At 50.6% G+C, this 51,317-nt stretch carries 41 protein-coding genes and 1 pseudogene (1 of these 42 running past the window's edge); 18 read left to right on the top strand and 24 right to left on the bottom strand.

Going from position 1 to position 51,317, the window contains the following annotated elements:
- Positions 1–167: 167 nt before the first annotated feature.
- From M0R47_RS05985 to nirB, 4 genes are all read right to left on the bottom strand, one after another.
- Positions 168–503: a hypothetical protein gene (locus tag M0R47_RS05985; RefSeq protein WP_292551755.1), complete on the bottom strand. Its 336-nt coding sequence runs from the start codon at positions 501–503 to the stop codon at positions 168–170.
- Between the two features lie 202 nt (positions 504–705).
- Positions 706–1,626 (bottom strand): PhzF family phenazine biosynthesis protein, encoded by a 921-nt coding sequence (locus M0R47_RS05980; protein WP_292551752.1) that lies wholly within the window; start codon positions 1,624–1,626, stop codon positions 706–708.
- Positions 1,623–2,024: a nitrite reductase small subunit NirD gene (gene nirD, locus M0R47_RS05975; protein WP_292551749.1), complete on the bottom strand. Its 402-nt coding sequence runs from the start codon at positions 2,022–2,024 to the stop codon at positions 1,623–1,625. The genes M0R47_RS05980 and nirD overlap by 4 nt, the downstream gene beginning before the upstream one ends.
- Entirely contained in the window at positions 2,024–4,561 is a 2,538-nt protein-coding gene (gene nirB / locus M0R47_RS05970; protein ID WP_292551746.1) for a nitrite reductase large subunit NirB, read from the bottom strand. The genes nirD and nirB overlap by 1 nt, the downstream gene beginning before the upstream one ends.
- Before the next feature lie 333 nt (positions 4,562–4,894).
- Between nirB and M0R47_RS05965 the strand changes: the two genes are divergently transcribed.
- Positions 4,895–5,470 (top strand): ANTAR domain-containing protein, encoded by a 576-nt coding sequence (locus M0R47_RS05965; protein ID WP_292551743.1) that lies wholly within the window; start codon positions 4,895–4,897, stop codon positions 5,468–5,470.
- A gap of 59 nt (positions 5,471–5,529) precedes the next feature.
- Here the strand turns inward: M0R47_RS05965 and M0R47_RS05960 are convergent, their stop codons facing one another.
- The 5 genes from M0R47_RS05960 to M0R47_RS05940 all read right to left on the bottom strand — a co-directional run bounded on the left by M0R47_RS05960 (position 5,530) and on the right by M0R47_RS05940 (position 10,136).
- Entirely contained in the window at positions 5,530–6,855 is a 1,326-nt protein-coding gene (locus tag M0R47_RS05960; protein WP_292551740.1) for a transporter, read from the bottom strand.
- 398 nt (positions 6,856–7,253) lie between these two features.
- Positions 7,254–7,730, bottom strand: a complete 477-nt coding sequence (locus M0R47_RS05955) for a hypothetical protein (RefSeq protein ID WP_292551738.1) — start codon at positions 7,728–7,730, stop codon at positions 7,254–7,256.
- Between the two features lie 18 nt (positions 7,731–7,748).
- Positions 7,749–8,438, bottom strand: coding sequence for a C39 family peptidase (locus tag M0R47_RS05950; protein WP_292551735.1), 690 nt, complete (start codon positions 8,436–8,438; stop codon positions 7,749–7,751).
- A gap of 24 nt (positions 8,439–8,462) precedes the next feature.
- A complete protein-coding gene (locus tag M0R47_RS05945; protein ID WP_292551731.1) occupies positions 8,463–8,834 on the bottom strand; it encodes a hypothetical protein in 372 nt (123 codons plus the stop codon).
- A 105-nt stretch (positions 8,835–8,939) separates the two neighbouring features.
- Positions 8,940–10,136, bottom strand: a complete 1,197-nt coding sequence (locus M0R47_RS05940) for a hypothetical protein (RefSeq protein ID WP_292551728.1) — start codon at positions 10,134–10,136, stop codon at positions 8,940–8,942.
- A 543-nt stretch (positions 10,137–10,679) separates the two neighbouring features.
- On the opposite strand from M0R47_RS05940, the gene M0R47_RS05935 reads away from it, so the two are divergent.
- Positions 10,680–10,859 (top strand): hypothetical protein, encoded by a 180-nt coding sequence (locus M0R47_RS05935; protein WP_292551726.1) that lies wholly within the window; start codon positions 10,680–10,682, stop codon positions 10,857–10,859.
- Between the two features lie 47 nt (positions 10,860–10,906).
- Here the strand turns inward: M0R47_RS05935 and M0R47_RS05930 are convergent, their stop codons facing one another.
- A complete protein-coding gene (locus M0R47_RS05930; RefSeq protein ID WP_292551723.1) occupies positions 10,907–11,812 on the bottom strand; it encodes a hypothetical protein in 906 nt (301 codons plus the stop codon).
- Positions 11,813–12,305: 493 nt separating this feature from the next.
- Between M0R47_RS05930 and M0R47_RS05925 the strand changes: the two genes are divergently transcribed.
- Entirely contained in the window at positions 12,306–13,541 is a 1,236-nt protein-coding gene (locus tag M0R47_RS05925; protein WP_292551720.1) for an EAL domain-containing protein, read from the top strand.
- On the opposite strand, the gene M0R47_RS05920 is transcribed toward M0R47_RS05925, so the two are convergent.
- Positions 13,509–13,751, bottom strand: a complete 243-nt coding sequence (locus M0R47_RS05920; protein ID WP_292551718.1) for a hypothetical protein — start codon at positions 13,749–13,751, stop codon at positions 13,509–13,511. The two genes, M0R47_RS05925 and M0R47_RS05920, sit on opposite strands and share 33 nt — an antisense overlap.
- 197 nt (positions 13,752–13,948) lie before the next feature.
- On the opposite strand from M0R47_RS05920, the gene M0R47_RS05915 reads away from it, so the two are divergent.
- Positions 13,949–14,338, top strand: coding sequence for a DUF2721 domain-containing protein (locus M0R47_RS05915; protein ID WP_292551715.1), 390 nt, complete (start codon positions 13,949–13,951; stop codon positions 14,336–14,338).
- Between the two features lie 8 nt (positions 14,339–14,346).
- Here the strand turns inward: M0R47_RS05915 and M0R47_RS05910 are convergent, their stop codons facing one another.
- Together M0R47_RS05910 and M0R47_RS05905 are read right to left on the bottom strand one after the other, a co-directional pair.
- Positions 14,347–15,261, bottom strand: coding sequence for a GAF domain-containing protein (locus M0R47_RS05910; RefSeq protein ID WP_292551713.1), 915 nt, complete (start codon positions 15,259–15,261; stop codon positions 14,347–14,349).
- Positions 15,262–15,339: 78 nt separating this feature from the next.
- The gene (locus M0R47_RS05905) at positions 15,340–15,531 is read right to left on the bottom strand and encodes a hypothetical protein (protein WP_292551710.1); all 192 of its coding nucleotides are present in this window, start codon (positions 15,529–15,531) and stop codon (positions 15,340–15,342) included.
- Positions 15,532–16,248: 717 nt separating this feature from the next.
- Between M0R47_RS05905 and M0R47_RS05900 the strand changes: the two genes are divergently transcribed.
- The 6 genes and pseudogenes from M0R47_RS05900 (at position 16,249) to M0R47_RS21875 (ending at position 24,620) form a co-directional block, all read left to right on the top strand.
- A complete protein-coding gene (locus tag M0R47_RS05900; protein WP_292551708.1) occupies positions 16,249–18,507 on the top strand; it encodes a methyl-accepting chemotaxis protein in 2,259 nt (752 codons plus the stop codon).
- 865 nt (positions 18,508–19,372) lie between these two features.
- Positions 19,373–20,773 carry a CmpA/NrtA family ABC transporter substrate-binding protein gene (locus tag M0R47_RS05895; RefSeq protein WP_292551705.1) on the top strand — a complete coding sequence of 467 codons (1,401 nt, stop codon included), beginning with the start codon at positions 19,373–19,375 and terminating at the stop codon, positions 20,771–20,773.
- 162 nt (positions 20,774–20,935) lie between these two features.
- Positions 20,936–21,952: an ABC transporter permease gene (locus M0R47_RS05890; protein ID WP_292551701.1), complete on the top strand. Its 1,017-nt coding sequence runs from the start codon at positions 20,936–20,938 to the stop codon at positions 21,950–21,952.
- A gap of 14 nt (positions 21,953–21,966) precedes the next feature.
- On the top strand, positions 21,967–23,802 hold the full coding sequence (locus M0R47_RS05885) for an ABC transporter ATP-binding protein (RefSeq protein ID WP_292551698.1): 1,836 nt from the start codon (positions 21,967–21,969) through the stop codon (positions 23,800–23,802).
- Positions 23,803–23,836: 34 nt separating this feature from the next.
- Positions 23,837–24,538, top strand: a pseudogene (locus M0R47_RS21880) (alginate export family protein); the annotation flags it as partial.
- Positions 24,525–24,620 (top strand): DUF1317 family protein, encoded by a 96-nt coding sequence (locus tag M0R47_RS21875; protein WP_366513171.1) that lies wholly within the window; start codon positions 24,525–24,527, stop codon positions 24,618–24,620. The pseudogene M0R47_RS21880 and the gene M0R47_RS21875, both read left to right, overlap by 14 nt.
- Before the next feature lie 619 nt (positions 24,621–25,239).
- Here the strand turns inward: M0R47_RS21875 and M0R47_RS05875 are convergent.
- The 9 genes from M0R47_RS05875 to M0R47_RS05835 all read right to left on the bottom strand — a co-directional run bounded on the left by M0R47_RS05875 (position 25,240) and on the right by M0R47_RS05835 (position 33,865).
- Positions 25,240–25,692, bottom strand: a complete 453-nt coding sequence (locus tag M0R47_RS05875) for a tellurite resistance TerB family protein (protein WP_292551693.1) — start codon at positions 25,690–25,692, stop codon at positions 25,240–25,242.
- A gap of 36 nt (positions 25,693–25,728) precedes the next feature.
- Positions 25,729–26,925 carry a TerD family protein gene (locus M0R47_RS05870; protein WP_292551690.1) on the bottom strand — a complete coding sequence of 399 codons (1,197 nt, stop codon included), beginning with the start codon at positions 26,923–26,925 and terminating at the stop codon, positions 25,729–25,731.
- A 53-nt stretch (positions 26,926–26,978) separates the two neighbouring features.
- Positions 26,979–27,950 (bottom strand): HpcH/HpaI aldolase/citrate lyase family protein, encoded by a 972-nt coding sequence (locus tag M0R47_RS05865; protein ID WP_292551688.1) that lies wholly within the window; start codon positions 27,948–27,950, stop codon positions 26,979–26,981.
- Between the two features lie 29 nt (positions 27,951–27,979).
- Positions 27,980–29,089, bottom strand: coding sequence for a cysteine protease StiP family protein (locus M0R47_RS05860; protein ID WP_292551685.1), 1,110 nt, complete (start codon positions 29,087–29,089; stop codon positions 27,980–27,982).
- On the bottom strand, positions 29,089–29,853 hold the full coding sequence (locus tag M0R47_RS05855) for a hydrolase (RefSeq protein ID WP_292551682.1): 765 nt from the start codon (positions 29,851–29,853) through the stop codon (positions 29,089–29,091). The genes M0R47_RS05860 and M0R47_RS05855 overlap by 1 nt, the downstream gene beginning before the upstream one ends.
- Entirely contained in the window at positions 29,825–31,015 is a 1,191-nt protein-coding gene (locus M0R47_RS05850) for a phosphoribosyltransferase domain-containing protein (protein ID WP_292551679.1), read from the bottom strand. Before M0R47_RS05850 ends, M0R47_RS05855 begins: the two co-directional genes overlap by 29 nt.
- A gap of 441 nt (positions 31,016–31,456) precedes the next feature.
- Positions 31,457–32,479 (bottom strand): ATP-grasp domain-containing protein, encoded by a 1,023-nt coding sequence (locus M0R47_RS05845; RefSeq protein ID WP_292551676.1) that lies wholly within the window; start codon positions 32,477–32,479, stop codon positions 31,457–31,459.
- 6 nt (positions 32,480–32,485) lie between these two features.
- Positions 32,486–33,082, bottom strand: coding sequence for a TerD family protein (locus M0R47_RS05840; protein ID WP_292551673.1), 597 nt, complete (start codon positions 33,080–33,082; stop codon positions 32,486–32,488).
- 207 nt (positions 33,083–33,289) lie between these two features.
- Positions 33,290–33,865: a TerD family protein gene (locus M0R47_RS05835; RefSeq protein WP_292551670.1), complete on the bottom strand. Its 576-nt coding sequence runs from the start codon at positions 33,863–33,865 to the stop codon at positions 33,290–33,292.
- 759 nt (positions 33,866–34,624) lie between these two features.
- Here M0R47_RS05835 and M0R47_RS05830 point away from each other — a divergent pair.
- The 4 genes from M0R47_RS05830 to M0R47_RS05815 all read left to right on the top strand — a co-directional run bounded on the left by M0R47_RS05830 (position 34,625) and on the right by M0R47_RS05815 (position 39,237).
- Complete coding sequence (locus M0R47_RS05830; RefSeq protein WP_292551667.1) at positions 34,625–34,867, top strand: Arc family DNA-binding protein; 243 nt, start codon at positions 34,625–34,627, stop codon at positions 34,865–34,867.
- Complete coding sequence (locus M0R47_RS05825; protein ID WP_292551664.1) at positions 34,864–35,265, top strand: type II toxin-antitoxin system VapC family toxin; 402 nt, start codon at positions 34,864–34,866, stop codon at positions 35,263–35,265. Before M0R47_RS05830 ends, M0R47_RS05825 begins: the two co-directional genes overlap by 4 nt.
- A gap of 254 nt (positions 35,266–35,519) precedes the next feature.
- A complete protein-coding gene (locus tag M0R47_RS05820) occupies positions 35,520–37,577 on the top strand; it encodes an AAA family ATPase (RefSeq protein WP_292551662.1) in 2,058 nt (685 codons plus the stop codon).
- Between the two features lie 13 nt (positions 37,578–37,590).
- Positions 37,591–39,237: a VWA domain-containing protein gene (locus M0R47_RS05815; protein WP_292551659.1), complete on the top strand. Its 1,647-nt coding sequence runs from the start codon at positions 37,591–37,593 to the stop codon at positions 39,235–39,237.
- Between the two features lie 228 nt (positions 39,238–39,465).
- Here the strand turns inward: M0R47_RS05815 and M0R47_RS05810 are convergent, their stop codons facing one another.
- Positions 39,466–42,108: a nitrate reductase gene (locus M0R47_RS05810; protein WP_292551656.1), complete on the bottom strand. Its 2,643-nt coding sequence runs from the start codon at positions 42,106–42,108 to the stop codon at positions 39,466–39,468.
- 118 nt (positions 42,109–42,226) lie between these two features.
- Positions 42,227–43,450 (bottom strand): FAD-dependent oxidoreductase, encoded by a 1,224-nt coding sequence (locus M0R47_RS05805; RefSeq protein WP_292551654.1) that lies wholly within the window; start codon positions 43,448–43,450, stop codon positions 42,227–42,229.
- A 274-nt stretch (positions 43,451–43,724) separates the two neighbouring features.
- Between M0R47_RS05805 and glnL the strand changes: the two genes are divergently transcribed.
- The 4 genes from glnL to M0R47_RS05785 form a co-directional block, all read left to right on the top strand.
- Positions 43,725–44,777 (top strand): nitrogen regulation protein NR(II), encoded by a 1,053-nt coding sequence (gene glnL / locus M0R47_RS05800; RefSeq protein WP_292551651.1) that lies wholly within the window; start codon positions 43,725–43,727, stop codon positions 44,775–44,777.
- Positions 44,770–46,182 (top strand): nitrogen regulation protein NR(I), encoded by a 1,413-nt coding sequence (ntrC, locus tag M0R47_RS05795; RefSeq protein WP_292551649.1) that lies wholly within the window; start codon positions 44,770–44,772, stop codon positions 46,180–46,182. The genes glnL and ntrC overlap by 8 nt, the downstream gene beginning before the upstream one ends.
- 754 nt (positions 46,183–46,936) lie before the next feature.
- Positions 46,937–49,216 (top strand): hypothetical protein, encoded by a 2,280-nt coding sequence (locus tag M0R47_RS05790; RefSeq protein WP_292551647.1) that lies wholly within the window; start codon positions 46,937–46,939, stop codon positions 49,214–49,216.
- Between the two features lie 81 nt (positions 49,217–49,297).
- A protein-coding gene (locus tag M0R47_RS05785; protein WP_292551644.1) for a multicopper oxidase domain-containing protein crosses the window boundary here: on the top strand, positions 49,298–51,317 show its 5' portion. It continues 539 nt past the right edge of the window; 2,020 of the gene's 2,559 nt are visible here — the first part of the coding sequence; its start codon is at positions 49,298–49,300; the stop codon falls past the right edge of the window.

Here is a 51,317-nt window from a genome sequence, read left to right as displayed (position 1 = left end):
AATGGTTGATAACAACCCAAAACCAACAGGCAAATATTTTTGAGCACAAAATGCCATCTGGGATAAGCCCTAACGTAGAGCTAACCGGGCGCGACCCGGAAAGCTGAAAAAACAAAACCGCATTATAACCGCGCTCCGGTTGAGCGCCATGTTAGACGGTTTTGTCTTCATCGCACAAACCTGAATAAGACATGACCATCGGGAAGTTTCTCCCAAGTCTGGGATGCCGAATTAAGAACAACCACTCGCCCTAAATCAAAGAGGCGCGAATGCATGATGGTGATCCGTAGCGTAACGAGCAGGCCTTTCGCCAAAGGCACAAGACGCGCAAGAAAAGGTGTGTGATTTTTCGACCAACTCTGAGCTACCTGAACGGTCTCGATAAACGAAATAAGTGCTGAGGCATGATTAGGCGGAAGTGAAATAAGTAGCTCCCCCTTCTCGTCGAGGATGCCATCCACGCGATTCATGTCCAAGTCGTCATAGCGAAGAGCTGATGTCATACGGGGCACCGTCTAACGTAAAGTAGACACCTTTTTAGGTGTATATTAATTTTCAATAACAGGCGTATAACGCAACTCCTGCGATCCGTTAGACAGGGTACTATATACATCGGGCTATTGATAGCCGCCTCTTTACGCCAACTAAAAATGCACCTCTAAAATTCTCTAATCCAACTTACAACTGTATCCGCGTTCAGTCGAGTTATCCCTCAGGAATATTCATAACCCCTTCAGCCACCATCACCGCCGCCCCGCCGACCCGAATAGTCAGGGTGTCGCTACCTTTATGATCCATTTCCAGATTCAACACACTGCGGCGATTGCGTTCATCGCCGCGATCTACGGCAAAGGTATAGGTGCCTTTTTGCATGAAATCGAATGAGCACAGGTACGACGCAAACGCCGGCATGGCATTGCCGACCGGCGGGTCTTCGTGCATGCCGATACGCGATCCGAGCAGGCGGGCGTTAAAATCGGTATCCGCAAACGGCGTTTTCGGGGCGAACAGCAGGATTTCCTGGGCGGCGGTTTGCGGGGCGCTCGATTGGCTCCAGGCCGCGTAATTGAATTTTGCGGCTCTTACGCTTTCGTAGCGCCAAACCGGGACGATCAGATACGGAACGCCGCAAGACACCAAGCGCGTGGCATATTTTTTATGGTCGAGTTCCGACTGCTGTATGCCCAGAAAACTCGCCAATTCCTCATCGCTGGGCGTAAAGCGGTCAATGATGGAAGTTGTCTTGCGGGTGAACTGCACGAAACTGGGTTGGCCGTCTTCTGCGGTAATATTAACGTTAACCGGGCCGGTGTTTTGCTCAAAAACCATCGGCGTAATCGAGTCATTCAGTTCAATATCGCCGCAACTTGCCAACACAAAAGCAGTGGCGATAATCGGGTGTCCGGCAAAATCGATTTCGCTGAGCGGCGAAAAAATCCGCATCCTACGGTTTGCGGTTTGTTTATCCCGATGAAATACAAACACCGTTTCCGAGAGGTTTAACTCCCTGGCCACCAGCTGCATGTGCTGTTGGCTTAAGCCTTCGGCATTCGGGAAAACGGCTATTTGCGCGCCGCTGAAAATCTGCTTGGTAAAGACGTCGGCGATGTAATAGTTATATTTCATAACGCTTGCACCCCGCTATGCGGCATTGACGAAAGCTTGACTTGAACGCTGCCGTCCTCAATGCGAACTCCATACACGGGTATTTTCACGGTTTCATCTTCCAGGCAAACGCCGGTTTGCAGGTTAAAGTGCTGTTTATATAAAGGCGAAGCGACGACCGGCTGTTTGCGAATATCACCGATCAATCCGCGCGATAAGACATTGGCGTTGCCGATCGGGTCGTAATTGCCGACCGCGTAGACTTTTGCGGCGCGCGGATCGGTTGGCGTTGCGCCGATGGATTCGCCGCCGTGTTCCTGAATGCAAAAGATCGCCACTTGCTCGCCATCAACCAAGGCGCATACGCCCGAATCCGGCTGTAAGTCATCAACACTGCAAACCTCTACCCACTTAGCCATTACGCTATCTCCATCAGTTTAAAATGTTTTCGCTCGCTGTCTCTGGCGGGCCTTATCTGGCCGCGTTCTTCAACAAAGACTACGTTGTCATCGGGCTGGTCACTGTTGATAAAGGACCTGAAACGTTTGAGCTTGGCTTCATCTTCAATCGCTGTCTTCCATTCGCATTGATAGGTGTCGACCACATAGCGCATTTGCTGCTCCAGCTGATCGCACAGCCCCAACTTGTCTTCAATGATGACTGATTTTAAGTAATCCAACCCGCCTTCCATGTTCTCCATCCATACCGAGGTGCGTTGCAAGCGGCCTGCGGTGCGTACATAAAAACTCAAGAAGCGGTCGATGTATTTAATCAGGGTTTCTTTGTCCAGACCGGTGGCGAATAAATCCGCATGGCGCGGTTTCATGCCGCCGTTGCCGCAGACATACAAATTCCAGCCGTTTTCGGTAGCGATAATGCCGACATCCTTGCCTTGCGCTTCGGCGCATTCGCGGGTGCAGCCGGACACTGCAAATTTGATTTTATGCGGCGAACGCAAACCCTTGTAGCGGTTTTCCAGCTCTATCGCCAGACCGACGCTGTCATCGACGCCGTAACGGCACCAGGTGCTGCCGACGCAGGATTTAACGGTGCGCAGGGATTTGCCGTAAGCGTGGCCTGATTCAAATCCGGCAGCTATCAGTTCTTTCCAGATCTGCGGCAATTGCTCGACTCGCGCACCAAATAAGTCCACGCGCTGGCCGCCGGTGATTTTGGTGTAGAGCTGGTATTTTTTACCGACCTGCCCTATCGCAATCAACATGTCGGGGCTGATTTCGCCGCCGGGAATGCGCGGCACCACCGAATACGTGCCATCTTTTTGCATATTGGCTAAAAAGGTGTCGTTAGTGTCTTGCAGCCCCAAATGAGCTTTTTCCAGAACATGCTCGTTCCATTGCGAGGCCAAGATATTGGCAACGGTGGGTTTGCAGATTTCGCAGCCTTTGCCCTGCCCGTGTTTGTGCAGTAAGTCGGCAAAAGTTTTGATCTGCTCAACCCGGATCAGGTTGAACAAATCCTGCCGGGTGTAGGCAAAATGTTCGCAAAGATCGGTATTGACTTCAAAACCCCGCTTTGCCAATTCCGAATCCAAAATCGAATTAAGCAAGGCCGAACAGCCGCCGCAACCGGTTGCGGCTTTGGTTTGAGATTTTAAGGCGCCCATCGTCATGCAACCCCCTTCAATCGCCGAACAAACCGCTCCTTTGGTCACGTTATGGCAGGAGCAAATTTGCGCCGAAGCGGGCAACGCATCCGGTCCCAAGCCGACTGAGGCATCGGAACGGTTCGGCAAAATCAAGGCATCGGGATTTTCCGGTAGTTCAATACCGTTCAGGCAATATTGCAATAAGGTACCGTAACCCGACGCATCGCCGACCAGCACCGCGCCCAGCAATTGTTTTTTGTCCTGGCTGACGACCAGGCGTTTATAGATTTCGCTGTCACCGTTTTGATAGCTGTAAACCATCGCGCCCTGGGTTTTGGCATGGGCGTCGCCGATACTGGCCACATCGACTCCCATCAGTTTTAGCTTGGTGCTCATATCCGCACCGGTAAAGCTGGCCTCATCATCGGCCAAATCGGCTACCACGGTGCGCGCCATTGCGTAACCGGGAGCAACCAGCCCGTAAATCATGCCGTTCCACAACGCGCATTCGCCGATCGCATAAATGCTGTCATCGGAGGTGCGGCATTGGTTATCGATGACGATGCCGCCGCGCTGGCCGACTTCCAAGCCACAAGCTCTGGCGAGATCGTCGCGAGGACGAATCCCGGCCGAAAATAGCACGATGTCGGTTTCCAATTCTTCACCGTCGGCAAAACACATTTTGTTGATGCACCGCTCGCCGTCGGTAATGATGCTGGTGTTCTTGCCGGTATGCACGGTCACGCCCAGATTCTCGATCTTGCGCCGCAGCATTGCGCCGCCCGCGTCATCAAGTTGCACCGCCATCAAGCGCGGCGCGAACTCAACGACATGGGTTTCCAAGCCTAAATCCATTAATGCTTTGGCCGCCTCCAGGCCTAACAAGCCGCCGCCGACCACGGTGCCGACCTTGCCTGTTTCGGCTGCGGCGGCAATGGCTTCGAGATCTTCAATCGTGCGGTAAACCAGACATTGCGCCCTATCATGCCCTGGCACGGGCGGCACGAACGGATAAGAACCGGTCGCCAGTACCAACTTGTCGTAAGGTATTGTCAGTCCTTTTGCCGAAGTGACGGTTTTACCCGCTCTATCGATGCTTGCGGCTTTATCGCCTATATGAATGGTAATGCCGTGCCGTTCAAAAAAGCCGTCTTCGACCAAGGACAGCTCCTGCGCCGTTGTGCCGGTAAAAAATGCCGATAAATGCACCCGGTCATAGGCCACTCTGGGTTCTTCACAAAAGGTAATGATTTGATATTGCTCTTTAACGGCGCTTTCGACCAGGCTCGCCAGAAAAGACTGTCCGACCATGCCATTGCCAATAACGACTAACGTTTGTTTTATGCTCATATACAACCCCGATAACAATGTTCTTGTCTGGAGTTACAGAGCAATGCCTGTGCCACAAAAAGCAAGCCGGTGATTTTAATTACTTATTGAATAATCAATCTGAAAATAAAGCATTCCAATGAATCAAGATGGTGCATATAAATAATTAATGCCCATTATAAGTGCGGCGATAATTTAATTGCCTCACGAACCGTAAGCATATTATCGTATCGAGACCTATCCCCATGATTCAACACAACGGTGGAAATCAATAAAACTTTATTTAATTGACGGCTTAGGCGGTTAATTCAAGCACTTGCAACAACTGGCGTAGTTTGTGCTAATTATTTAAGCATGAATATTTTAAATATATTACTTATTGAAGATGAAACTACGGATCAGTTATTAGAGCAGCTGCTGGTCGTTCAAGGCTATTCCGTCACACCCGCTGCAATATCCGAACCCAACCAGCCATCCTTAGCGATGGGCCATAAAACGGATATTGTTATTTTTAATATTGCTAGTCCCAAAAAATATTTTTCGTATATTCATTCCCTTAACCGAAACCAGCCACTCCCCATCATTATTTTTGCAGCTGACGATACGCCCGACACCATTGAACAATCCGTTAAAGCCGGAGTCAGCGCCTATGTTGTCAACGGTTTGGAAGCCAGTCGTATCAGCAGCATCATCAATATTGCCGTGGCAAGATTTAAAGAGCAGCAACGGCTTGCAAATGAATTGGAAAAAACGAAATCCAGGCTTGAAGACAGAAAGCTGATTGACCGGGCCAAAGGCATTTTAATCAAGACCCGAGGCTTTACCGAAGACGACGCTTATCACACCCTGAGAAAACTGGCGATGGACCGGAATATCGCCATCGGTGAAATGGCGAAAAATATTATCGCCATGGCTGAATTGCTTAAGTAGCTGATGCTATGGAATCTGAAAAAAATACCACGAAGGGCTGAGACTTCGTGGCAAAAGCCTTAGCCGTCGAACAAACCGAAAGTCATCGGCACCCTGAAATTAAGCGTAACATCTTGCGAATCTGTCGTAGTGCCAATGCCTAACGATAAGTTGAAAGTAGTCCTTGGGGAATATTTGAAAGAATAGCCAACCAAAAGCTGCCCGATATCCAGTGTGCTTCCCGGAATTTCTACGCCATTAATCTCAGAATCCAGAACATGTTTATGTGAGTACCCCAAGCTGAACGATGACTTCTCATTAACGCCGAAACCGAGGCCAAAGCTTAATCCCAGCGTGTCTCCCGGATCAATGTCGCCGTTTTTGGTGCTGGTTTCCGCATTGTAGCTATAGCTGAGGTTACCGAAAAAGACCGCCGGATCAGTTGGGTAAAGCGCTGTAAGGCTGGGCTGGAAACTGAAGTATCCTGATCCTGTCGGCAATTCGGTGGGAAATGTCGCGCCAGGGACACCTTGAGCCAGTACATATTCGATGTCAAAAGGGCTTTTCCCCGTCGGCGCCGTTGCGATGACATTGCCGACAATAATCGGCCAGCCATTGGCTCCGCTGTTAAGCTGATAGCGACCGGCAAATTCAAGGTCGCCGATATCGCTTCCGGTGGCATTGAAAGTTTCGTCAATTCCCGCCCCAATACTAACCGGCCGGGAACGCTGAGTATCATCACGGTAAACATAAGGAAGCCTGAACTCCAGTTCTAACCGATCCGTTACGCCATAACGGGCGCCTAACGTGCCGATAAAGCTGTGCCGTTTAACTTCCCGCATATCGATAAGGCCGATGGCAATAGCCGGAAGGAAGGTAAACGCATCAAGAAATACCCGGTTATTACTGGTATAGGCATAGTACATTGACGGCTCAAAAACGATATTGCCTTTTTTGGTTAACACCCCCCCTACGGTTTCGCTTAATCGTGGTATTTCCGGTGGCCTTGGCTTTTCCGTGGCGCTTGGGGGCGCTTGACCTACAGGCTTGGACGGGAGCTTATTAGGCAATGACGGCGGCTGGTTGTTATCTTTTGCCGCAACGATTTGAGGTTTATTGGCTGCTTGCTTGACTGGCGCTTGCTTAGTGACTGGTGTTTGATTCATTAAAGTATCAAGACGCGCTTTCAGCTCCTCCAGTTGCTTTCCCTGTTCAGCAATAATTTGTCGTTGTATCTGGAATTCTTTTTGCTGTTCAGCAATCAGTTTTTTATATTGTGCCGAAGAATCATTTTGCTTGCCTGTTTCTGCATAACAGTTGTTTATAAAAAAAACACAACAAATATAAATAAACCCATTAATAAACCCAAGCAGAAGAAATTTCCGATGCCAAAATTTCATCTTCATATTATTATTTCCATTTTTTATATATTAGATTAATAGCGATTAAATCCCCTACATTGTCATTTAGGATTGAAATTAGATTCGGCAATTAATAGAAGATAATTATTCCTTAATTACATTAAATACGTTTTATTAAATTAACCTTATGAATAAGTAAAATCTCTCGCTAAAAAGACATGCGCAACCAAATAGTCGATCCGTTAACTTTATAAATTATTATGCCGATGGCGACAATTGGTATAAACACTTATCTTGCTGACAGATAATGAATGGCCGAACCCGTGTTCAGAAAGACGTGGCAATTCAATTAGGCAGGGTATGAGAATAATGCAAGGCTATAAACGGAAAGGTTTAAGGTGAGTTTTTTTCAACAACCCAAGGCTGCAATGGATTCCCTGTAATTAACGCGCATTGGGCAGGATAAGGTTATTAAAGACCATGCCTCTGCTGTTTAAATCCATATTTTTCAAGTTACTAACCGCTATATTAATATCCGTCATATTTTTAATAACCTGATTATCCATATTATTCTGTATAACTGAATTCAAGGCCGACCCTGTCATGACCGGAGCTTGATTCAAGCCTCCGTTCTGAAACAAGAAAGCATCGTCTGGCAATCGAAAAGATGTGGAAGAAACAACTGTGCCATTCAAAGTAGTCAGTCTCTCAAGGCTAAAATCGATGTTCACTCCATTTGCAAGCGCAAAACCGCCTCTTAGCTGGTCCAACTCACTGTCTGATGCGCGGCTCCAGCTGTCGGATGGTTGATCGGTAATGCCTGCGATTTCATCCGCGTATACGCCCGGACCGACCAAAACGGTTATCCAGAGTCCCGCCATCACGAATGTCCGGTAGATGCTAGATTTATATGCTTTCACATTAAACACTCCGCTTAGTTAAAAATCCCAACGTCCGGGTTGCAACATGTTGAATTGGCCCAAGCTGGCTCGGTCGACCGCAGATCCTAATGGTGCCTTGACCCGAAGCGCCCATTCTTGCTGATCTTGAAAATGTTTCGCCGCTATATCTTTTTTGCCGTGTATTAAAAATAAAATGCGATTCCCCCACATTGCTTCAAATTCATCGCGAGGCATTACTTTTACGCCTAATGCGGGATCCCCCACCAAAACTTCCTCGCTGTTGACGCCTTTAATAATTATAAAATGCAGGTAACCGTTGTTATTGATAATGGTGAGTGCCGGCGCCTTGGCGTTAAGCAATTGATCCAGGTTGATTTTGAAACCATCGGATCGATAGCCGCGTCTTTCGAGGTAAAGTTTTATATCCAGCAACGAAAATCCCTGTTTTTGGATCTTTTGCTGATCGCCGTTTTTATACATATCGGTAAATACGCTTTGCTCGTCTACCGTATCGTCATAGTGATAGGTCAGCAAGCTGGCCAAAGCTGCCGAGCCGCAACTGAAATCGTACTGTTGTTTGTAGATGGTTTTGAAGCGTCGCTCCGCAAAAGTCGTTACCGGAACGTCATAGTTACCGGCGCCCGCTATGCCGTTAAAGTTCAATGAACCGGCATGGCTACAAACGGGCAGCATCAGCAGAATGTATTTAACAAAAAATCGTTTCATGTCGCGCTTCACCGGATCAAATTATTACGGCATGATTGTTACGTTGACGATCGTTGCATCCTGAATAACGACATTGTTCCCAGTGTTTTGAATGACACTGTTAATGCCGCTGGCCTGAGCAAATGCGCCGTGATCGATGATGTTGTAACCGTTGACGGTATTGTTTGCCTGGTTGCCGCTTAGCGTAGCCCGCACATTCATATTATTCAGGGTTGTCATATCCACGCCTTCCCGGCCCCGCTCATTATCCAGTTCATCTGACATCGCTGTTTGGGTCGAAGAAAAAAGTAGCTCGCTCTGATCTTGAAGAGCCTCGGCTTTTACTTCCTGACTGTGCAAAATAACGACAAGCAAGACTAAAAGGCTGCCTTCTAAAGCTTTTATAGTTGTTTTCATAGCGCCCTCTTTACATATTTGGTGATATGCAGCTAGAAGCCGGCGAGCGATTGCTCGCTCACCAGCATGAATCATCAGCTGATTAACTGATGAAAGCTTAAGGAGCTACTGATTAACATTGACGTTGCCTTGGAAAGACACTTGTTGTTGAGCCAGAGCATTAGAGGCAGTGTTTTGAACGCTTTGGTTAATACCTGCGCTGCCGTTGAAAGCATTTTCCAATGTGTTCTTGGCTACAAATTTATTATGATCCGCATAATCGCCAGTAGAGTAGCTGACTGTTGCGCCTGTTACATAGCCATCCAAGGTTGAATTATTCACCTTATATTCGGCAGTAGCATTGCCGTTTCTGGATACCGCAGAACCATCTCCTTCCGCTGCTAGTACGCTGTAATCATGGAAAGAGTTGTCGGGGGTAGTTGCATCGCCGCCGCCATTAGCCGCTGCCGATCCGGTTCCGTTTGCAAATGCAGCGCTATTGTCGGTAGTTGCCGTTGCAGTGCTGCCGTTATTAGCTGCGGCAGAACCTTGGGCAGTTGCACTGGCATAGCTGTTGTCAGAGCGGTCTGAGGTAGCGGTGCTGCCGTTATTGGCTGCCGCATCGTCCGCAGTAGCGTAGCTGTTGTCAGAATTGTCGGAACGATCTGAGTAAGCGGTGCTGTTATTGTTGGCTGCTGCATCGTTTGCAGAAGCGGAACTATGGTCAGAATTATCAGTACTGGTTTTAGTAACGGCTTTAGTGCTGGTATTAAAGCTGTCATCTACGCTGTTATCGGTATTAGTTTCGGTACTGGTTTTAGTAATATCTTTAGTGTTATAGCTATCGGCAACACTGTTGTCGGTATTGGTTTCGGTTTCAGTACTGGTTTTAGTAATATCTTTAGTGTTATAGCTGTCTACGGTTTTAGTAATGTCTTTAGTGTTATAGCTATCGTCGGTGCTGGTTTTGGTGATGTCTTTAGTGTTATAGCTATCGTCGGTACTGGTTTTAGTAATGTCTTTAGTGTTGAAGCTGTCGTCTAAACTGGTATCGAAGGTGGTTTTAGTAATGTCTTTAGTGTTATAGCTATCGTCGGTGCTGGTTTTGGTAATGTCTTTAGTGTTATAGCTGTCGTCGGTACTGGTTTTGGTAATGTCTTTAGTGTTATAGCTATCGTCGGTACTGGTTTTAGTAATGTCTTTAGTAAAGTCTTTAGTATTAAAGCTATCTGTATTAGTGATATCTGCCGCCCATGCACTAGAAACGGAGCCCAATGCAAGAATAATACTTGCAGTTAATATTTTTTTATTGAATTGTTTCATTGTCATTACTCCATAGAATATATTAAAAAATATAATCAGATGTGGCTAAATAAAATATCTGACGAGGATACAATGACCGCCTATCCCTCCACTTCGATGAGCTAACACGGCCATCGCAATAACAGTATCCCGAGCTGGTCCTTAAAATTCCATAGAGCCGATATCAAAAAACAATCAAAATTATTTCTATAAGTATTATTACGTGCTAGTAAAAATCCAAGCTTTGCTAATCTCAATAAGGACAGAGCACAGTATCGATATTCCTTCCATACCAATGTCAATTTAAATCGCAGTAATACAACCGCCGGCGTTAATTGAGCCGCGCATAGCTCAACGAAATATCTAACGTTTCAACAAATTCCCTACATTAATCTTTTCTCGCCTGAACCGTTTTGCTTATGGGCCTTTCGATAACGGGATTTTTGAGCTGGCAAGAATTATTAGAGGACATGTTGCCGGAAATTCGGCAATGGAAGACGCGCCTGTTTCTATCGTCACGGTAAAAAAGACGCGGTCATGGATTGATCAGGCTAAGGAATGAGCATGAAACAATTTGAACAACTCGCGGATAAATTTTTAACTGGAGTGCATGCTTTGCCTCAAGCACCTGCTTTTGGCGCTTGCGCTGGCAGGCAAAGCCTGCACTCCCGCTTATTGGCAGCTTGCTCAAGTTATTTTGCGCATGGTTCCAAGCCTGAATGTGAACGCGATGAAATCCAGTAATTTAGAAAGAATATACGGGCTGCGCCGCTACAAGCCCGCGATCCCCTCTATTTCTTTAACAAGTCTTTAATAACAGGCCAGCCGCGTGCCAGCCATTGCTCTTTTGCAAAATAGGCGGCCCGTTTAACTTGCTCCGCAAGCACCTTGGTGTAAAACCATACTCTATCGGCAACTGAGGTTTCCGAGCTGTCGCGCCACTGTAAATAACGTGAGCCTACGCCATCAACGAAGACGGGTTTAAAAAACCACATTTCCAACAGAGCGGTCACCCACATGAACGCGAATGAAACAGCCATGCCCATACCGGCAAGAATAACCAGCCACGCAAACGTCGGATGAATTTTAGTCAGCCACCATGACAATATATCGGCGATCAGGAACACATAGGGCATGCCGATAGCGATACACTTATATTGCATGGTCGGAGTCTCCGCAAAGCTGAAAATGAGCCCTACGAACATGAAAATAAAACTGATCCCGAACAAATGAATATGCGAAACGCGGATTAATGAGCTGAAGGTAGCACCCGTATCCTGTGCCGTTAAGATTTTTAGCTGCTCAAACTTGGTAAAGTCCGGTATGCCGGAGGCGCTTTCGTTATGGCACATCACGCAGCGGCTCTCGATTATCTTGTCGATACCGTCATCCCTGTAATCTTCAATCAGCGCACCCTCCCTAACCCATTCCATGATCTTGAAACGCTCCTGCTCCGGCGCCTTATCCTTCATCGAACCATTCAGTTTCTGCTCCAGGACCGTGCCTGAACGGTTACCGTAATAGCTGTAAACGATGTCCTCAACAGACAGGCCGAATTTGCCGTCCGCCATGCCATGGGTAAACAATATCTGGATTAATGCGAAAAGATAGCCTATGCCAACCGTACACAGATAGCCGGTAAACAGTACCTTGATGGGGGTATCGTGATCTTTTAAAGGGGTATATTTTGTTGCCATAATGTCAATCCATAATTTGTTGTGTTTAAGGCTCAATCATGAACCCATGATTTCATGCCTGGTGCGCAGTATCAGTTAATGACCGGACTAAAAGATTATACGTTGTCTTGATGACGTTATTATTGCCGTCTATCAATCTGATTTGTGCTTGTCACAATTATTCGCCAGCACTCCTTCTACTTTGCTGCCCAATAACCATAAAACCCTGCCGATGCCGACAGCACTGTCGCGGCAATAATAATCCATAGCGCTTCAATAATATGTTCGCTGTCGCTCTTTCCGCAAATTTAAAAATTATCACTGTGACTTGAGGGACACCGCGATAAAACCAAACTGGTGCGATACCATGAAATTGCGCACCAACTTAGCGCACCCGATCTGCCTGCACCACTCGCCAAGCCACAGCCCATACCAGCTGCGACCGTTTAAATCAGGCGGATAAAGTTTGCATCCCGCACCAGGCAATTTTGGCACATCGCTTGCTTTAGATAACATGAATTCCAATATTGGAGTGCTGCGGGTTCAATGGCGAACCCCTAAAACAACTCATGTCGATATGTATCAACAAAAAAAATTATTTCCTTATTTCCAGCCTATTATCGGCGCTGCCAGCGGCTCTATCATCGGTTATGAGGCATTAGCCCGGCAACACGATGCAAATGGCCGGGTTATTTCGGCAGGCGGCTTATTTTCCTCGCCGGATATTACCGCCGAGCAACTGATAGCTTGGGACCGCATGGTTCGGCGGTTAGCGCTGGAGCAATTTAGCCAATCAAATTTCAACGGTTATTTAACCATCAATATCTCGGCTGCCTGGATCGACCAGCTCTCCGACTTTAATTCGCTACCCACCCTGCTGATGCTGGACGAATTTAATGTCGACAAAAATCGCATCATTATTGAAATAACCGAATCAAAAGGTGATCTGGATAAACTCGTTGCCACTGCCGCCGTGTATCGCAAGCACGGCTTGAAGGTAGCGATTGATGACTTCGGCGCAGGCTTTTCCCAGCTGGAAAGAGTCATGGCCATACAGCCCGACATCATCAAACTGGATATGCGGCTATTCCAGGATGCGGTCAAAGGCGGCATAGCCAGCGATATAGTGCATTTAGTATCCCATCTGGCGAAACGCACCGGTTGCCGTATTGTTTGCGAGGGCGTTGAAACCGCCGAGGACTTTCATTTCGGCTTAAGCTGCGGCGCTCAATATATGCAGGGCTATCTGTTTTCGCCCGCCACCGCGGAGTTTAAAGAGCCGCTGCATTATCAAAAACAAATCACCTCACTTAGAAAAATTTTCCTGAAAAAGACCTTAGCCACCGAAGAGCACAAAATTCAGTTTATCGCCAAGGTCAAGAGCTTGATCGAGTTGCTGAGAAAAGCCCTGGAAACCGACTTCAACCTCAATAAATTATCAGCGCACCCGTTTGAAGAAAGCGGCGTGCTGAGGTTTTATTTATGCAATAACGCTGGCGACCAAATCTCATCCAACTTTAATTTTGCAGCCTCAAAATGGTTCGAAGACCCCAAGCAGCTTGGCTTTAACTGGGCATGGCGGCCTTATTTCTACCAATTGCTGGCGCTTGAGTCGGCAAAGGACAGCTACCGGATTGTAACGTCTGAACGTTATAGGGATTTTAATACCGATATGCTATGCAAAACCTTCTCCCTTAGACTGGACGACGAGCGTATTTTATTGATCGACATTGCCGCCGAATGGCCATGATGTCTCACTCTCAAGCGCTGAAAGCGGACTACGAGTTCCGTCGCCGTTATTAGCTGAACCAGTCTTTGGGACAAGGTCTCCGGCGGCAGCCGGCTGGTCGCCCAGGCGGATGTTACGCACAAGATGTACTTCTTCCGTTTGCCGCGCCGAGCGCCGGAGCTTTTGCCGGGTCGGAGCACAAATTCGCCTGGAGCGAATTTGAACAGACATAAGGCTGGCCCGCACAGGGCGAAAACCAGGGAGGGTTTTCGTAGCGAAAAGTATCTCTCCCTCGGGTGCGACAAACCCGACTCAAATAAACTGTCGCGTTAGCGACGCCTTAAATTCGACTGAATGCGTAACATCAGTGAATAATAAAGCAGTAAAATTTTGTTTTGCCGCGCATTAATTAATAAACCTTAAGAGCCATGGACATCACCATCACCACCCCTGCCCTGTTATTTCCGGCCATTTCAGTTCTGTTTTTAGCCTATTCCAACCGTTTTCTGGCAATTGCCAACCGGATTAGGGAGCAGCATAACCTGTTAACCAAAACCCAAAGCCCGGCCGCAAAAAAACAGATCGCCAGCCTGAGGCTCCGTATCCGCTTCATTGTGGCGATGCAGGTGCTGGCGGTGGTTGGGATTATCTGCTGCATACTCGCCATGGGGCTGATCTTTTTCGGACAACAATATTACGGCAACATTACTTTCGGCTTCAGCATGGCCTTTATCGTGCTATCGCTGTTGGCTTCGGTAAGTGAGCTTTTGCTTTCAACCCGAGCGCTCAATATCGAGCTGGAAGACATGGAAAAATAGCCAAGCCGTTAAAATAGAAACGCAACCACCGCCTTAAAATGCCCGTCGTCTATCACAGGCACGGCCAGCATGGAATTCAGCCCGCCTTCCGCAAGAGTGCAACTTGAGTTATCCCTGATAACAGGCACTCCAGTCAGCCATACCCGGCCCAATAATCCCTCGCCTTTGCGAACTGACATGGTTTCAAAGATTTCCGCTAATTCGTCATTTTGCCTGCTGTATCCTGACTGGCATACCAGACACTGACCGCTTTCATCCGGCACCCAGATCTGTAGCCGTTGGGCAATCGGCGTGGCTTTAGCCGACAGAAAGGTCATGGTATAAACCTGACTTGCAACCGCCGAAACGGGAATGCCCAACACTGTCGTTATCCCGGCTTTTTTAGCATCCGCACTCCTGACAAAGGCAGGTGATTGGCCCATATCCTCAATCAGCACAGGCATGCCCGATTCCCATACCAGTCCCGGCAAACCGGCGCCCTTGGTGAATTTCATAGCCCTGGATATCGCTTCAAAATCATCCAGCGTCCCATAATACCCGTCCATCACAGCCAGCTCGTCACTGTTTTGCAAATTGCTCCACAGCTCTATAGCGCCCGCATGATGCTGATCGTCCCCGCACAAAAAAACCACTACGGCCATTAAAAACTCGCCTGAAAAAACGGGTATGGCAATCCCGCAGGTCAAACCGGCTTTTTTGGCTGATTTTGTCCGCTTGAAATAAGAATGGTCGAATTCGGTTAATACCAGCGGATGGCCTGCGGCCCATGCTTTGCCGGGCAAGCCCTCGTCATAAGCAAAAGATTCTTTTTCACTGGCGCTCCGAAACTCATTTAAGGAGCCGTACAAACCGGCACCAAACTCCAGGCGGATGCGATCTTTTGTCGGTATCCAAATTTCGGCTACCTTGATAAACGTTTTCATATTAAATACAGAGGGCTTGTTTCAGACATAACCGGGATACCTGAGGATTAATTATAACTGTCCAATCTAAAGCAGGATTTATGCCTGATTGTAGAGACGGCCCGGATGACTGTGCATCTTCTGCATCTTACCTACATCATCCACAGAGATAGGGTGGCCGCGATTGCTCCAGGCAATCTTGCGGCATTTCCACCATCCCTGGCAGTCAGCCGCGATTGCTCCCTGCAATCTTGCGGCATTTCCTCCCTCCATGGAGGTCAATGCAGACATTGCATAACGCCATGAATGGCATGTAGTCGAATGATGCAGGAGCAAACATCTGCCCCTGTAGGCCTCCGCTTGATGTATACCCTCCCCTCGCTTGCATATCAAAAGAACTCAATTGGTGCGGCACACAGAAAAAATCGCACACATTCGATGCGTTGTTTTCAAAAACTACCCACCCTCGTTACATAAAAGACAACTAATAACTACTTGTATTTATTAAACAAGGATTACAATCAAACCCAAATATCAGTTTTGGCATAACGATTGCTCGCCGTCACTATAGGGACTCCAATAGCGGAGCACCAAAAATCTTGGGTTCAACGGCGAACCCTGTTGACAAAGGCGTCTATCCGGACTGAATGCATCGAGCATCCCGTTTGGAGGCGTTTTTTTTTGCCTTATCTTTAGGATCAGAAAAATCTGTCAACGAATTAATCCGAACTTGAGGAACTAACTATCGCAATCGGTGAAACGGCAAAAACACGTTATTTTTTTTACGGTTGAGCGCCTTAATTAAACACTGCTATATGAATCAAGAAGAAAACCACTCCCTTATTTCCAGGTCATTGCGAGCGGAAATACCCTTGGTTATGAAGCTTTAACCCGGCAAGTCGATATCGATAACCGGGTTACCTGCTCAGGCAAATTACTCTCTGCACCGGATATAGAAATATTTACTACTTAACATTCCCAATCATAAAATTAAAATAGGTGGGTATCATGCTAAACAACATGAAAAATTCCGGGCAATTAACTATCAAAATGCGTTTTACGATAATTTTGAGCACCTTGGTCATCGGTTTTTCGCTGTTCGGTTTCGCAACATTCAAGGCCATGAATACCGTTAATCTTGATGGCTCAATTTATCAACGTATTATCCAAGGCAAGGATATTATTGCCGATGTATTGCCTCCGCCTGAATACATCATCGAATCCTATCTGGTCGCGCTGCAACTGACCCAAGCCGCAGACCCTGCTGAAATCAACGCATTAGTGACGCGTTTTCATGAGCTGAAAACGGAATACGAGTCCCGCCATAGTTATTGGTTAGGCCAGTCTTTGGAGCAGGATCTTCATGTTTCTTTGCTTGAGCGTTCTTACCGGGCGGCGCAAACCTTTTACAATGAAGCCAACCAACGGTTCCTGCCGAATATCCAGGCGGGCGACCGAGCCGGCTCACAGGCCGGTCTTATGCAAATGCGCCACGCTTATGAACAGCATCGTGCCGCTATTAATGAGGTGGTAAAGCTTACGGCAGCTCGCACTGTAAAAGATGAGGCGCAGGCACGCGCGACAAGACACGGGTACAAAATCGTCTTAGTCGGCATTTTCGTATGCAGCATCTTGGCGGTTATCGTACTGATGGTACTGATCAGTCGCGGCATTTTGCGCTCGCTCAAAACCGTTCAACAGGTGGCGGGAGCCATTGCCGTGGGCGACCTGAACTCCAACATTGATATTCATCAAAAGGATGAGATCGGGGATCTATTGCGCGCCATGAAAGCCATGCAGGACTCTATTAACGCCTTCGTTGCCGACCTGAACGTGATGGCGAAAAAGCATGCCGAAGGCTGGGTCAAAGAGCAGCTCGACGCTTCAAAATTCTCCGGCACCTTTGGCAAGATGGCGCATGAAGTTAATGAATTGATTCAATCGCGCATCGCTATCAATAGAAGACTGATCAGTATCGTCAACCAGTATGCCAAAGGCGACTTTTCCATGGACATGGATATTCTGCCCGGTGAGACAATCGCCATTACCAAGATCATGGACAATGCCAAAAAGACCTTCCTTGACGTTAACAACGAAATCAAAATGCTCGTAGAAGCCGGTGCTAAAGGCGATTTCTCAAAGCGTAGCGATGCGGATAGATTCGAGTTTATGTTCAAAGGGATTTTGACTCATTTCAATAACCTGATTGAAACCTGCGATGTTGGCTTCAACGACGTATTGCATGTCGCTAATGCACTGGCTCAAGGCGACCTGACCCAAACCATCGACAAAGACTATCCCGGCACTTTTGGTGAAGTGATTGCCGGGATGAACAGCATTGTAGAAAACCTCAAAGACTTGGTAGAAGACATCAAGGACTCCACCGATACCATTAACACGGCGGCCCAGGAAATCGCCGCAGGCAACAATAATTTGTCGCAACGTACCGAGGAGCAAGCCGCAAGCTTGGAGCAAACCGCAGCCAGCATGGAAGAGTTGACTTCCGCCGTGCAGCATAATGCCGCCAACGCCCATCATGCCAACCAGCTTGCCGTTGATGCTTCAAACATAGCGGGCAAAGGCGTTGAAGCGGTCGATCAAGTCGTAATAACGATGAAGGACATCAACGAATCTTCACACAAAATCGGCAACATCATCTCGGTGATCGACGATATCGCTTTCCAGACCAATATTCTTGCCCTCAATGCCGCCGTGGAAGCTGCCCGAGCAGGCGATCAAGGTCGGGGCTTTGCCGTGGTGGCTGTGGAAGTGCGCAATCTTGCCCAACGCGCCGCGACGGCTGCCGGAGAAATTAAAGACTTGATTAATGATTCCCTGGATAAAGTCTCAGGAGGCAGTCAGCTGGTTACCCAGGCAGGGTTAACCATGGAAGAAATCGTCAACTCCATCCGCGGCGTTACCGACATGATGGCCGAAATCACCGCGGCCTCCGCCGAACAAAGTTCCGGCATCGAGCAGATCAATCAGGCCATCGCCCAAATGGACGACGTAACCCAACAAAACGCCGCCTTAGTGGAACAAGCCGCAGCGGCAGCGGAATCGCTGGAAGAACAGGCGCACAACCTGTCGGGCACGGTAGACGGTTTTAAAGTGGACGTTATCCCGCGTAATGCGGGCAGCTCCCTTCACCTAAAATCCGTACCGAAGAAAACTCCTCCCGCCAGAACAGCTGCCGCTAAACAACTGCCGGCCAGACAAAAATTACAGCTACAGCTTGTCGGCAATGATGATTGGGAAGAGTTTTAATCGTTATTCAAGCGTAGGGCGTGCCGCGCGCCTACTCCGCGCTGATCCATAAAAGATAATAAGGTCCACGAAAAGCACGAAAGACACGAAAAAAGTCCCCTCTGGCGCGCACGGCGCACCCTACGCTAGCTGAATGCAAAGATCTTTAATTCACCACGAAGACACGAACGACTGCATGGATGCAGGAGGTAGAGCAACGCAGGAGCAGTTGCCGAGAACACGGAGCTTTATATTTCTTCGTGTTCTCGGCAATTGCTCCTGCGTTGCCTACATGGACAGATATTTGCTCCTGCAATATCTGCATTCACCACATCCCTGTGGATTATGTAGGTACTTAGCGTGAGCTGGAGCGGAAGCTGCGCCTCGGCAACCGCTCCCTGCGTTGCTCTACCTCCTGCATCCCTGCAGTCGTAAAGCGCCTACTGTTGGTGCTCTCGGCAATTGCTCCCTGCATTGCTCTACCTCCTCCATCCGTGGAGTCGTACCTCCTGCATCCGTACAGTCGTTCGTGCCTTCGTGGTGAGTTTTTTAAACTTTTTAACACATCAATTCTCATCGTTGGTGCAAACAGACACCCGGACGCACAAAATTGATGCATCTCCGACAGAAACCCGAACCACCTTACCCTACCCAATACCGAGCATAACTGCTTATTTTTGTTAACTTAAATACGCAAAATAATCATTTCCCATCTTTGGCACAACGCTTGCTTTAACCATTACAAAGGTTCCGACGATGGAACTTTAAAAAATATGGGTTCAACGGCGAGCCCAAACAGACAAAGGCGTCTCCCCGGTTGAATGCACCTGTATTCAACCGGGTGACGCCTTTTTTTTGCTGATTTTTCAAACCTGCTGAGGTCAATATGAAACAAACCGGACGATTTGCGATTAAAAAGCTGGCTACGGCACTTATTGCTGTGGCGGCGGTATCAACTTTTTCCTTTACCGCCAGTGCTTACGCAGCTGAAAAACTGGAAAAGGACAATTTAAAACTCGGCTTTATCAAACTGACCGATATGGCGCCTTTGGCGGTTGCGCTGGAAAAAGGCTATTTCGAAGATGAAGGCCTTTCCGTTCAAATTGAAGCGCAAGCCAACTGGAAAGTCTTGTTGGACCGCGTTGTCAGCGGCGAACTGGACGGCGCGCATATGCTGGCCACCCTGCCCTTTGGCGCAGCCATCGGCTACGGTACCAAAGCCGATATTGTCAGTGCCTTCACCATGACTTTAAACGGCGACGCGATTACCGTATCCAACGATGTCTGGAAGCAAATGAAGCCTCAGATTCCGGTAAAAGACGGCAAGCTAGTACATCCGGTTAAAGCGGACACGCTAAAACCGGTGCTGGAAAAATACAAAAGCGCCGGCAAACCCTTCAACATGGCGATGACCTTTCCGGTCGGCACACACAATATGAAATTGCGCTATTGGCTGGCGGCCGGCGGCATCAAGCCCGGATTTTACGCGCCGCCTGAGGACACCTCCGGCCAGATCGACGCCGAAGCGATGCTGTCGGTCACCCCGCCACCGCAAATGCCTGCAACAATGGACTCGGGCACGATTGTCGGCTACTGCGTCGGCGAACCGTGGAACCAGCAAGCCGTATTCAAAGGCATCGGCGTACCGGTCATCAGCGATTACGAGCTGATGAAAAACAGCGCCGAGAAAATCTTCGGTGTTAACAAGGAATGGGCCGATAAGAACCCGAACACCCACAAGGCCGTCATCAAGGCATTGATTCGCGCCTCGATGTGGCTGGATGCGGAAAACAACAAGAACCGCAACGAAGGCGTGGAAATGCTGTCGCAAAAACAATATGTCGGCGCCGACTACGAAGTGCTTGCCAACAGCATGAACGGTACGTTCGAGTATGAAAAAGGCGACAAACGCGACCTGCCCGATTTCAACGTGTTCTTCCGCCACAACGGTTCGTATCCTTATTACAGCGATGCGGTCTGGAGCCTGACGCAAATGCGCCGCTGGGGACAAATCAACGAATACAAACCTGATGACTGGTACCTGGAAACCGCTAAAAAAGTGTACCGGCCTGACATTTATATGGCTGCGGCCAAGGCCTTGGTTGCCGAAGGTAAGGCAAAAGCCGGCGATTTTCCGGCCGACAACGAAACCGGCATCAAGCCGCCCAGCGCTGACTTTATCGACGGTATCGCGTTCGATGCTACCAAGCCCAATGACTATCTGACTAAGTTTCCTATCGGCCTTAAGGGCAAGCAAAAAGTAGTCGGCGGCAAGGTAGTTGAGTAACTCGAACGGTACGCGATGCGTACCCTACCGCTCCGGCGTGGGAACGATATGAATCCAAAAAACGTGTGAGTGCCTACAAACAATGGACGTTGATTTGGTGCAAGGACGCGCCTTTTTTGCCTTTAACCTTTTGCCTTTCACCTGCTTTTAGAGGTACCGACCATGCACAAGCAATTGATAAAATTTTTAAACATAACCGGGCTCACCTGGTTCGTCCCTCTGGTAAAAATAGCTGCCGGAGAAAACCCCTCGCTGCAAGTCCGCCAGCTGTGGCTGGTCATGGGCGTGCCGATACTCGCCTTTATGGTCTTCCTGGGGCTGTGGAGTTATTCCGCATCCAAGGTCAACACCAGCCTGGGCGCCATTCCCGGCCCTGTCGCGGTGTGGCATGAAGCCGCCGGATTGCTGGACGACCATTACGCTGAACGAGCCAAAGAAGCCCAGTATTACCAACGTCAGCAAACCCGCAACGAGCAAAAACTTGCGGAAGATCCGGCCGCTGAAACCAAAACCCGCCCCTATAACGGCCAAGCCACTTATCTGGACAAGATTTTCACCAGTCTGTACACGGTGTTCGCAGGCTTTGTGATTGCCACATTAATCGCCGTGCCGCTCGGCCTGTTCTGCGGCATGAGCCCGGTCTTCAACACCGCGATCAACCCGCTGGTACAGATCTTCAAGCCGGTATCACCATTGGCCTGGCTGCCGATCGTCACGCTGGTGGTCAGCGCCATGTACGTGACGACTAGCGATTCCTGGTTTGAAAAATCGTTCCTGACCTCCGCAATTACCGTCACGCTGTGTTCGCTGTGGCCGACGCTGATCAACACCGCGGTCGGCGTATCATCGATAGACAAAGACCTGATCAATGTCGGCAAAGTGCTGCGCCTTAACTGGATCACCCAAATCAAGAAAATCATTTTGCCGTCCGCATTGCCTTATATTTTCACCGGCATGCGGCTGTCGCTGGGCGTGGGCTGGATGGTGCTGATCGCCGCGGAAATGCTGGCGCAAAATCCGGGACTAGGCAAATTCGTCTGGGATGAATTCCAGAACGGCAGTTCCAACTCGCTGGGCAGAATCATGGTCGCGGTCTTTACCATCGGGCTGATCGGCTTTGCCTTGGACCGGATCATGCACTCATTACAAAACCTGTTCTCTTTCGGTAGAGCGCTTTGAATAAGGAGCCTGAAATGTCCGTCGTAAATCTTAATATTGTGAATCAGCGCATCCCAACCCCTCCGCTTGCGCCATCGAATGACGCGCAACTGCCTTTGCTTGAATTAAAGGGGGTATGCAAAAGCTATGGCTCAATCTCCATCCTCAACAACATTAACCTGAGCATTAAGGAAGGCGAATTCATTGCGATTGTCGGCTTTTCCGGCAGCGGCAAAACCACGCTGGTTTCAACGATTGCCGGGCTGATCCAGGCCGATAGCGGCGAAGTGCTGAAACAGGGAGCACCGATCACCGCGCCGGGGCCGGATCGCGGCGTGGTATTCCAGAACTATTCCTTGATGCCGTGGCTGACGGTATTCGAAAACGTGGCGCTGGCGGTCGATCAGATTTTCAAGCACTGGCCCGCCGAGCAACGCAAAGCGCATACCGAAAAATACGTCCGGATGGTCAACCTCGGCGCGGCGATGGATAAAAAACCCGCCGAACTGTCCGGCGGCATGCGCCAACGGGTCAATGTCGCCCGCGCCTTGGCCGCCAGTCCCGACATCCTGCTGCTCGACGAACCGCTTAGCGCATTGGATGCGCTGACGCGCGGCAATTTGCAGGACGAGATTTTGCAAATCTGGGCGCAGGAAAAGAAAACCGTGATCCTGATCACCAACGATGTCGATGAGGCCATCTACATGGCGGACCGGGTTATCCCGCTTAATCCGGGCCCCGATGCGACTTTCGGCCCTGATTTTCATATCAATATCGACCGTCCCAGAGACCGGACTGCGTTAAATCATAACGTCGAGTTTAAGCGCTTGCGTGCCGAAATAACCCGCTATTTGATGGACATCGGCGTCGAAAAGAACAAGGATTCAGGCGTTGATAAAATCGTCCTGCCTAAAATCAAGCCCAATACCAGCACTGACATCGATCGAGCCTATCCGGTCTTCGCCGCTCCCGACGGACTCGCGGCATACACGCCATCCCTGGTGATCGCCGCGTCCGCTCCCGGCGGACTTGCGGCATACACGCCATCCCTGGCGATAAAATCCACGGCGAATGGTGTTGTCCGCCCGCGTTACCTGGAGTTTTCTCAGCTGTCCAAAATCTACCCGACGCCCGACGGCAACGGCTCGGTCAAGGTCGTGGACGGCTTCGACCTGAAAATGAAAAAAGGCGAGTTCATCTCGATCATCGGCCATTCCGGTTGCGGCAAATCCACCGTGTTGTCGATGACCGCAGGTCTGAACAGCGTGTCCGAGGGCGTCATTATCCTGGATAACAAGGAGATTGACGGCGCAGGACCCGATCGCGGCGTGGTATTTCAGTCGCCGAGCCTGTTCCCGTGGCTGACCGCGTTCGAAAACGTGATGTTAGGCGTTGATAAGGTCTATCCCCATGCCGCCAAATCGGAGCGCAATGACATCGCCGAATATTATCTGACCCGCGTCGGTTTGAGCGACTCACTGTTTAAAAAAGCCGCCGATCTGTCCAACGGCATGCGCCAACGGGTCGGCATTGCCCGCGCCTTTGCCTTGTCGCCCAAACTGCTGCTGCTGGACGAACCGTTCGGCATGCTGGATTCGTTGACCCGCTGGGAATTACAGGAAGTGCTGATGGAAGTCTGGGAAAGGACTCAGGTGACGGCCATTGTGGTCACTCATGATGTCGATGAGGCCATCCTGCTGGCGGACCGGGTGGTGATGATGACCAACGGTCCGCACGCCAAAATCGGCAAAATCGAAACCATCGATCTGCCCCGGCCGCGCAGCCGCAAAGCCCTGCTGGAGCATCCGGATTATTACAAATACCGGGAGAGCATCTTGAGCTTTCTGACCGAATGCGACCACACGCATTAACGCAAATAATCCACGACAAGCATGAAAACATTCCATGCGTAGAATTTTCATGGATGGCGCGCAACACCCCATATCAGATACAAAAGGAGGCTTTATGCCGCAAAAAAAAATATCTTCAGCATCACTGCTGGCACTTTCGGTGATGAGCGGCTCGGCCTTTGCCGACATTACTCAACAAGTCGAAGACGCGCTCAATTTCTATCATTACGGTAAAAACGGCGCAATCAAGGTTGACCTGAACTACCGTTATGAAAACGTCGATCAGGACCGGGGGCCGCAAAGAACCGCCAACGCTAATACCGCCCGCTTGCGGGCAGGCTTGCTGTCGCCGGTATTTCACGGCTTGCAAGGCTATGCCGAATACGAGGGCAATCTGGCGATGCAGGAAGACTTCAACAGCTTACGCAACAACAGGACCGCTTACTCAACAGTGGCCGACCCGGAAAAAAGCGAACTCAATCAACTGTGGATCAGCTATGCCGGCATCCCCGATACCGTGATTAAAGGCGGTCGGCAACGCATCAAGCTCGATGACGACCGCTTTATTGGCAACGTCGGCTGGCGGCAGATGGAAACGACCTTCGATTCGGTGCTGGTTACCCACAACAATCAGCAAATCTACGGCCTGACCGTTAACGCAGGTTATATCGGCAATGTGCAAACCTTTACTTCCACGACCGAAAACATCGAAGCGCCAATCCTGAACGTCAATTATAAAGTCGGTGATTACGGCAATCTGGTCGGCTACGGCTATTGGCTGGATTATACCGAGCGGGAAAATTATGAAAAATCCAGCCAAACCTACGGCTTGCGGATGACCAATTTTCAAAAACCGGGGGATACTTACAAGATAGGCGATAACTACGGCCTGGTTTATACCGCTGAATGGAGTCATCAAGAAGATTACGGTCATGGGGCGGCACAGTACCAAGCCAACCGCTACAATGTGATGGTGGGTTTTACCGCCTACAACTTCACCTTCCAGGGCGCTATGGAACAGCTTGACGGCAAAGGGCTCAATAGGACTTTCGATACGCCGCTCGGCACCAACCATGCTTTTCAGGGCTGGGCGGACTTATTCCTGGTTACGCCAAATAACGGTATTCGCGATGTATTCGGCACCGTACACGCCACGCTGGATCGCGGCAACGTCATTTTAAGCGGGGTTTACCATGATTTTACCGATGACACCGGGCAGCTTCATTACGGCAAGGAATGGGATTTTTCGGCCATCAAGAAATTCGGCAAGCATTACTCGGTGCTAGCCAAATACGCCTATTACGATGCGGATCAATTCAGTACGGACACCCAAAAAATCTGGGTACAGGCGAATATCAGTTTTTAATAATGCGGCATGTCGCTGGTGAAAAACCGGGTATTAGTAAAGCTTCGTTGGGCACCCGGTCGCCCATCGAAGCTTTACCACGTATCAGGCGCCTACAGTTCAAATTCAGCAGGATCAATCCCTAATTCTTTGGCTATTCTGACAGCCACCTTTTTTTCATCGAAATCAAAAACGCCGTCTGAAGAAGCAATGCCGATAATCATGCGAACCAGCAGGCGCGAAGCCTGGGCATTGGATTTCATCTTGCCGAGCGCTTCATAAGCTTTGGCTTCGCCAATGTCCTTATCGAATTCAAGCTGGCCTATAAAGTCCTGAAAGGCCTTGATAACATCGCTGGTGGTAAAAATCGACAGCGCATCATTGCTTTCGATAAATCTAACCATTTTTTGTTTTTCTTCCGAACTGACGCTGCCGTCAGCCATGGTGATCAATGCGGAACCTGCCATCGCGGCATTCAAAAAATCCTTGTTCTTGAACTTTAAAGCCTCTGTTTTTAACTCATTGGCTTTGCTTTTTAGCTGACTTAGAAAATTATCGAAACTCATTGTGTTCTCCTGGTATAAATGTTGTTGTGTGAATTTTTATTTGCTGCCCGCGACATAGTTTAACCCCCAGCCGTAAGCGCGATCCATTTGTTGATGGCCTGAAAAATAATCGATCAGTTTGGTGATCTGAAGCCGACCGTTAATATTCTCAAGCATCGCAAGGGCGCACAGAAACTGGTCATCACGGTAACTATCAAGACGAATCTCTATATCCGGCTGACTTTTGCTTTTAATAGTAATAACCGCATCGACATGCGACCAGTTCGGGACACCTTCATAAATAAAGGTATAAATCAAAATACGCCGAAATTCATGCAAATGTTTAGTGTTGATGCGCAGCGTTTCGCCACCCACTGAACTACCGCTACGGTCGTCCTGATCCAGTTCAATAAAAGGGAACTGGTGTATATTGCCGAAATGCCCGCCCAGCGCCTGTACTCCGCCAATCTCGCCCTGCTCAAACTCCCAGAGACAGGCCAAATCCAGGTCGATGCCGGAAGATGAGGATTGGCGAAACAATCCTACCGATTTAACAGGTTTTGCGTTCCAATTCAGGTTGATCAATATTTCGCCGGACTCGCCGGTATTTTTTTCCAGCGAAACGGATTGGCCTTTCTTGTCCAACGTGATTTTGCTCAAATTAACTTTTCCCGCCGGTGCTGGAGCAGGGGCGACAGGAGGTGCCGGTCTTGCTTCGCCTTCGCCGACGTCGACACCGTAAAACTCGGCTAAAGGCTGTAGCCCGCCAATAAAACCCTGCCCGACTGCGCGAAACTTCCATTTGTCCTGATGCCGGTAAAACTCGCCGACAATTAATGCCGATTCTTTGTTTTGCTGCGTGTCGAGACAGAAACAGGCGATTTCGATACCACTCAAAAAGTCCTTGACCAAAACGGTAGCATTATTAAGCAGGCTGAAATTTTGCCCTTTTGTATGCCCGTCGAAAATAGTCATTGCCAAGGCAATTTTCTGAATATCAGCGCCGGTGCGATCAAGATGCAGCGTAAACCGATCCTGATCCGGTTCAAGCAAAACGCCTTGTTCGGCTCGGGCCGGTTGGTTAAAAAAAATGAAATCCTCGTCCGTTGATACCTTTCCCTGGTTGTTAAGCAAAAAAGCGCTGAAATCGACAGTAATACCCGGCGTTCTTTGTCCGTGGCTAACTAAAACATGAAGCGCCATCGTCGGTAACGGACAATTTTGTCCTGCAACCAAATCAATACGGTTACTCATTATCTCCCCCTTTTTTATTTTTATTGAATGGAGCCAAGGATGGGCTTTGTGCTTCAGCCCATTCTATCTGAAACTTGCGCAACATCAGTCAAACAAGGCGATTCAGTATATTCCAGCAAGACGAAGGCCCGCCTGTCGCCATAGTACCGCTGCCTGTCTATGATACCCTGCCCCCATTCCTTATGCGTCGCCACTTCGCACATCGCGTCGTGCATCCTGAACACCGCAGGCGATGAACTTTGATTCAAGGCGAGCGCCATTTCATAGTCTTCACTATCGACGCTGTACATAGCCTCAATAACCGGCACCTGGGTAGGATGAATGGCCGTTTTGCCGATCAGCCCATGCGCCAAATCCAGCCGAATCTCTTTTTGCAGGGTAACGGCGTCATCCAGATATTCGAACACCGGCGCCGCCAGTGAGAAGCCGTAAGGGTTAAACACCGTCACCAGCTGCGCTATCACAAGGCCCAGCGGTGTTTCATACAAGGTCATGTTCCTTGGCCGCCGGATGCCTAAAAGATTCATCAAGTCGTTGCCGCCAACCCGAAGCATTAATATCCGCGCAAAAATATCGTCCTGCAGCAAGCCCTGGCGCAATTCCTTCATCGCGCCTACGTCAAAAACATCGGGGGTTTCCAACGTAGGCATGACCTTAAACGCTGTGCCCCGCAATTGATCGAAATAAGCGTGAAAATTAGTTTCGTTAAATTTCGGCAGCACAAAGCCGTCGACTTTTTCAATATCGGGCAACTCCAGCAGCCGGGCCAGAATTTCCGGATTTCTGGCGCGGATAAAACGGAACCGGGTCGGCGTATCTCTAAAACCCTGCAAGCAAAGCCCTAAATGACGCAGACTGCTGTCTACCTCGGTATGGGAGACTGCATCTTCGGTGCAAAAAATCATCGAACGCAAGGATTGCAGTTTTTCGCCATTGGCACAATCCATCAGATCATGGCGATGCGCGGGCATATACAGCGACGCGCCTAAACACCAGGGTGAAAAAGATTTTGGCAGCGTGTTCATAATTGGACCTCCCGGTAAGTGCTCCTGCATTACTCTGCCTCCTGCATGTCTGCAAGTCGTTTGATTAATGCCACCGCCCGGTACGGCAGATCGGCAACAACATCTATCGGGATAGAACGAGATTCAGCCAGCCAGCGCAAATGCCGGGTGGCCTCGCAATCCATATCCCGCAACAGCAATACCTGCGCTTCGCGGCGCAGTAAAACCCGCGTCGCCTCGCCGATACCGGGCTTAATGTAATTATGCTGTGTAATGCCGTAACGCTCGCTAATCCAGTTCAGCAGTCCTTGGGAAACATTTTGTAATTGTAGCCGGTCATGAGAGCCGGTTTCCAAGCCGCACTCGTATTCTTGCCACGCATGGTCGACGCAAGCCAGTATCGTGTCAATGAAATAGCGGGATAAATCATATTGCTCAAACTGCCGGTAATAGACGCAACCATGAAAATCGCTAGCGGCGGCTGACTGCGGGTCGTAAACCGAGCGGCTGACCAACCCCGATATGGTGGCGTTCAGGATGCACGAAGGGATCAGATAATCTTCCGAAGCAGCGGCAACCGCCGCGCTGCCTGACAAATCGGCCAGCACGTATAATTCAGCCGGAATAGTCACGCCATCCGTTGCGGCAAAATCCTGCAAGCTGGCGGCCAATTGCCGCGCAATCACGCCCTTCCCGGTCCAGCCATCGACAAAAACCAGCGACTCCGGCGCATGTTTTTGCAAAATATGGCGCAACGCATTTTGATCCATGCCGACATCCCGCAGTATCGAAATGGAATAATGGCTGACCTCGGTGTTGAAATGGCGTTTGAGTACATGCTTGAGCAGTACGCCGACCGGTGTTCCTGCGCGCGCCAGTGAAACCAGGGTAATGCCATGCGGACGGGTCGCCAGAATGCGCTCCGCCAGCACCAGCAAATGTCTCGCCATGCGTTGCTGATTTAAGTCCATCGCCTGATAAAACAGCGGCAAATAATTATCCGGCGGCAAGGACTCATGGGTCAGCATTTGCGAGTAATGTTTTTTGCCGGATTGAATCAGGGCTTCCTTGACGTGGATCGGCGTGTCCTGCATCGCTATCGGTTTTAACAGGAACTGTACATCGTCCAGGTTGTAACTGCCTGAGAAAGGGATTGTCATTAGCGTGTTTCGGCAGCAGCCAGCGTTTGAAACAGCTGGGTATTTTTGGGAATTAATGCGTAATCGCACAACGTCATAAACGGTGCGTCGGTCTTGCTGTCGCCCGCGCCAAAGGTTATCAAGTCGGGGTGCTGCTTTCTGTAGCCTTCCAGCAGATAACTGACTGCGCTTTCCTTGTTGATAACTTTCGGCAATAACGCCAGGTTGTTGCCGTTCAAATGCCAATACAGACTGCCGTCGACAACGTGCCGATGCGGTTTGATGACCTCATTCAGCAGCGTTTTCAGTATCGCCTCGGTGCCGTCGCTATGCTTGATTACGCCATACCAGGTTATGCCGAAATCGTCGACCAGCCGGGGTTTAAAACCGCAATGGCATTTTGCATAAAGCTCAACTTCAGCCCATGTTTCCAGCAGCTTTTCATGGTATGCGGGCAAGGTTTGCGTGATGCGGTCCATCCACACCTGATCGATAGTGCGCTGTTTGTCCAGAATAACTGCGCCGTGATTCAATACCACTTCTTCCTGAAACGGCAGGTTGACGCGTTCAAAGGCGTGAACATCGCGCGCCGTGACCGGTACGATTTTGAAGCCTTTGGATAGCCAGTGCCACAGCCATTGCTGCTTTTGCGTAGCGAACGAGTTGGCTGTTCCGTCCGGCAAAAAAGCCCGGACTTGCAAAGTTTGATCGTCCACGCCTGGAGCGCATTTCCTCAGGGTCTGGAACAGCGTGTCGTCAAGGTCTAAAAAAATGTAGCTTTGCATGGTTTGGGCTGTCCGGTTGAAGTTCGAATCTTGCGCTAATGGCTTGCCATGCGTGCAATCGGTCATTTAGCGATGCGCACAGCGGCGTTTCATGGCAAAGAATAATGTCGCCGTAATCGTCCGGGTTCAGGTTATAAATAAAGTTAGGGATACCGTCGCCATAGTTGTCTTCAAATTGGCAAACGCGGCCAATATCGTTGCCTTGATGAATCGGCGAACGCGTGGTGCTCTGCACCTTGACCTTAAAGCCCCGGCTTTCCAATTCCCTCCCCAGCAGATAGGCGGGAGCGTTGCATTCACCTGTGCCCAGCACCAGAATCGGGCGCTGATCACGCTTCAGGCCGCTGCCGCATAGCTGCTCGACTACGTCTTTGTCCAGGCTGATCGGCGCATCCAGACCCAACCGCCCCGGCCAGGCCAGCAGCGCTTTTTTACACGCGCCATTACCCGACACATTGACGGTAATGCTGTCGATGGCGATGTTTTGGCTGTCCTCAAAACGCAAGCGTCCCTGTCTGAAACACACCCATTCCACCGCCACGTCGGCTTGAGCTTCCAAGGCAGTTCGGTCATCGGCATGGGCAAAATTGACCAGGCTGACAATAAACACTTTGCGCAAACCGGGATTGACCCGTTGATAGGCTTTAATCAGGCGTAAAAAGGTAAGTCCGGTGCTGATTTCGTCGTCGATTAACACCAGCGTTTCGGCCGTTAAAAACTGCTTCCGGTGACTTGGCTGCTCAGGATAATATAAAAAAAAGTCAGTAGCATGACTATGCGCTTCTTCAAACTCAAGCCGTTCGATATGATCCAGATGATAACGGGTCGTCTGAACAAACAGCGCGTGCTTGGCGCCTTCGCGGCAAGCCGCTTCAAATACGCCGTAGCCCAAGCCGGTTGCGGTTTCCGCCATACCGATCCACAGCGAACCGGCCCCTACGCCGCGCTTTAATACCTCGCGCGCCAGTGCGCGGTACGACCAGCTCATCAGCTTTGGCGATACCGGATAATGTTTGCCCAATACCTTGCTGACCAACAAAAACTTGCGCTTGCTGCTGACTCTTGCAGCAAAACCCAGCAATCGGTTAAGCGGGATGTGTCCAGGCTCCAGATCGAGATGCAGGGTTCCTGTGTCTAATTTTACGGTTAATGTTTTTTGCATAGTGTGTTCTGTTGTAGGGTCATGCGTTGTTTCCACACTCCAGAGACTGTGAAAGTATTATCTTTAATCAGGCCGAGAAAATTATTCACCACGAAGCCAAAAGTAGGCGCCTCTAGGCGACACGAAGGACACGGAGAAAATAATTCTATTAATTCAATATATTAAAAACTCCGTGTTCTCGGCAACTGCTCCTGCGTTGCTCTACCTCCTGCATCCTTGCAGTCGTCGGCAATTGCTCCTGCATCGCCTAGAGCGCCTACTGTTGGTGCTCTCGGCAATTGCTCCCTGCATTGCTCTACCTCCTGCATAACCCACAGGGATGTGGGGAATGCAGAGAAATGACAGGATCATTTCCTGTCCGTGCAGTCGTCTGTGTCCTCCGTGGTTAATCCCTTAAACCGAATACTTTCATAGTCTCTCCAGCGCGGGAACGGTAGAAGCTCATAGCAATTCCTGCATCACCACCGGCGTATTAATCTCGTTCACCCTAAGCCCATAGCGAATGGTCGGCGGCAGGAATACTTCACCTTTAACGCTTCGCAAGGCAATATGCGCCAGGTTGGCGCCGGATAAGCACGCCATGCCGAAGCCGCCTGAAGGACGCGGGTTGATTTCCAATAAACGCACGCCATGCGCGCCTTCCTTGAACTGGACATTGAACAAACCGTTGAGCCGGTAATGGGCGGTTAATCGGTTCACCATGCCGTCAATCTCGGCATTGTTATCGATGGTTTGCCCGCCGCCGACCCGCTGCGATTTCTTGCGTTGTACGGCACACAGCAATCTGCCGTGCCGCGCGGCACAATCAACGCTCCATTCCGGGCCGCCCAAATGCTCCATAACCAACAGGGTCGGAAATTCCGGGGTGTTCACCATACCGGAGCGCAATTCCTGCAACGGAACCTGGTATTCAACGCCTTTAAGTATTTGGGTGATGCTGTCGCGCTGGGTATCCAAAACCCGAAAGCCCAGGCCGAACACCGAAACCGCCGGCTTGACGCACAATTGTTGATGCTTTACCGATAAGCTGGCAACCGCGCTGTCAAACGCATCGCGGTTATTAACGGCGATAAAATCCATGGCTTGGGCAACTTCTGCATCCAGATCGGTATAAAAGTCCGCTTTATCGTGCAATAAAGTCAGCGTGCCGGCATCGGCAACCGACAACACCTGCACGCCAACCGCATGGAAAAACTCATGGTGTTTACTGATAAATGCCGCTTCCCTGCCGGGCCAGAATAAGTGGATATTGTGTTGACGGCAAAAAGCCACGCACCATTCAAGGTACTCTTGTTCAGTGAGTTCGGCAGGTTCAAGGTAACTCTCATCCGCTGCCAGAAAGGCGGTGGCGTGGGCATGGGTATGAGTGCAAATCAGGGTGATTTCGCCAGCCGGAACCGACTGGCGAAGGTTTCTAAATACGGATTGTATGGTCGAAAATGTTTTGTTAAACCAGATTCTCATTGATACCTACAGATGAATGACAATTTGCGGCAGCAAACCATCAATGGTGCGGCCTACGCCATTTTCGCCTATCGCGTGCATTTTCCATTCGCCGCCATGACGGTACAGTTTCGCCATGATTTGCGCGGTGTGAGAGCCTTGCGAACTCAGGGTGTAACGGGCAACTTCCGCATCGTTGCTGCTGTCGACTATGCGGCAATAAGCGTTTTCGACCTGATCAAAAGTCTGGCCGGAAAAGGAGTTAACGGTAAATACCATGGATTTGACATTGGCAGGCACTTTATCCAGATCAACCTTGATTTGTTCATCATCGCCGTCACCGGCGCCGGAACGATTGTCGCCGGTATGCACAATGCTGCCGTCGCGGCTTTTCAGCTGCCCGAAATAAACGATGTCAACCACCTTGTTTTGATCGTCAAACAATACGCAAGAAGCGTCCAGGTCAATGGATTCATCGCTTCCGCCACCGCCAAACAAGCCTTTCAACTTGCTGATGGAAACTTTTTTGGCATCCCAGCCCAGCCCCATGACGACCTTACTCAGCGTACCGCCGGATTCTTTGGACAAAGAAATTTTTTGCCCTTTTTGTAAATTAATAGCCATACATATACCTCAATAAATGGACCGCATAGCTTACTAACAGGACTCATAGCCCCGTTAAGCCAATGCTGTTTTTTGATGATTGGGAAAGTTCTTGAGAATGAAGGTTTTTTGCAGGAGGGGCTTCGCTTAAAACGCCTGCTTTGAGCAGGCCCAATGTAAAAGCCCCTCCCTGCTTCGGATCAATTATTGCAGCCTATCCGGTCGCAATCAAACGTTAACCCCAAAAGAAGCGGCCAAAGGCCCAAGGCCACCGGCAAAACCTTGGCCGACGGCTTTAAACTTCCAATCCGCGCCGACGCGGTAGATTTCGCCGAAAATCATGGCTGTCTCAATGGAAGCGTCTTCGCTCAAATCGTAACGGGCAATTTCCGCGCCGCCGTCTTCGTTGATAATACGGATATAAGCATGGTTGACTTGACCAAAATTCTGTTTGCGCACATCGGCTTCATGAATGGTTACCGCAAACACGATTTTATCCAGGTCAGCGGGGACTTTGGATAATTCAACCTTGACGCTTTCATCGTCGCCATCACCCGCGCCGGTGGTGTTATCGCCCATATGCTGAACCGCGCCATTGCCGACGACTTTATTATTGTAAAAGCAAAAATCGCTGTCTGAGCGGACTTTACCGTCCATTTTAACCAGAAAGGCACTGGCATCTAAATCAAACGCCGCGCCATCGGTTGCACGAGCGTCCCAGCCTAATCCGACTGCGATTTTATTCAATCCCGGCGCTTCTTTGCTGAGATTAACGTTACCGCCTTTCGTAAGTGATACTGCCATGCTTCTCTCCTTATTGTTATTGAAGTTTATAGTGGATTGCCATCGCTAAAGCCGTACAGCGGCTAACGGAAATTTTATCGCCTGCCCCGGATTAATCCGCATTGGCGAACCAAAGCAGCCGCGCTGCTTGTGTATCCCCGATCTTCGCCATTAAGTTCCGACAATACGTCGATAGACACCGGCCCTCATGATAACCGCTAATAAACGGCTTGCATAGTAAGCTATGGATTTCATAAAAGCGGTTTATTCCATCTGTTATTGGGCTACATGAGATAAGAGGTACGCCCCCACGGATAGGGCCCCGTCATTAAATTAAGGCGCTGTCATAATTGTGGGAGCGGCGGCGGAGCGGGAATGATCATGCCTTAGGTTCTGGCGAATGGCGCAAGCGGGCTATACATTTCAACAGCCTGGGCAGATTGCAAATAATGTATTTTGTATACTGTTTTCCCTCATAACAGACAGCATGCCAACGATTGGTCCAACCTGATTGATTTTTGAATTGCAATTAATTCAGTCTGACCCCATGAGTTTCGGCAAATAGCTTCCCGGTTATCATTTCATGAAATTATGCGGCGCAGTGCGTTTGCAAATTACAGTCCCAAGGTCTCACCTGGAATGCTAGAACTGCTCCGGCTTCGCATAGCTTTGCACACCATGAAGTGCGGGACGTCAATCACCTACTTAAAAGGTTTAAATATTGCTAGAATTGCAAATCGAAACCATAATGCAACCTTGCCCATCATCAAGGAATCCACCATGCCGGCACTGACCATAAAAAACATCCCGGACTCGCTTTACGAACAATTAAAAACGGCGGCCGAATTGCACAGAAGAAGCATCAACAGTGAAGTTATCGTTTGTCTTGAAAAAATACTAACGCCCACAAAAATAACGCCCGCCGACCGCTTAAGCCGCATTGAACAGCTGCGCTCCAGCATCAAAACTAACCGCATCACGCTCGAAGACATTGAACAGGCCATTAACAGCGGACGGCCATGATTATTGCGGACACCAATATCATCAGCTATCTTTTTCTGCCGACTGTCTATTCGGAAAAAGCGAGCCGGCTTTATCAAACCGACGCCGATTGGGCCGCACCCAGCCTTTGGCGTAGCGAATTTCGTAATGTGCTTGCACTTTATTTACGACAACAAATCATTACCTTGGCAGAAGCTTTGCTGATCCAGGAAGAAGCTGAAGCGTTAATGGCCGATCATGAATTTACCGTAACATCCGTGCAAGTTTTGGCGTTAGCCGATAGCGGCAATTGTTCTGCCTATGATTGTGAATTTGTCGCCCTGGCAAAACAGTTAGACGTAAAACTGGTGACTCAGGACAAAAAGATACTGCGTGAATTTCCAGAAATTGCGGTATCGCTGGATGATTTTTTAAATTAACTGGCAATAAACGCACATCAAAATTCGACGCCTTTATCCCCTCTCCCGTTAAAGCAGCCACAATCGGTCTTTCGCATATTCGACTGACCGGCCATTTGAATGGACGTTTTGCACTCTATAGCGGCCCAGCCCAATGTTCGCACGAGCAGTTCCGGCTAAAGCTGGTATTATAAACACGCTGTGCTTGCGTCTTGCTTAGTTCGCAAGGCGGCACCTCATGCCAGCGCCTACAAACAATTTGCAACCGACTCACGATGAAACAAAAAATCCAAGCCCTGCTGAACCAACTCAACCACGGACTGGTTGAACGTGAAGATACCCTAAAAACTGCGCTGCTCACCGTGTTGGCTGGCGAAAATCTGGTGCTGATTGGCCCGCCCGGCACAGGCAAAAGCCTTATTGCGCGACGCATTGCCGAGAGTTTGGCGCACAGCAGCGATGACAACGCTTATTTCGAATATCTGCTGACCAAGTTCTCGACGCCGGAAGAAATTTTTGGGCCATTGTCAATAACTGAACTCAAGGCAGACCGCTTCAAGCGCAACACAGAGGGCTATTTACCGACGGTGAACATGGCGTTTCTGGACGAGATTTTCAAAGCCAGTTCGTCCATCCTCAACGCGCTACTGACGATTTTGAACGAGCGTATTTATCACAATGGCGCGGAGCCGCAACGTGTACCCATGCAGGCGTTGATTGCCGCCTCCAACGAATTGCCCACCGACCAGGAAGAACTCAGCGCTCTGTATGACCGCTTTTTAGTGCGGAGCTTTGTGGATTATGTCAGACAGGACAACCTTCATCGCCTGTTTGAGAAGACGGCAGAAATGCTGGAACTAAACAAGCTTACTGAGGCCGATCTGGCCGATATTAAGCGTGAGGCCGAATCCGTCACCCTTCCGCCGGATATTGTGGAAGCCATGCAGCGCATTTGGGGGCAGCATAAAGAGACCTTCAAGGAAGACCGCCGCGAGAACCTGTCTGATCGCCGCTTAAAGAAAGTGATCAAGCTGCTGTGCTTTTCCGCAGCCACAAATGGGCGTAGCCAGGTCGACTTGTCCGATGTGTTTCTGCTGAAGGATTGCCTGTGGAATCATCAGGAAAATGCGATCAAAGTGCGTGACCTCATCCTGAAAACCTTGCGAAGCTTTAGCCGCTCGGTGCCGAAAGTCGAAGTTATGGCAATTTCTGTTATTGAAGACGAAGTACAGACTTATGACGGTGTCACAGGAAAATCGCCATCCGCTCCCGCCCAAGCCAGCGCAAAACTTAATACGGTGGTCAGCGGTTTTAAAGGCAGCGGCACCGCAGAAGATCCGCTATTGATTCAAACGGTCGAAGAACTCATGGACCTAAGCCGGCCGGAGGTGGGTCTGAACGGCTATTACTTCCGGCAAACCGCCGACATCGACTGCTCCGCGCTCAGCACCTGGACAGACATTTCCTTTATCGGGAATTACGACGGCGGTGGGCACATCATTAAATACAAAAAAAACGGAGATGACTGGTGTCAGCTCTTCCGCAATATTGAGACTCAATCCAGAATCACAAACCTTATGCTGGAAGACTTAAGGCTTGCCGCCACCGCAAAAGGCAGCAACATCACCCACTGCTTATCGACTATTGATTTGATAAAAGATCAAGCAACTAATTGCACCATTGCTTCCTGTCTAGCAGGCGAGAGCTTGATCTGGGGCTCGGCAACCGGCTGTAACATTACTGCCTGCGAATCGGGCGGTTTCTTGATTGGAGGTGCTGTTACCAGTTCTACCATCACGGATTGTTTGGCGGTGCTAGGTGTAGATAGGAATACTAATTATGATGGTGGATATGGCGGCATAGCCGCTACCTTAGCCAACGGTAGCGTGGTTGAGCGGTGTTTTGTTATGGGGGGACTACGAAATATTGGTGCGTTCTGTGGCATCGCTCGATACTGTTATAACGCTATCGTCCGAAAATGTGCTTTAGGCAGACTTGATGGGGAGACATGGTGGGTGCAGAATCGTATCTGTGATGCCGAGGCCATATCCACACTTGAAAACAATGTCTCCATTGATAGCAATCCCGGCACGGACGATATGAATGGAAAGGACGGCAAAACCGTTGATTCAGCGTTATTCAAGCAGCGTTACTTTGAGCACACGCTGGACTGGGATTTCAAGGAGGTGTGGCGATGGGATGAAGCGAAAGACAGGCCGGCATTGCGTTCGATAGGTATGGGCGCGATATCGCAACAGGCCAAACCCGCTGGCAAAGATAACAACATGGTGGACTTGCTTACCCTGCAAATGCGCGCCAACATCTGGCTGTAAGGAGCAGTGCCCGATGTTTTCCATTGTTGCCAATACCGTCCTATCTGGGATGAATGCGCTCAAGGCCGGCATCCCTATTGGGCTAAAAGCGTTCAAGTATTTTGTCGACAGTACCTTTCGGGATAAGGTGACACCAGTGCCCGGCAGTGTGTTGTATTGCGATTTATGGGTTGCAGTGGAGCACTCGGGCATTTATCTAGGCGAGGGGGAAATTTCGAATATCGTCGTCGATGGCTTGGCGGAGAGCACGGTAAGCCGCAGTAGTCCGCAGAGTTTTACTTCCAAAAGCACGCTGGGGCGCAAGATTTATGTTTCCTGCGATAGTCACGGTCCGGTGGGGCATCCTTCCGTGGCACACGGCGCGGACGCCCATGTCGGCGAACGTGCGTTTTATGGTCTGGTCATCAAAAATTGCCACCAGTTTTCCAGCAAGTGCGTGAATTATGCGGACCGGGATTACGCTGGCCGCTCGCTGTGGGATAATTTGCTGTCGGTGCTCCCAGGGGAAACGTGGGAACCGACGCTGGGCCTCTTGAAGGATGCGGCACGGAAAAAATTGGGGGCAACGAAATGGCGCCTGTGGGATTGGGATAAAGATGCCGAACATAACCCGCCTTCCGAGCCTGATTGGCGAGCGCACACTGATTTTTTTCGAAACCTCCCGCTCGATGTACAAAGCATTGCACAAATCCGCACCGAACTGGCGGCAACCCAAACTTATGAACAAGAAATCGCCGATGAAAAGATTCCCGAACCTATTCGTCAGCGCCTTAAGAGTTTCCGGCAAACGCTAGACGATATTTCGCAAAAATATGAGGAAGTGAAAGACTTCCTCGCCTCATGTCATGGCGCGAGTTTTTCCTATGCCGAGCTGGAAGCCTGCGCGGATGACTTTGCCGCGTTGGCGGCACAACTGCAAAACAACGCGAAAATAAAGGAACTCGCCCGAAAAATGGGCCGCGATTACATCTCGGAAGAGAAAAAGAAACAAGTCAGAATTCCTCAAGCCAGCAAAAGCGAAGTTCACGGCACGCACCGTAGCGACGATGTGATGCGGGTATTGCCCAGCGAGTTGTTGAATCTCGAAGATGAAACGCTGGAGACTTTGTTTTATGCCCGCCTGCTGGAAAAAAATCTGCTGTCGTATGAATTGCAAGGCGTGACTTTCATCAACGGCGAAGAAACGGAAACCATCCAAAAACGCACGGGGCCGGTAGTGGCCTGTCTGGACACATCGGCGAGCATGCAAGGTGCACCGCTATTGAAGGCCAAAGCACTATTGCTGGCGATTGCCAATATCCTGAAACAGGAAGACCGCTCGCTGCATGTGCTGTTGTTTGGCTCGACTGGGGAAATTCGAGAATATTCGATGGCTGGACAGAATGATTCGGCAGATTTGTTGAAGTTCTTGCAACAAGGCTTTGGTGGCGGTACCGATTTTGAAACGCCGTTACAACACGCCTTTGAGATTATTGCATCTCAGAAGGATTATAAGAAAGCCGACGTGTTGATGATTTCTGATGGCGATTGCAGTTTGTCGCCTGTGTTTACGAAAACCGTTAAGTCGCAAAAAACAATCTTGAATTGCACTGTTTATTCCGTGCTTTGCGCTGGCTCCAGAGTTGAGGATGCTTTTAGTGATGAAGTTGTGGTGTTATAGGGCTTTGCTGTATAAATCGGCGCACAGTGCTTGAACTGAGCTGATCGCTGTTGAACAGTCCATCAGCATGAGCGAACCCACCTCGCCCAAGTACCGTATCACCAACTGGAAGCCCTGAAACCAAGCTCTTTGTCAGCGCGGTTCGTTAATGATCTGGCGGGACAAGAAAAAGGCCTAGTAAAATTAAATTGCACGGGATTTTGGCAATGCTCGTACAGTCAAAAGCCCTTACAACAACGCCTTAATCTCCGGCACGCAAGAGCCGCAATTGGTTCCGGCTTTTAGGCAACGGCCGACTTCCTGATGGGTTTTGAGGCCTTTTTCCCTGATCGCGGCTTTGATGGTAAGTTCCCCGACATTAAAACAGGCGCAAACGATGGCGCCGACATCGGCCTCACCTACCGGCGGGCAGCCGGTCAATAACGCCACGCGCTCTATTTTTTCCAATTCTGTTTTTGCAAACAACCCCGTCAGCCAGTTGCGTTCAGGAAGCCCAGACCCGGCGGCGATAAAAACCACGCTTTCCAGCTGCTTATTCACGATATGCGCGGCCCTGTAATTGCCAAGGCTGGGGTCTTGATATTCCTGCCACTGCGAGGCATCGGCATCGCTGCCGCCGAGGTTATTTTGCGCCCAATCCCGCCAGTTTTCAGGCACAGCCTGTCCTGCCAGCTCATAGCGGTAGAATTGTTCGCCTTTGATTTTTACCCAATAATCCGGCGCGTTGATGACCAGCTCGCTACGGGACAGGATAAAACCTTGCCAGGCGGATCGATAAGCGCTGATACGCACCGGCGTGTGCTTGCTTTCCGGTTGCTTTGAAATCGGGTCGACCACGGCATTCACTAGCGCGCCCATGCGCCCTCGACTGGCATATTGCTCGGTCCAGTGCATCGGAACGAAAAGGCTGCCCGGAAGTTGGTTGTCGGTAATCTGCACCCGCGCGACCATTGATCCCCAAAAACTCTTTATCATAGCCAGACTGTTTCCAGCCAAGCCGTAGCGCTCGGCATCAAGCGGATGCACATCGACAAAAGGCTCGGGCTTGTGCTGATTCAACTTAGCCGCAATGGCCGTGCGCGTCATGGTGTGCCACTGGTCGCGCAAGCGACCGGTGTTTAAAATCAGCGGATATGCATGGTCCGGCAGATTGACCGGCCGGAGCGGCCTGACGGTTATAAACCGGGCTTTGCCCGATTCGGTAAAAAACTGCCCGTCAGCAAACAGCCGGGCCCTGCCCTGCGGATAGGCCTGATTGACCGGCCACTGGATCGGCTGTAAATGATCGTAATCATGCCGGGTAATGTCCGCAAACGCCGATATGTCAAAATCGCGCGAACCGTTATTTTCAAAACCGGACAGCCGGGCGTGTTCTCTGAAAATCTCGACCTGGCTTTGGTACGGGAATGCCTGTCCAAAGCCCATGCGTCGCGCCACTTCAGTGATAATCCACCAGTCCGGTTTGGCGTCGCCCGCCGGTTTGAATAACGCCCGCTGCCGGGAAATGCGCCGTTCGGAATTGGTGACCGTGCCGTCTTTCTCGCTCCAGCCTTGCGCGGGCAGCAGCACATGCGCCAGGGCGGTGGTATCGGTATCGGCGATGCAATCGGACACCACCACAAATTGGCAGCCCTGCAAGGCCAGTTTGACTCTGTCGGCATCGGGCAAACTGACCACGGGGTTGGTGCCCATAATCCACACGGCTTTGACTTTGCCGCTGTAGATGGCATCGAACAGCTCGACGGCGGGATAGCCCGGCTTTTGGGCAATATTCTTGCTGCCCCAAAACCGTGCGACCCGGTCGATATCGTCGGCGTTGGAAAAATCCATATGCGCGGCCAGCTGATGCGCCAGTCCGCCGACTTCGCGCCCGCCCATCGCATTCGGTTGTCCGGTCAGCGAGAATGGGCCCATTCCCGGCTTGCCTATGCTGCCGGTTGCCAAATGGCAGTTGATGATGGCGTTGACCTTGTCGGTGCCGGAGGACGACTGGTTGATGCCCTGGCTGTACAGGCTAATGATTTTTTTATGTCCGGCGAACCAGCCATAAAAACGGTGCAGGTCGTCTTTGTTCAGTTGGCAGATGGCCGCGGCCCGTTCCAGATCGATGCCGGCGGAAGCCAAGGCCGGCTCAAAGCTTTCGGTATGGGCTTTTATATAAGCTAAATCCAGCGCGTTCTGATCGCTTAAAAAATGCAGCAAGCCGTTAAACAAAACCGCGTCGGTGCCGCTCGCCAGCGGCAGGTGCAAATCGGCAATGTCGCAACTGGCGGTGCGGCGCGGGTCGATCACGACGATTTTTAACGCCGGGTTGGCTTCCTTGGCCGCGCGTATCCGCTGGAAAATGACCGGATGGCACCACGCGGCATTCGAGCCGATCAGCACGATCATCTCGGCCTGTTCAAAATCCTCATAACAGCCCGGCACGGTATCCGAACCGAAGGCGCGCTTATGGCCTGCGACCGACGATGACATGCACAAGCGGCTGTTGGTATCCATATTGCCGCTGCCGATAAAGCCTTTCATCAGCTTGTTGGCGACGTAATAATCTTCGGTCAGCAATTGCCCGGAGCCGTAAATCGCCACCGCGTCCGCGCCGTATTTTTCGATAACGCTGCTAAAGGTGCCCGCGACCAGATCCAATGCCTGATTCCAGCCGGTTTCGCGCCCGTAAATTTTCGGCTGCAACAACCTGCCTTTAAGTTCAACGGTTTCGCCAAGCGCCGAGCCTTTGGAGCAAAGCCGCCCGAAATTGGCCGGATGCGTGGCGTCGCCGCTGATTTTAAGACGATGCTGCGCTGCATCGACCTTGGCGCTGATGCCGCAGCCTACGCCGCAGTAAGGGCAAGTGGTTTGGATGTTTTTAGTCATTGGGACTACTCGTAATAAACATCCAAAGCAAGCTTTGGACTCCAAGAAACACTAATGCCGGAGTTCAAAGCTGGCTTTGAATATAGGTAAGGGGGCGTGAGCTTTGTAATGCCAAAAATTATGCGATGCCTGCGTAAGCTTTACCAAAAACCAAAGCCTCTCTTATATTCGAAATATCGTCCTCCTGCTCCAGCAATTGCTGGTACCAGCCGCCATCCGCCGTGTCGCCATACAGCACGGCGCCGATCAGCTTGCCGGCTTTAACGACCAGCTTCTTATAAACGCCTACAGCGGGATCGGTAAAACAGATGCTTTCGCTGTGGTCGTCGCCCTGAAAATCGCCGACCGAAAACAGGTTGATGCCGGTCACTTTAAGCTTGGTGGCAGCCGGCAAGGAGACATATTCCGCCGCACCATGCGCACTCAAATGGTTGGCGCAGACTTTGGCCTGTTCAAACAGCGGGGCAACCAGTCCGAAAGTGGCGCCGCGATGCTGGATGCATTCGCCTACCGCATAAACGCTGGGATCGTAACTTTGCAAGGTATCATTGACGACGATGCCGCGCTGGCAATAAATCCCCGCTCGCTGGGCCAGCGCCACATTGGGGCGCACGCCGATGGCGGTAACAAACAGGTCGCATTCCAGTCGGCCGCCATCCTCGAAGCTAACCTCCGTAATATGCTTGTTCTCATCGCCCAATAATTGCTTGAGCTTGGCGGCCATTTTAAATTTCAGGCCGCGTTGCTCCAGTTCCGTTTGCAGCATTTTTGCGGCAGGCCTGTCCATTTGCCGGTTTAGCAAGAATTCATGGTTATGAATCACGGTGACGTCCATGCCTCTTAAAACCAAGCCGTTGGCGGCTTCCAGACCTAACAGCCCGCCGCCCAAAACCACAGCTTTGTTATGGCTACGGCTGTAGTTAAGCATTTTATTGACATCGACAATATCCCGAAAACTGATCACGCCTTCCAGATTATTGCCGGGAACCTCAGGCATGACAGCATTGGAACCGGTCGCGATTAACAGCCGGTCATAGCCGGCCACTGTCCCGTCTTGGGCGTAGACATCCTTTTTTTTCCGGTCTATGTACACCACGGTTTTACCCTCACCGGCATGCAGCTTTATGCCGTTGTCGAGGTACCACTGGCGGTCATTGATAACAATGTCCTCAATGGTTTTCTCGCCGCACAGCACCGAGGACAACATGATACGGTTGTAGTTGCCGTAAGGTTCGGCGCCGAACACGGTAATGTCGTATTTATCCGGGGCGGCGCTTAGCAGTTCTTCGACGGTACGCATACCCGCCATGCCATTGCCGATTACGACCAAGCGTTGCTTCATCTGTTGGCTCCTTATGTAAATGCATCAGGTCAATCTGTATGAAGTTTCAGTAGCAAACGCTATGCCGACTTTGAAGGGTCTTATTGCAGCCTATGTCTAAAGGCATGCGAGCAGCCACCATCGCACTAATATGGTGCACAAATAGCTTGCTAATGCTTTTAAACAGGCAATAATAGTGCAAACCGACAGGCAAAAGCCCAAGCTTTCGCCTATTCTGAATATCGGCCTGTAAATTGCTATATAAATCGTAATACCTACTAACCATACGCCAGCCATGCATAAACGTATACTTGATCACCTTAACGCCGCCATCTTATTATTTGATCGCGACCTGGTTCTCACTTACCTTAATTCTGCCGGAGAAATCCTGCTTGCCGACAGCTCGCGCCATCTGGTGGGGCTTGGCGCTCATGAGTTGTTCAGGTCTTCCGACCCGGCGTTGCTGATGAATTTACAACAATGCCTGACTATGGCGGAACCGCTGGTGGACCGTGAGCTTATGCTGGACCGCATGACTCACAGCCTGACCATCAACCTTAGCGCAACGCCGCTATTAAAGGATGAGCGGGTTAACGAGATTTTGGTCGAGTTGCAGCAGGTCGATAACCATCTGCGCATCTCCAAGGAAGAGCAGCTGCTAACCCAGCAAAACACTGCGCGATTGCTGGTCAGGGGCTTGGCGCACGAAATCAAAAATCCGCTGGGCGGCCTGCGCGGTGCGGCGCAATTGCTGGATCTGGAATTAGACGACCCGGAACTTAAGGAATATACCCGTATCATCATTGCCGAATCCGACCGCCTGCAAGGCTTGCTGGATAAAATGCTGGGGCCCAACAAACTGCCCGATAAAAAAGCCATCAATATTCATGAAGTGCTGGAGCGGGTCAGGCAACTGGTTCAGGCCGAATCCAGCCTCGCCATTCAATTCGACTACGACCCCAGCATTCCGGACATACTGGCCGATAAAGACCAACTGATCCAGGCTGTTCTGAATATCGCCAAAAACGCCGTGCAGGCATTGAACGGCGAAGGCGAGATCGTTTTTAAAACCCGAATTCACCGGCAAGTCACCATCGGCCGCAAGCGCTATAAACTGGCGGTAAAGTGTGACATTGTCGATAACGGTCCGGGCATCGACGCGGACATGATGAACCAAATATTCTACCCGATGATTACCGGGCGCGCGGAAGGCACGGGGCTGGGTTTATCGATAGCCCAAGCACTGATCAATCAGCATAGCGGCTTGATTGAATGCTCCAGCGAACCTGGAAACACGGTATTTTCAATCTTCTTACCGATTATTGCGCAGGAGGAAACCAATGGCTAAACCAGAAACCGTCTGGGTTACCGACGATGATCAATCCATCCGCTGGGTCGTGGAAAAAGCCCTGAAAAAAGCGGACTTCGTCACCCGCAGTTTTTCCTGCGCGGCCGATTTGCTGAGCGCATTGCAGGACGACCTGCCCGATGCGCTGATTACCGATATTCGCATGCCGGGCATGGACGGATTGGAACTTTTGGATAAGGTTCAGCTGAGCCATCCGAATTTGCCGGTGATTGTAATGACCGCGCATTCCGATCTGGAAAGCGCGGTCTCGTCATTCCACGGTGGCGCTTTTGAATACATGCCCAAGCCCTTCGACATTAAGGAAGTCATCGATCTGGCTCATCGGGCCTGCATTCACAGCAGGCAGCAGCAAACGGAGGCGGCATCGGATACGCCTGCGGCTGAGGAAAACACGCCGGAGATTATCGGCGAAGCACCCGCTATGCAGGAGGTATTCCGCGCGATAGGACGACTGGCCCGCTCCAACATTACCGTGCTAATCAACGGCGAGTCGGGGACCGGCAAGGAACTGGTCGCCAAAGCCTTGCATCGCCACAGCCCCAGGGCAGGCAACCCGTTCATTGCGCTGAATATGGCCGCCATCCCCAAAGACCTGATGGAGTCGGAACTGTTCGGCCATGAGAAAGGCGCATTTACCGGCGCCCAGTCGCGCCGCGTCGGACGCTTCGAACAAGCCAATGGCGGCACGCTGTTTCTTGATGAAATCGGCGACATGCCCGCCGAACTGCAAACCCGTTTATTACGGGTTCTGGCCGACGGCGAGTTCTATCCGGTCGGGTCGCATGCCTCCGTCAAAGCCGATGTACGCATTATTGCCGCCACCCATCAGGATCTTAAAGCTCTGGTAGAGCAAGGCCGTTTTCGGGAAGATTTATTCCACCGCTTAAACGTGATCCGTATCCATATCCCGTCCCTGCGTGAGCGCAAACAGGATATCCCGTTGCTGATGCATCACTTTTTGAACCTGGCGGCGACCGAGCTCAATACCGAAATTAAAGTCTTAAAACCGGATGCGGAGGCGTTTTTAAGCACATTGGATTGGCCGGGCAATGTCCGGCAACTGGAAAACAGCTGTCGCTGGCTGACCGTGATGGCTTCGGGCCGGGAAATTCACCTGCACGACCTGCCGCCCGAATTGCTGGGAACCACATCGGAAAAAAGTGCCGCGGATACCGGCTGGGAAGCCTTGCTGAGGGATTCGATAGACCAGATGTTGTTGCTTGGCAATGAGGCCGAAATCGCCAAACACGTCATTCCCACTGTCGAATCCATTCTGATTAAAGCGGCGTTAAAATTTACCCGCGGCAAACGCCACGAAGCGGCTATTTTATTAGGCTATGGAAGAAACACCTTAACCCGGAAAATTCAGGAGTTGAACCTATAACTGCATTGTCTCTTCATGAAGCAGCACTAGGCAACCGTTCATCAGCCATTGCTTTCTTTCCTTGCCCGGAACAAAGCCAGGGAAGAATGCGATAGCAATAACTCACTGAAAAACCGCGACAATATGTCACATTCCCCTACCCATCATTTATCGCTAATATAATATCAACTCTTGAGATGCAAATTCCTCCTTGGAATTCAGAGTTTATATCCTTCTCTAATGCGGCCTCACCGGCCGCATTTTTTTTGCCTAAAACTGCGGTTTAGACAAGAAAAGTTATTCCCAATCAAATCCAGCCTCATCCGGCTTCAAATTTCGGTTTTATACCTCCATTTTCTGGCTCTCGACAATAGCCCCGCATCGCCTCGGCAACTGCCCTACTATTCCATTGTTATTTCAATTCCCTGCAAACAGCACGTTCTTTTACGTATAACGCCTGATTTCGGCCGTTACATCCGATAAAAATCAGGTTAACACCTGAGCTTGAATCAGGGTTTTACCCGAGTTTACTTTTTTAGCTTTCCTATACATTACTTTCAACGGAGTAATCATCCAGACCGGAGTCAATATTGTTCGCCTTGTCTCCAGACAGGAGGAGACGTTGAACGGTAGTCTTCAAGCAGGACAGTCGGACTGTCTATCCAATCTCGGGCATGGATGCAAATCAAGGTTCGATGTTTTTCGATGTTTAAGAATGTCAATATCAAAATACATCGGTCTTTGGCTCTTTGGCAAAAGATAGTGAGGTGATCCTATGAAAACCAAACATACACTAGTTGCAGTAGCGCTTACTGCGTTGAGCTTGTCCGCAAATGCCGATCTGGCACGAGTCGGGCCAACTAATTTACCTTCCCCAGCGGGACACGGTTTTCCAAACTGGTATCAGGACCTGAACGGAACCGTCCTCGATTTATGCTTGCCCAACGCCAGCGACCCTGGTGCGGCTCAGCAAAACGCCTGTTTGCTGGTCGGGCCAGGCTTGCCCGATCCGCCTTATAGCTTCCCGAACAATTTCCCTGACGAGGCTTTTTACTTTAATGCCACGTCCTTGCTGGATATGCCAGGCGGCAAGCGCGCCACCCTGGTTTTGGCGCTGGAAGCGGCTTTCTCCATAGGCCCTGTGGTCCCAGGCGATCAGGTAGTATTCACCCGCATCCGCTTGTTTGCGGGCGTTCCAGAAGCCGGCATTTACACCGTGACGCATCCTTACGGCGTCGAGACCTTCCCGGTTGATGCCGTTTCTGCCGGCAATAGCGACATCCGCTTCAGCGAAGACGTCGGCGTCGCGCGCGGCGATTTTAACGGCGCGCTCCACAGCCGTGTCGGGCCTTTCTTGCAACGGGCCGACAGTCTTGGGGCTCCGGTCGGACCGGTCACGCTCAATGGCGCTCAATTCCTGTCAGACGGGCTTGACACGGAATTCGTCACCGGCAGTCCCTTCGGTACCAACTATTTCGAGATCTGCGGCGTCCGTGCCGACGACTCCCCTATTTTATTGGGTGACCAAGGCGCTACCGGTACGTGTCTGCGCTCAGACCAGTTCAGCCTGATGGGCCGCCTGCACGACTTTGTTGCCAATCCAATTCCCAGTCCGCTGGATATCTACAACAGCTTCTACAAACGCGATGCTGCCGGTACGCAGGTTGATGTTTATGCCCGCAATACCAAGCTGCTGCCCTCGCAGCCTGATCCTTCGCTGACGGCGGCGGCAACTAACATAGCGCCAGTCAAAATGATACCTTTCGGTCCCGCCGCGCTTGGGGAATTCTACAGCCAGGGCCTGGTCGATCCTTTAGGTGCGTTGCCCGGTCCTGTGTCGGTCATCAACAGCGCCGACAACCCGCCCAGCATCTTCACCAAGCATGCGGTCGATGTCGTAACGGCGGCTTCGGCGAATTATGCCGGCCAGACGCTGACCGTGATTGCGACCAGCAGCGACAAGGGCTTCGATGGCGATCAGGCGCCTGCTCTTGCGCTGGAGGGCTACAGCGGAACAGCCGCGTCAAACAATAACGCTAACGACCCTGCGGAAATGGTATTAACAGCGACCGGTGTCGTCACACCGCCGGATACCGTTACCGTTAAATCGACTGCCGGCGGCAGCGGAACCTTCCCTGTGGCACGCCCTCAGATAATCATAGGTGGCGGCACCGTATCCGCGCCCGGCGTGCCGCTTGCCCTGGATGATGCCGCAGCAGTTGAAGCGGGAGGTGCGGCAGTAGATATTCCGGTTACGGCTAATGATGTCGCGAATCCGGCTGCCCCCATCACATCGGTGCAATTGATTGGCGCAGCGATACCGGCCGGCTCCGGCTCGGCGACCGTTAATGGTGCAGTCATCACTTATACGCCGGGTTCTGTGAACGGCGATGTGACTTTCCAATATACCGCCACCAACAGCGTCGGCCAGTCCAATGCAGCAACGGTAACCGTCACGGTCTCACCGTCCGCAGCAGGGCCTGCGCCGATTGTTAATCCCGATGGCCCGGTCAATGTGGCTGTCAACCAGTCGACAGTGATCGACGTGCTAACCAACGACTCGGGCAACGGCGGTACGCTGAATCCTGCATCGGTATTAGTGTCTAACGTCACCGGAACCGCTGTCGCGCCAACTGTCGATGCAACCGGCAAGGTGGCTTACACGGCCGGAGCGACGGCGGGCACTTTCGGCTTCGATTACACGGTAGCCAATGACAACGGCCAGGTTTCGCCATCTGCGCATGTTACCGTGACCATTGTTAATACTGAAAATATCCAGGTAACCACATCGCTGTGCAAGATCATCAATGCCACTTCGGGCGAATGGCGTGTCTCTGGAACCAGCACGGTGCAAAGTAACAACAACATCCAGTTGTACCTGACAGCCTCAGTGCCGGCCGACTTGAATACTAATAAGCTGGGCGCCGCAGTTCCTGTAGCCGCCGGTGCGTGGGATTTCAGGGCAAAACCGGGGCCTGCCTGCAAAACGCCGATCAGCTTGCGGTCATCAGCGACAGGCGCTACGAGGGCCAATATAGCCGTTAACCTCAAGTAAATACGTGAATGCATTGAAAAACAAAGCACCGGTTCCGCAAAGAACCGGTGCCTGTCTAAAGTATAAAAACCGAGGTGTATCATGTTTAAGAAAACACATGAAAACCGACCAGAAAAGACTGTGGCCTGCGGTATGAGGCGAGTCAACGTCGTTCAGCGACGGTGCTGTTCATTCAAACCCGACCTGACCACAGGCATTGGTCAACGTAACTTTTTACTCAATAACCCGATTCTCCTGGCCGCAATTCTGTTCTGCCTTTTCGGCGGCACGAACAAGGCTCATGCGGCATTCAACATCCCGACCGCGACTGTGGATCCGATAACCGGACTCTTTACTCCCGAACCCAGCCCGCTGTGTATTAATGGTTCGTGTGCGACAGCTTTTACCGCCAAGATGTTGATGTTTGAAGAATTCGGGCTTAAGAACATGTCCAGCTCATCTTCATCAACAATCTCAGCATTGCCGGAACCTACTGATTGCCAGAGCGCACCGGACGGTCCGGCACTGGACGACTTTCTTCATGAAGACCTTTATTCTGTTCCCACTCGTACAGCTGACCAGGCGCTGCCTAATCTTTGGGACACTAAAGTGCGGACTTGCGTCGGGTTAACGCCTGAGACGCCGACAACCGCCGACGGCCGTCCAGGCGGCGAATGGTTTGCCCATCAACGCTGGGATGAGTTCCCGGCACAGGCCTATTTTCAATCGGCGATGGCCGGATCGCGTGTTAATGGCGGTCTTCGCGACAAGCACCAACTGCATGAGTACAAAGAGGGAGAATTCGGCCCCGGCGGACTTTACTATCTGCCTGACGGCACCACAGCGGGAATAGCAATAAAGATGCATCCTAATTTGCCTATCCAGGATGCCAATTCCGTGTGGACGTTTGACGGCACACTGCCCCCCAAACTGCTGATGGCGCGTTATGGGGAATCCATTCTGTTCCGCCATTACAACGCCCTGCCGATCGATGTGGCGGCCAACAACGGTTTTGGCAAGAACACTATCACTACCCACGAGCATAACGGTCATAACCCGGCCGAAAGCGACGGCTATATGCATGCCTACTTTTATCCTGGCCAGTTTTATGATTACCACTGGCCGATGATTCTAGCGGGACATGACAGCATTAATACCGGAGCTACAGACATGAAGACCGGCGCGCCTGACGGTAACGGCGATATCGCCTACGTTCCCGGCGACTGGCACGAAACCATGAGTACCCATTGGTTTCACGACCACATGCTGGATTACACTGCGCAGAATGTCTATAAAGGCAACGCTGCCATGATGAACTATTACAGTGCCCTGGATCGTGGCAGGGAGCCTAAGGATATGAAGGAAGCCAGCGGCGATCCTTCCAAGCCGGGTTACGGTTGCCAATACGCCGACCCTGACCCTGCCCACCCTAGCCCTTACAACGTGAATCTTTGTTTACCTAGCGGTTCGGGACTCGATTGGGGAAACCGCGATTATGATATGAATCTGCTGGTTGCCGACAAGGCCTGGGATAATAACGGCCAGCTTAAATTCAATATCTTTAACACCGATGGCTACCTGGGCGACCGCATTACCGTCAACTGGATTTACAAGCCTTATGTCGACGTTCGCGCCCGCCGCTATCGTCTGCGCATTTTGAACGGCAGTGTCTCGCGTTGGTTCAAGATCGCTATCGTCGATGAAGCCGGCAAGGTCGTCCCATCCTACATGATCGCTAACGACGGCAACCTCATGCAGCACGCCGTAAAGTTCCCCAATTCAGCCTCTGCCCAAGGGGCTTGGCCTGAGCAAGGCATTGCCGAACGCTACGATATGATCGTCGATTTTAAGGGCATGGCAGGCAAAAAATTGTACCTGGTTAATTTGCTGGAGCATGTAGACGGCAGAGGCCCGAAAAAAGTCATTGTCTTGACCGATGTGCTCAGCGGGAAATACAGGGCGGATGGCAAAAACGGCGATCCGGGTGTCGGCAAGTTCCTTGAGTTCCGGGTCCAGAATTACTCAGGTACCGATTTGAGCATGAACCCGGCGGATTATGCGGAAGGCAAGAAACAGATGATCCCATTGAATAAACCGACGACCCAGGAACTGCAAGCCGCGG

It is taken from the genome of Methylobacter sp., assembly GCF_023227905.1.
Taxonomy (GTDB): domain Bacteria; phylum Pseudomonadota; class Gammaproteobacteria; order Methylococcales; family Methylomonadaceae; genus Methylobacter_A.
Note: the sequence above shows the minus strand (reverse complement) of the source record. Positions and strands in the feature narration are given on the sequence as shown.

What these genes read in the sequence shown, in the direction of transcription:
- M0R47_RS05985 (WP_292551755.1), bottom strand. Translation starts at nt 503, where the DNA reads ATGACATCAGCTCTTCGCTATGACGACTTGGACATGAATCGCGTGGAT.
- M0R47_RS05980 (WP_292551752.1), bottom strand. Translation starts at nt 1,626, where the DNA reads ATGAAATATAACTATTACATCGCCGACGTCTTTACCAAGCAGATTTTC.
- nirD (WP_292551749.1), bottom strand. Translation starts at nt 2,024, where the DNA reads ATGGCTAAGTGGGTAGAGGTTTGCAGTGTTGATGACTTACAGCCGGAT.
- nirB (WP_292551746.1), bottom strand. Translation starts at nt 4,561, where the DNA reads ATGAGCATAAAACAAACGTTAGTCGTTATTGGCAATGGCATGGTCGGA.
- M0R47_RS05965 (WP_292551743.1), top strand. Translation starts at nt 4,895, where the DNA reads ATGAATATTTTAAATATATTACTTATTGAAGATGAAACTACGGATCAG.
- M0R47_RS05960 (WP_292551740.1), bottom strand. Translation starts at nt 6,855, where the DNA reads ATGAAGATGAAATTTTGGCATCGGAAATTTCTTCTGCTTGGGTTTATT.
- M0R47_RS05950 (WP_292551735.1), bottom strand. Translation starts at nt 8,438, where the DNA reads ATGAAACGATTTTTTGTTAAATACATTCTGCTGATGCTGCCCGTTTGT.
- M0R47_RS05945 (WP_292551731.1), bottom strand. Translation starts at nt 8,834, where the DNA reads ATGAAAACAACTATAAAAGCTTTAGAAGGCAGCCTTTTAGTCTTGCTT.
- M0R47_RS05940 (WP_292551728.1), bottom strand. Translation starts at nt 10,136, where the DNA reads ATGAAACAATTCAATAAAAAAATATTAACTGCAAGTATTATTCTTGCA.
- M0R47_RS05935 (WP_292551726.1), top strand. Translation starts at nt 10,680, where the DNA reads ATGAAACAATTTGAACAACTCGCGGATAAATTTTTAACTGGAGTGCAT.
- M0R47_RS05930 (WP_292551723.1), bottom strand. Translation starts at nt 11,812, where the DNA reads ATGGCAACAAAATATACCCCTTTAAAAGATCACGATACCCCCATCAAG.
- M0R47_RS05925 (WP_292551720.1), top strand. Translation starts at nt 12,306, where the DNA reads ATGAATTCCAATATTGGAGTGCTGCGGGTTCAATGGCGAACCCCTAAA.
- M0R47_RS05920 (WP_292551718.1), bottom strand. Translation starts at nt 13,751, where the DNA reads ATGTCTGTTCAAATTCGCTCCAGGCGAATTTGTGCTCCGACCCGGCAA.
- M0R47_RS05915 (WP_292551715.1), top strand. Translation starts at nt 13,949, where the DNA reads ATGGACATCACCATCACCACCCCTGCCCTGTTATTTCCGGCCATTTCA.
- M0R47_RS05910 (WP_292551713.1), bottom strand. Translation starts at nt 15,261, where the DNA reads ATGAAAACGTTTATCAAGGTAGCCGAAATTTGGATACCGACAAAAGAT.
- M0R47_RS05905 (WP_292551710.1), bottom strand. Translation starts at nt 15,531, where the DNA reads ATGTCTGCATTGACCTCCATGGAGGGAGGAAATGCCGCAAGATTGCAG.
- M0R47_RS05900 (WP_292551708.1), top strand. Translation starts at nt 16,249, where the DNA reads ATGCTAAACAACATGAAAAATTCCGGGCAATTAACTATCAAAATGCGT.
- M0R47_RS05895 (WP_292551705.1), top strand. Translation starts at nt 19,373, where the DNA reads ATGAAACAAACCGGACGATTTGCGATTAAAAAGCTGGCTACGGCACTT.
- M0R47_RS05890 (WP_292551701.1), top strand. Translation starts at nt 20,936, where the DNA reads ATGCACAAGCAATTGATAAAATTTTTAAACATAACCGGGCTCACCTGG.
- M0R47_RS05885 (WP_292551698.1), top strand. Translation starts at nt 21,967, where the DNA reads ATGTCCGTCGTAAATCTTAATATTGTGAATCAGCGCATCCCAACCCCT.
- M0R47_RS05875 (WP_292551693.1), bottom strand. Translation starts at nt 25,692, where the DNA reads ATGAGTTTCGATAATTTTCTAAGTCAGCTAAAAAGCAAAGCCAATGAG.
- M0R47_RS05870 (WP_292551690.1), bottom strand. Translation starts at nt 26,925, where the DNA reads ATGAGTAACCGTATTGATTTGGTTGCAGGACAAAATTGTCCGTTACCG.
- M0R47_RS05865 (WP_292551688.1), bottom strand. Translation starts at nt 27,950, where the DNA reads ATGAACACGCTGCCAAAATCTTTTTCACCCTGGTGTTTAGGCGCGTCG.
- M0R47_RS05860 (WP_292551685.1), bottom strand. Translation starts at nt 29,089, where the DNA reads ATGACAATCCCTTTCTCAGGCAGTTACAACCTGGACGATGTACAGTTC.
- M0R47_RS05855 (WP_292551682.1), bottom strand. Translation starts at nt 29,853, where the DNA reads ATGCAAAGCTACATTTTTTTAGACCTTGACGACACGCTGTTCCAGACC.
- M0R47_RS05850 (WP_292551679.1), bottom strand. Translation starts at nt 31,015, where the DNA reads ATGCAAAAAACATTAACCGTAAAATTAGACACAGGAACCCTGCATCTC.
- M0R47_RS05845 (WP_292551676.1), bottom strand. Translation starts at nt 32,479, where the DNA reads ATGAGAATCTGGTTTAACAAAACATTTTCGACCATACAATCCGTATTT.
- M0R47_RS05840 (WP_292551673.1), bottom strand. Translation starts at nt 33,082, where the DNA reads ATGGCTATTAATTTACAAAAAGGGCAAAAAATTTCTTTGTCCAAAGAA.
- M0R47_RS05835 (WP_292551670.1), bottom strand. Translation starts at nt 33,865, where the DNA reads ATGGCAGTATCACTTACGAAAGGCGGTAACGTTAATCTCAGCAAAGAA.
- M0R47_RS05830 (WP_292551667.1), top strand. Translation starts at nt 34,625, where the DNA reads ATGCCGGCACTGACCATAAAAAACATCCCGGACTCGCTTTACGAACAA.
- M0R47_RS05825 (WP_292551664.1), top strand. Translation starts at nt 34,864, where the DNA reads ATGATTATTGCGGACACCAATATCATCAGCTATCTTTTTCTGCCGACT.
- M0R47_RS05820 (WP_292551662.1), top strand. Translation starts at nt 35,520, where the DNA reads ATGAAACAAAAAATCCAAGCCCTGCTGAACCAACTCAACCACGGACTG.
- M0R47_RS05815 (WP_292551659.1), top strand. Translation starts at nt 37,591, where the DNA reads ATGTTTTCCATTGTTGCCAATACCGTCCTATCTGGGATGAATGCGCTC.
- M0R47_RS05810 (WP_292551656.1), bottom strand. Translation starts at nt 42,108, where the DNA reads ATGACTAAAAACATCCAAACCACTTGCCCTTACTGCGGCGTAGGCTGC.
- M0R47_RS05805 (WP_292551654.1), bottom strand. Translation starts at nt 43,450, where the DNA reads ATGAAGCAACGCTTGGTCGTAATCGGCAATGGCATGGCGGGTATGCGT.
- glnL (WP_292551651.1), top strand. Translation starts at nt 43,725, where the DNA reads ATGCATAAACGTATACTTGATCACCTTAACGCCGCCATCTTATTATTT.
- ntrC (WP_292551649.1), top strand. Translation starts at nt 44,770, where the DNA reads ATGGCTAAACCAGAAACCGTCTGGGTTACCGACGATGATCAATCCATC.
- M0R47_RS05790 (WP_292551647.1), top strand. Translation starts at nt 46,937, where the DNA reads ATGAAAACCAAACATACACTAGTTGCAGTAGCGCTTACTGCGTTGAGC.